The organism is Arthrobacter sp. P4_F11 (assembly GCF_056401395.1).
This window is the reverse complement of the sequence record NZ_JBFUJK010000004.1, coordinates 57,672-112,881: the sequence shown is the minus strand read 5'-3', so window position 1 is coordinate 112,881 and position 55,210 is coordinate 57,672. Positions and strand designations below refer to the sequence as shown.

At 68.3% G+C, this 55,210-nt stretch carries 54 protein-coding genes, 6 tRNA genes and 1 riboswitch (2 of these 61 only partly in view); of the genes, 21 read left to right on the top strand and 39 right to left on the bottom strand.

All coding sequences use genetic code 11. The features are described 5' to 3' along the window. The 7 genes from trpA to hisI form a co-directional block, all read right to left on the bottom strand. Positions 1-625, bottom strand: partial view of a tryptophan synthase subunit alpha gene (trpA, locus tag AC1DRO_RS06475; protein WP_476950214.1) — the 5' portion only. The gene continues 197 nt to the left of window position 1, outside the view; the window shows 625 of its 822 coding nt (coding positions 1-625); it begins with the start codon at positions 623-625; its stop codon lies off the left edge, out of view. After that, positions 622-1,986 carry a tryptophan synthase subunit beta gene (trpB, locus tag AC1DRO_RS06470; protein ID WP_476950213.1) on the bottom strand — a complete coding sequence of 455 codons (1,365 nt, stop codon included), beginning with the start codon at positions 1,984-1,986 and terminating at the stop codon, positions 622-624. The genes trpA and trpB overlap by 4 nt, the downstream gene beginning before the upstream one ends. A 127-nt stretch (positions 1,987-2,113) precedes the next feature. After that, positions 2,114-2,932, bottom strand: a complete 819-nt coding sequence (gene trpC / locus AC1DRO_RS06465) for an indole-3-glycerol phosphate synthase TrpC (protein ID WP_459384450.1) — start codon at positions 2,930-2,932, stop codon at positions 2,114-2,116. Between the two features lie 2 nt (positions 2,933-2,934). Then, complete coding sequence (locus AC1DRO_RS06460) at positions 2,935-3,222, bottom strand: HGxxPAAW family protein (RefSeq protein WP_018772470.1); 288 nt, start codon at positions 3,220-3,222, stop codon at positions 2,935-2,937. Positions 3,223-3,338: 116 nt separating this feature from the next. Next, positions 3,339-4,016, bottom strand: a complete 678-nt coding sequence (locus AC1DRO_RS06455) for a Trp biosynthesis-associated membrane protein (protein ID WP_476950212.1) — start codon at positions 4,014-4,016, stop codon at positions 3,339-3,341. Then, complete coding sequence (locus AC1DRO_RS06450; RefSeq protein ID WP_459384448.1) at positions 4,016-5,593, bottom strand: anthranilate synthase component I; 1,578 nt, start codon at positions 5,591-5,593, stop codon at positions 4,016-4,018. The genes AC1DRO_RS06455 and AC1DRO_RS06450 overlap by 1 nt, the downstream gene beginning before the upstream one ends. Before the next feature lie 122 nt (positions 5,594-5,715). Next, complete coding sequence (gene hisI / locus AC1DRO_RS06445) at positions 5,716-6,159, bottom strand: phosphoribosyl-AMP cyclohydrolase (RefSeq protein WP_476943875.1); 444 nt, start codon at positions 6,157-6,159, stop codon at positions 5,716-5,718. Between the two features lie 177 nt (positions 6,160-6,336). Here hisI and AC1DRO_RS06440 point away from each other — a divergent pair, with 177 nt between their 5' ends. Beyond that, entirely contained in the window at positions 6,337-6,981 is a 645-nt protein-coding gene (locus AC1DRO_RS06440; protein WP_028277041.1) for a TIGR03085 family metal-binding protein, read from the top strand. A 21-nt stretch (positions 6,982-7,002) separates the two neighbouring features. On the opposite strand, the gene hisF is transcribed toward AC1DRO_RS06440, so the two are convergent. From hisF to AC1DRO_RS06365, 15 genes are all read right to left on the bottom strand, one after another. Then, complete coding sequence (gene hisF, locus AC1DRO_RS06435) at positions 7,003-7,779, bottom strand: imidazole glycerol phosphate synthase subunit HisF (RefSeq protein WP_476950211.1); 777 nt, start codon at positions 7,777-7,779, stop codon at positions 7,003-7,005. Positions 7,780-7,864: 85 nt separating this feature from the next. Then, a complete protein-coding gene (gene hisG, locus AC1DRO_RS06430; protein WP_028277039.1) occupies positions 7,865-8,707 on the bottom strand; it encodes an ATP phosphoribosyltransferase in 843 nt (280 codons plus the stop codon). A 104-nt stretch (positions 8,708-8,811) separates the two neighbouring features. Next, entirely contained in the window at positions 8,812-9,075 is a 264-nt protein-coding gene (locus tag AC1DRO_RS06425; protein ID WP_018772463.1) for a phosphoribosyl-ATP diphosphatase, read from the bottom strand. A 157-nt stretch (positions 9,076-9,232) separates the two neighbouring features. Then, positions 9,233-9,718 (bottom strand): 6,7-dimethyl-8-ribityllumazine synthase, encoded by a 486-nt coding sequence (gene ribH / locus AC1DRO_RS06420; RefSeq protein ID WP_243179121.1) that lies wholly within the window; start codon positions 9,716-9,718, stop codon positions 9,233-9,235. Between the two features lie 44 nt (positions 9,719-9,762). Continuing rightward, positions 9,763-10,458 (bottom strand): GTP cyclohydrolase II, encoded by a 696-nt coding sequence (gene ribA / locus AC1DRO_RS06415; RefSeq protein WP_243179150.1) that lies wholly within the window; start codon positions 10,456-10,458, stop codon positions 9,763-9,765. Between the two features lie 13 nt (positions 10,459-10,471). Then, a complete protein-coding gene (gene ribB, locus AC1DRO_RS06410) occupies positions 10,472-11,185 on the bottom strand; it encodes a 3,4-dihydroxy-2-butanone-4-phosphate synthase (protein WP_476945561.1) in 714 nt (237 codons plus the stop codon). Beyond that, positions 11,182-11,868: a riboflavin synthase gene (locus tag AC1DRO_RS06405; protein WP_476950210.1), complete on the bottom strand. Its 687-nt coding sequence runs from the start codon at positions 11,866-11,868 to the stop codon at positions 11,182-11,184. The genes ribB and AC1DRO_RS06405 overlap by 4 nt, the downstream gene beginning before the upstream one ends. After that, positions 11,868-13,079 carry a bifunctional diaminohydroxyphosphoribosylaminopyrimidine deaminase/5-amino-6-(5-phosphoribosylamino)uracil reductase RibD gene (ribD, locus tag AC1DRO_RS06400; protein WP_476950209.1) on the bottom strand — a complete coding sequence of 404 codons (1,212 nt, stop codon included), beginning with the start codon at positions 13,077-13,079 and terminating at the stop codon, positions 11,868-11,870. Before ribD ends, AC1DRO_RS06405 begins: the two co-directional genes overlap by 1 nt. Next, the gene (pnuC, locus tag AC1DRO_RS06395; RefSeq protein WP_028277033.1) at positions 13,076-13,774 is read right to left on the bottom strand and encodes a nicotinamide riboside transporter PnuC; all 699 of its coding nucleotides are present in this window, start codon (positions 13,772-13,774) and stop codon (positions 13,076-13,078) included. The genes ribD and pnuC overlap by 4 nt, the downstream gene beginning before the upstream one ends. A 94-nt stretch (positions 13,775-13,868) precedes the next feature. Then, a riboswitch (FMN riboswitch) is annotated at positions 13,869-14,020 on the bottom strand. Between the two features lie 106 nt (positions 14,021-14,126). Next, entirely contained in the window at positions 14,127-14,783 is a 657-nt protein-coding gene (rpe, locus tag AC1DRO_RS06390) for a ribulose-phosphate 3-epimerase (protein ID WP_028277032.1), read from the bottom strand. Positions 14,784-14,849: 66 nt separating this feature from the next. Beyond that, positions 14,850-16,451, bottom strand: a complete 1,602-nt coding sequence (locus AC1DRO_RS06385; RefSeq protein WP_476950208.1) for an RsmB/NOP family class I SAM-dependent RNA methyltransferase — start codon at positions 16,449-16,451, stop codon at positions 14,850-14,852. Then, positions 16,448-17,368 (bottom strand): methionyl-tRNA formyltransferase, encoded by a 921-nt coding sequence (fmt, locus tag AC1DRO_RS06380; RefSeq protein WP_476943874.1) that lies wholly within the window; start codon positions 17,366-17,368, stop codon positions 16,448-16,450. The genes AC1DRO_RS06385 and fmt overlap by 4 nt, the downstream gene beginning before the upstream one ends. Next, positions 17,365-17,937: a peptide deformylase gene (def, locus tag AC1DRO_RS06375; protein ID WP_476950207.1), complete on the bottom strand. Its 573-nt coding sequence runs from the start codon at positions 17,935-17,937 to the stop codon at positions 17,365-17,367. Before def ends, fmt begins: the two co-directional genes overlap by 4 nt. 83 nt (positions 17,938-18,020) lie before the next feature. Next, positions 18,021-18,866: a cytochrome gene (locus AC1DRO_RS06370; protein ID WP_243179171.1), complete on the bottom strand. Its 846-nt coding sequence runs from the start codon at positions 18,864-18,866 to the stop codon at positions 18,021-18,023. A gap of 86 nt (positions 18,867-18,952) precedes the next feature. Next, a tRNA-Val gene (locus AC1DRO_RS06365) sits at positions 18,953-19,024 on the bottom strand. A 379-nt stretch (positions 19,025-19,403) separates the two neighbouring features. Here AC1DRO_RS06365 and AC1DRO_RS06360 point away from each other — a divergent pair. From AC1DRO_RS06360 to AC1DRO_RS06335, 6 genes are all read left to right on the top strand, one after another. After that, positions 19,404-19,476, top strand: a tRNA-Gly gene (locus AC1DRO_RS06360). Between the two features lie 46 nt (positions 19,477-19,522). After that, positions 19,523-19,593: transfer RNA gene (locus tag AC1DRO_RS06355), tRNA-Cys, on the top strand. 39 nt (positions 19,594-19,632) lie between these two features. Continuing rightward, positions 19,633-19,707 (top strand) — tRNA-Val (locus AC1DRO_RS06350). A 55-nt stretch (positions 19,708-19,762) separates the two neighbouring features. After that, positions 19,763-19,835 (top strand) — tRNA-Gly (locus tag AC1DRO_RS06345). 38 nt (positions 19,836-19,873) lie between these two features. Further along, positions 19,874-19,948, top strand: a tRNA-Val gene (locus AC1DRO_RS06340). Between the two features lie 202 nt (positions 19,949-20,150). Further along, complete coding sequence (locus tag AC1DRO_RS06335; RefSeq protein ID WP_243179173.1) at positions 20,151-20,420, top strand: antitoxin; 270 nt, start codon at positions 20,151-20,153, stop codon at positions 20,418-20,420. 174 nt (positions 20,421-20,594) lie between these two features. Here AC1DRO_RS06335 and zapE read toward each other — a convergent pair whose 3' ends face one another. After that, the gene (gene zapE, locus AC1DRO_RS06330; protein ID WP_028277027.1) at positions 20,595-21,632 is read right to left on the bottom strand and encodes a cell division protein ZapE; all 1,038 of its coding nucleotides are present in this window, start codon (positions 21,630-21,632) and stop codon (positions 20,595-20,597) included. Between the two features lie 226 nt (positions 21,633-21,858). Here zapE and AC1DRO_RS06325 point away from each other — a divergent pair, with 226 nt between their 5' ends. From AC1DRO_RS06325 to ybaK, 3 genes are all read left to right on the top strand, one after another. Further along, entirely contained in the window at positions 21,859-22,776 is a 918-nt protein-coding gene (locus AC1DRO_RS06325) for a sulfurtransferase (protein WP_476944202.1), read from the top strand. A 70-nt stretch (positions 22,777-22,846) separates the two neighbouring features. Beyond that, complete coding sequence (locus tag AC1DRO_RS06320; protein ID WP_243179191.1) at positions 22,847-23,320, top strand: SufE family protein; 474 nt, start codon at positions 22,847-22,849, stop codon at positions 23,318-23,320. A 27-nt stretch (positions 23,321-23,347) separates the two neighbouring features. Next, a complete protein-coding gene (gene ybaK / locus AC1DRO_RS06315; RefSeq protein ID WP_476950206.1) occupies positions 23,348-23,845 on the top strand; it encodes a Cys-tRNA(Pro) deacylase in 498 nt (165 codons plus the stop codon). A 108-nt stretch (positions 23,846-23,953) separates the two neighbouring features. Here the strand turns inward: ybaK and AC1DRO_RS06310 are convergent, their stop codons facing one another. Continuing rightward, positions 23,954-25,321, bottom strand: coding sequence for an alpha/beta hydrolase family protein (locus tag AC1DRO_RS06310; protein ID WP_476950205.1), 1,368 nt, complete (start codon positions 25,319-25,321; stop codon positions 23,954-23,956). Positions 25,322-25,458: 137 nt separating this feature from the next. On the opposite strand from AC1DRO_RS06310, the gene AC1DRO_RS06305 reads away from it, so the two are divergent. From AC1DRO_RS06305 to AC1DRO_RS06265, 9 genes are all read left to right on the top strand, one after another. Next, the gene (locus tag AC1DRO_RS06305) at positions 25,459-25,947 is read left to right on the top strand and encodes a hypothetical protein (protein WP_028277022.1); all 489 of its coding nucleotides are present in this window, start codon (positions 25,459-25,461) and stop codon (positions 25,945-25,947) included. 14 nt (positions 25,948-25,961) lie between these two features. Then, a complete protein-coding gene (msrB, locus tag AC1DRO_RS06300; RefSeq protein ID WP_476950204.1) occupies positions 25,962-26,486 on the top strand; it encodes a peptide-methionine (R)-S-oxide reductase MsrB in 525 nt (174 codons plus the stop codon). A gap of 164 nt (positions 26,487-26,650) precedes the next feature. Continuing rightward, complete coding sequence (locus AC1DRO_RS06295) at positions 26,651-28,057, top strand: DUF6421 family protein (protein ID WP_476950203.1); 1,407 nt, start codon at positions 26,651-26,653, stop codon at positions 28,055-28,057. Beyond that, the gene (locus AC1DRO_RS06290) at positions 28,054-28,836 is read left to right on the top strand and encodes an SDR family oxidoreductase (RefSeq protein WP_476950202.1); all 783 of its coding nucleotides are present in this window, start codon (positions 28,054-28,056) and stop codon (positions 28,834-28,836) included. The genes AC1DRO_RS06295 and AC1DRO_RS06290 overlap by 4 nt, the downstream gene beginning before the upstream one ends. A 128-nt stretch (positions 28,837-28,964) precedes the next feature. Then, complete coding sequence (locus tag AC1DRO_RS06285; RefSeq protein ID WP_476950326.1) at positions 28,965-30,053, top strand: threonine aldolase family protein; 1,089 nt, start codon at positions 28,965-28,967, stop codon at positions 30,051-30,053. 72 nt (positions 30,054-30,125) lie between these two features. Beyond that, a complete protein-coding gene (locus tag AC1DRO_RS06280; protein WP_018772438.1) occupies positions 30,126-30,773 on the top strand; it encodes a DUF3000 domain-containing protein in 648 nt (215 codons plus the stop codon). A 61-nt stretch (positions 30,774-30,834) separates the two neighbouring features. Continuing rightward, positions 30,835-32,193, top strand: coding sequence for an HRDC domain-containing protein (locus AC1DRO_RS06275; protein ID WP_476950201.1), 1,359 nt, complete (start codon positions 30,835-30,837; stop codon positions 32,191-32,193). Positions 32,194-32,341: 148 nt separating this feature from the next. Further along, entirely contained in the window at positions 32,342-33,679 is a 1,338-nt protein-coding gene (locus tag AC1DRO_RS06270; protein ID WP_476950200.1) for a thiolase family protein, read from the top strand. Further along, a complete protein-coding gene (locus tag AC1DRO_RS06265; RefSeq protein WP_476950199.1) occupies positions 33,676-35,871 on the top strand; it encodes a 3-hydroxyacyl-CoA dehydrogenase NAD-binding domain-containing protein in 2,196 nt (731 codons plus the stop codon). Before AC1DRO_RS06270 ends, AC1DRO_RS06265 begins: the two co-directional genes overlap by 4 nt. A gap of 385 nt (positions 35,872-36,256) precedes the next feature. Here AC1DRO_RS06265 and AC1DRO_RS06260 read toward each other — a convergent pair whose 3' ends face one another. The 11 genes from AC1DRO_RS06260 to AC1DRO_RS06210 form a co-directional block, all read right to left on the bottom strand. Continuing rightward, entirely contained in the window at positions 36,257-37,888 is a 1,632-nt protein-coding gene (locus AC1DRO_RS06260; RefSeq protein ID WP_476950198.1) for an ABC transporter ATP-binding protein, read from the bottom strand. Next, positions 37,885-38,643: an energy-coupling factor transporter transmembrane component T gene (locus AC1DRO_RS06255; protein WP_476950197.1), complete on the bottom strand. Its 759-nt coding sequence runs from the start codon at positions 38,641-38,643 to the stop codon at positions 37,885-37,887. The genes AC1DRO_RS06260 and AC1DRO_RS06255 overlap by 4 nt, the downstream gene beginning before the upstream one ends. A 50-nt stretch (positions 38,644-38,693) precedes the next feature. Continuing rightward, on the bottom strand, positions 38,694-39,515 hold the full coding sequence (locus AC1DRO_RS06250; RefSeq protein WP_476948095.1) for an ECF transporter S component: 822 nt from the start codon (positions 39,513-39,515) through the stop codon (positions 38,694-38,696). A 144-nt stretch (positions 39,516-39,659) separates the two neighbouring features. Beyond that, positions 39,660-40,688 carry a nucleoside hydrolase gene (locus AC1DRO_RS06245; protein WP_476950325.1) on the bottom strand — a complete coding sequence of 343 codons (1,029 nt, stop codon included), beginning with the start codon at positions 40,686-40,688 and terminating at the stop codon, positions 39,660-39,662. 53 nt (positions 40,689-40,741) lie between these two features. Continuing rightward, positions 40,742-41,719 carry an aldo/keto reductase gene (locus tag AC1DRO_RS06240; protein ID WP_476950196.1) on the bottom strand — a complete coding sequence of 326 codons (978 nt, stop codon included), beginning with the start codon at positions 41,717-41,719 and terminating at the stop codon, positions 40,742-40,744. 70 nt (positions 41,720-41,789) lie between these two features. Then, positions 41,790-42,008, bottom strand: coding sequence for a helix-hairpin-helix domain-containing protein (locus AC1DRO_RS06235; protein WP_026537002.1), 219 nt, complete (start codon positions 42,006-42,008; stop codon positions 41,790-41,792). 66 nt (positions 42,009-42,074) lie between these two features. Further along, complete coding sequence (locus AC1DRO_RS06230) at positions 42,075-42,632, bottom strand: hypothetical protein (protein ID WP_028277007.1); 558 nt, start codon at positions 42,630-42,632, stop codon at positions 42,075-42,077. Positions 42,633-42,706: 74 nt separating this feature from the next. Continuing rightward, entirely contained in the window at positions 42,707-44,680 is a 1,974-nt protein-coding gene (dxs, locus tag AC1DRO_RS06225; protein WP_476950195.1) for a 1-deoxy-D-xylulose-5-phosphate synthase, read from the bottom strand. Between the two features lie 218 nt (positions 44,681-44,898). Then, positions 44,899-47,712 (bottom strand): aconitate hydratase, encoded by a 2,814-nt coding sequence (locus AC1DRO_RS06220; RefSeq protein ID WP_476944123.1) that lies wholly within the window; start codon positions 47,710-47,712, stop codon positions 44,899-44,901. Between the two features lie 202 nt (positions 47,713-47,914). Next, positions 47,915-49,315: a class I SAM-dependent RNA methyltransferase gene (locus AC1DRO_RS06215; protein WP_476950194.1), complete on the bottom strand. Its 1,401-nt coding sequence runs from the start codon at positions 49,313-49,315 to the stop codon at positions 47,915-47,917. After that, positions 49,312-51,288 (bottom strand): APC family permease, encoded by a 1,977-nt coding sequence (locus tag AC1DRO_RS06210; RefSeq protein WP_476950193.1) that lies wholly within the window; start codon positions 51,286-51,288, stop codon positions 49,312-49,314. The genes AC1DRO_RS06215 and AC1DRO_RS06210 overlap by 4 nt, the downstream gene beginning before the upstream one ends. 154 nt (positions 51,289-51,442) lie before the next feature. Between AC1DRO_RS06210 and AC1DRO_RS06205 the strand changes: the two genes are divergently transcribed. Beyond that, positions 51,443-52,114, top strand: a complete 672-nt coding sequence (locus tag AC1DRO_RS06205) for a potassium channel family protein (protein WP_079553719.1) — start codon at positions 51,443-51,445, stop codon at positions 52,112-52,114. Continuing rightward, on the top strand, positions 52,115-52,858 hold the full coding sequence (locus AC1DRO_RS06200) for a potassium channel family protein (protein ID WP_018772421.1): 744 nt from the start codon (positions 52,115-52,117) through the stop codon (positions 52,856-52,858). It abuts the gene before it with no gap. A gap of 82 nt (positions 52,859-52,940) precedes the next feature. Here AC1DRO_RS06200 and AC1DRO_RS06195 read toward each other — a convergent pair whose 3' ends face one another. The 4 genes from AC1DRO_RS06195 to dut form a co-directional block, all read right to left on the bottom strand. After that, a complete protein-coding gene (locus tag AC1DRO_RS06195) occupies positions 52,941-53,804 on the bottom strand; it encodes a DUF3159 domain-containing protein (RefSeq protein ID WP_476950192.1) in 864 nt (287 codons plus the stop codon). Continuing rightward, positions 53,801-54,256 carry a hypothetical protein gene (locus AC1DRO_RS06190; protein ID WP_028277001.1) on the bottom strand — a complete coding sequence of 152 codons (456 nt, stop codon included), beginning with the start codon at positions 54,254-54,256 and terminating at the stop codon, positions 53,801-53,803. Before AC1DRO_RS06190 ends, AC1DRO_RS06195 begins: the two co-directional genes overlap by 4 nt. Further along, on the bottom strand, positions 54,249-54,995 hold the full coding sequence (locus AC1DRO_RS06185) for a DUF3710 domain-containing protein (RefSeq protein WP_028277000.1): 747 nt from the start codon (positions 54,993-54,995) through the stop codon (positions 54,249-54,251). The genes AC1DRO_RS06190 and AC1DRO_RS06185 overlap by 8 nt, the downstream gene beginning before the upstream one ends. 175 nt (positions 54,996-55,170) lie before the next feature. Then, on the bottom strand, positions 55,171-55,210 hold the final stretch of the coding sequence (dut, locus tag AC1DRO_RS06180; RefSeq protein ID WP_230010969.1) for a dUTP diphosphatase. The gene runs 479 nt beyond the window's last position; 40 of the gene's 519 nt are visible here — the last part of the coding sequence; the start codon falls outside the window, past its right edge; its stop codon occupies positions 55,171-55,173.

The window sequence follows — 55,210 nt, the reverse complement described above, 5'->3', positions numbered from 1 at the left end:
CTGCGGCGACGACGTCCCTGGCCGCGGAGCTGACCGAGGTCCGGGCGCCGGTGACGCCCATGATGGAGACGGCGTAGACGAAGCCGCGGCTCGCGTCCACCGTGCGTTTCATGCGTTCGGGCGAGGACGAGGGAGCCACGAGGAACACCCGGTCCAGGCCGTACTTGTCCGAGGCCGCCATCCATTCGGCGGCCTCGTCCGGAATGAGGTCGGGCGTGATGAGCCCGGCTCCCCCGGCCTCGGCCAGACGGCGGGAGAACTCGTCTACGCCCATCCGGACCACGGGGTTCCAGTACGTCATGACCAGCACGGCGGCGTCGGTCTTGCTCGTAATGCCGCGGACGACGTCGAAGACCTCCCGGACGTGGAAGCCCTTCGCGAGGGCCTCCGTCGTGGCAGCCTGGATGACCTGGCCGTCCATGACCGGGTCCGAGTACGGGATGCCGATCTCGATGAGGTCGGCGCCGTTCTCGGCCAGGGCGATGCCGGCGGCAATGGTGTCTTTAACGCTCGGGTAGCCGGCGGGCAGGTAGCCGATCAGAGCCGCCCGGCCCTGGGCGCGGGCGCGGTCAATGGCCGCGGCCGACTTGCTGGCGTGCTGGGTGCCGTCCTGGCTGATGCTCACAGCTGTTCCCCCTCTTTGGCGATTTCGGCTTCAGGTGAGTCCTTGTCCAGCAGGTCGAACCATTCCGCGGCCGTGGCCACGTCCTTGTCGCCGCGGCCGGAGAGGTTCACGATCACGATTTTCTCTGAGGCGTCTGTTGCCTTGCCTGCCGCCGCGTCTGCGGCGAGCCGCTGGCCCACCTTGATGGCGCCGGCGAGGGCGTGGGCGGACTCGATGGCGGGGATGATGCCCTCGGTGCGGCACAGGAGGCGGAAGGCCTCCATGGCTTCGCTGTCCGTGATGGGCTCGTAGCTGACCCGGCCAATGTCGGCCAGGTAGGAGTGCTCGGGGCCGACGCCGGGGTAGTCCAGGCCGGCGGAGATCGAGTGCGACTCGATGGTCTGGCCGTCGTCGTCCTGCATGAGGTACGAGCGGGCGCCGTGCAGTACGCCGGGTTTGCCGAGGGTGATGGTGGCTGCGTGGCGTCCGGTTTCGACGCCCTCGCCGCCGGCTTCGAAGCCGTAGATCTTGACCGAAGGGTCATCGAGGAAGCCGTGGAAGATGCCGATTGCGTTGGAGCCGCCGCCGATGCAGGCACAGACGGCATCCGGCAGCCGGCCGGTTTGGTCCAGGATCTGGCCGCGGGCTTCCTCACCGATGACCTCGTGGAAGTAGCGGACCATCGCCGGGAACGGGTGTGCTCCGGCGGCGGTGCCCAGCAGGTAGTGCGTGTTGCCCACGTTGGCCACCCAGTCGCGCAGGGCCTCGTTGATGGCGTCCTTGAGCGTCTGGGATCCGTTGGTGACCGGGATGACCGTGGCGCCGAGGAGTTCCATGCGGGCCACGTTGAGGGACTGCCTGCGGCAGTCCTCGGCGCCCATGTAGACCACGCATTCCAGGCCCAGCAGGGCTGCGGCCGTGGCGCTGGCCACGCCGTGCTGGCCGGCGCCGGTTTCGGCGATGACGCGGGTTTTGCCCATTCGCTTGGCGAGCAGCGCCTGGCCCAGGACGTTGTTGATCTTGTGCGAGCCGGTGTGGTTGAGGTCTTCGCGCTTGAGGAAGATCCGCACCCCGCCGGCGTGCTCGGCGAAGCGCTTGGCCTCGGTCAGCAGCGATGGCCGGCCCGAGTAGTTCTTGTTCAGGTCGGCGATCTGGGCCGTGAACTCCGGATCGGCCTTGGCCTTCTCGAAGGTGTCTTCGAGCTCGTCCAGGGCCGCGATGAGCGACTCTGGCATCCACCGGCCGCCGTAGTTCCCGAAGTAGGGCCCCGGGGCGTGGCGCAGGGACGGTTCGCCCTGCGCGGGATGCTCCGCGGGGCGGCCGCCCTGCAGGAACGCGTCCACGGCACTTTCGTCAGAGCCGGCTGCTGGTGCATCGACCATCAGTCTCACCATCCTGTTCCACTGCTAGCTTTGGGGATCTGCTGATGAGATCCGCTCATTGGTCCGGGCAAAATCGCGGGCCCGGCACCGCTCACGGTCCGGACGGAGGCGCCAGGACCGGCCGGCCTCAGGCGCGCGCGGCGATTGCCGTCGCGCCGGCAGCCATGAATTCGGCGATCCGCTCGCGGGGCGTCGCGTCACTGACCAGCGCCTCGCCGACCAGGACCGCGTTGGCTCCGCGGGCCGCGTAGTGCTTGACGTCCTCGACGTCGCGCACACCGGATTCGGCGACCACGAGCGCACCGGCGGGAATGCCGCCGGTCAGCGCCGCGAAGACGGAACGGTCGACGTCGAGCGTCTTGAGGTTGCGTACGTTGACGCCGATGATCCGGGCTTCCGCGGCGACTGCGCGCTCGATTTCCTCCGCCGTATGGGTCTCGACCAGCACGTTCATGCCGAGCTCGCGGCTGAGGGCCGTGAACTCACGCAGCTGGGCGTCCGAGAGCGAGGCCACGATCAGCAGGATCAGGTCGGCGCCGTGCGCCCGGGCCTCCCAGATCTGGTACTCGTCAACCATGAAGTCCTTGCGCAGCAGCGGAATGTCCACGGCGGCCCGGACGGCGTCGAGATCGGCCAGGGAGCCGCCGAAGCGGCGCTCCTCGGTCAAGACGCTGATCACGGCGGCCCCGCCGTCGGCGTACTGTGCGGCGAGGGACGCGGGATCGGCGATGTCCGCGAGCTGGCCCTTGGACGGGCTGCGGCGCTTGACCTCGGCAATCACCTTGAGCTGGTCCCGGGTGCTTGAGGTCCCGCCGAGGGCGGCCCAGGCGTCACGGGCGGGTGCCGCCGCGGCGGCACGCTCCTTCAGCTCCGCGAGCGTAACCAGACGCTGGCGCGCCTGCATATCCTCCCTGACACCGGCATTGATGTCGTCGAGAACGCTCACGCTCAGTGGCCGGAGTTCTTCAGCTTGCTGCCGCCGACGCCGTAGCCGGCCTTGCGCATGGCCCAGCCGGCGAGCAGGCCAATCACCATAACTGCGGCACCTGCAACGAAGATCGGGGTGTTGGCGATGACGAAGGCGATGGACGCAATGAGGGCGCCGATCAGCATCACGATCACGCAGGTCCACGCGGCCGGGCTGTTGCCGTGGCCCGGCGCTTCGCTGTGATCGACGTCGTCGTAGACGCCCTTCGGCGCAGCGGACGTGGATGCGGAAACAGTGGCTTTGCTCATTGAAATCTCCTCAGGATGAATACTGCTTACATTCTGCCATTTTTTGACCGTATTTTTGGCCGCGTTGCTTTGGCAGCGTTACTGGCCGCGTTGCCGGTCGCGCCCGCGGCATCGGCTCAGGTGGGGTCGTCACCGCGGGACAACCGGTCCCAGCTGTCAATCTCGTCCGCGGTGGCGGCCGGCGCATGACCGCCAGCTGCAGTTCCGCCGGCGGGCCCGGCGGCGGCCGCGTCATATTTGGTGCGGGTCTTCCAGTAGCGGCCAGCCGGCACGATCGCCAGGGCGCTGAGGCCCAGCAGGGCTCCGGCGACGACGGCGAGGACTGGGAACACTGTTACGTCCACCTGCACGCTGCTGCCGCTGATTCCGGTGGCGGCCGCGATCGATCCCTGCGCCGCGGCCAGCGGGTCCGCCAGCACGACGGCCGCCGCGGCGACGATGCCCGCGGCCGCGAGGAGGATGATCGCCGTGATGACCCAGCGGGCCACGCGGCCGGCGATGGAGGCCGCGAGGCCGCCGGCGAGGGCCACAAGCGCCAGGGCCGTCACGGTGGTGGCAGCCTTGCTGCCCTGGACCTGCAGGCCGTCCTGGCTTGCCACGGCCGCGCCGAGCTGCGTGGGATCGAGGTGCACGGTGAGCCAGGTCTGGGTGGTGGTCCCGAACACGGCAAGGGCCAGGGCAGCGATCACCAGGACCAGGGTGGACTTGCGGGCCCAGCCCGGAACGGCGGATCTCTTGGTGCTCTTCACAGTGCTCTTCACAGTGTTCTTGGCGGTGGCTTCCGGCTCCCCCATCAGGACTCGGCTCCTGCGTCGGGTGCTGCGTCAGTGATTGCGTCAACGGTGATGTTGTGCAGCGACCTGGCCGTGTGCACGGCGCGCAGCGGGGCGGCGGCCTTGTTCACGGTTTCCTGGGCCTCGGTCGGGTTCACCGAATCTGCGACGATTCCGCCGCCGGCCTGGACGTACGCGCGTCCTTCCCGGAGCAGGGCCGACCGGATGGCGATCGCCATGTCCATGTCCCCGGCGAAGTCCAGGTACCCCACCACGCCGCCATAGATGCCGCGCCGGTGCGGTTCAAGTTCGTCCAGCAGGCGCAGGGCCCGCGGCTTCGGGGCGCCGGAGAGGGTGCCGGCCGGGAACGTGGCCTTGAGCACGTCGTAGGCCTTGGCGGCCGGGGCGAGCTCTCCGACCACGGTGGACACCAGGTGCATGATGTGGCTGAAGCGCTCGACTTCCATGAATTGCGTGACGTCGACGGATCCAGCCACGCAGACCTTCGAGAGGTCGTTGCGGGACAGGTCGACCAGCATCAGGTGCTCGGCGCGTTCTTTCTCGTCCGCCAGCAGTTCCTCGGCCAGGGCCTTGTCCGCCTCGACCGTCTTGCCGCGCGGGCGTGAGCCGGCGATGGGGTGGGTGATGACTTCGTCCCCGGTCACGGTGACGAGGGCCTCCGGCGAGGAGCCGACGATCGTGTATTCGCGGCCGGCGGCGTCCTCGAAGCTGAAGAGGTACATGTAGGGGCTGGGGTTAGTGTTCCGCAGGACCCGGTAGACGTCGAGGGGGTCGGCGCCGCACTCCATTTCGAAGCGGCGGGAGATCACCACCTGGAAGACCTCACCGTCCACGATCGCCTCCTTGCCGCGGTCCAGGGCGGCCAGGTACTCGGTTTCGTCCCAGCGTTCCTGCACACTGGACGCGAAATCCAGGGCGGCCGTCTCCAGCACGGAGACCGGCTGCTCCACGGGGCGGCTGATCTTTTCGAGCAGGGCTTTGACGCGGGCGACGGCGTCATGCCAGGCGTCGTCGACCCGTTCGGTGCTGTTGTCGAAGTTGATGGCGTTGGCGATCAGCAGGACGGTGCCGTCCATGTTGTCGTGGACCGCCATGTCGGTGACCAGGTTGAGGGCCATTTCCGGCAGTTGGAGGTCGTCCTCCGGCGGGCTGGTCAGTTTCTCCCAGTGCCGGACGGTTTCCCAGCCCAGGAACCCGACCAGGCCCGAGGTGAACGGCGGGAGGCCGTCGAAGCGCTCGGTGCGCAGCGCGGCGACGGTGTCGCGGATGGCGTCCACGGGGTTGCCGTCCAGGGGCACACCGACCGGGGGCTCGCCCAGCCAGTGCGCGCTGCCGTCCTTGGTGGTCAGGGTGGCCCGGGAGCGGGAGCCGATGAAGGAATAGCGCGACCAGGCGCCGCCGACCGCCGCCGATTCCATCAGGAACGTTCCGGGCTGGCCATGGGCGAGCTTGCGGTAGAGCCCGATCGGGGTTTCGGCGTCAGCCAGCACCTTGAGCCGGACGGGGATGACGCGGCTGTGGCCTGCGAGTTCGCGGAACTCTTCGAGGCCGGGGCTGATGATTCCTAGGTCCTGCATGGCTGTGCTTTCCGCCTGTTCTTTAGGTGGACCTGCGACCGGATCCGGTCATGGGATCCTGCCTGGGGTCCGGTTCGTGAAGCTGTGGAAGCGCCGGGGCGCTCTGCCGGTGTGCCGGGCACCTAGCCTCCGTGGCCAACGACGGCGTCGAGCTCGCGGCCGTCGAAGCACGTCCGGGTTCCGGTGTGGCAGGCCGCGCCGACCTGGTCGACCCGCACCAGCAGCGCATCGCCGTCGCAGTCCATGGCGAGCGACTTGACCCATTGCACGTGCCCGGAGGTGTCTCCCTTGCGCCAGTACTCCTGGCGGGAGCGCGAAAAGAACGTCACGCGCCCGCTGGTCAGGGTGCGGTGCAGCGCTTCGTCGTCCATCCAGCCCAGCATCAGCACCTCGTGGGTGTCGAATTGCTGGACGATGGCGGCCACCAGGCCGGCGCTGTCGCGCTTGAGCGCGTCCGCCAGTCCGGCCGGGAGGGGGCTGCCGCTGACGGGACTGCGATCGACGGCGCTGCCGTTAATGGCGCTGCCGTTGATGGGGCTGGGGGCGGAGGCGGGCTGCTCAGACATCAGATCAAGTCTAGTGCCTCCGGGCCGGTCGCCGGCCTGCGGACAGGTCCCGCCGCTTAACACTGGCGCGCCAACCGGCCCAGCGCCGCGGTCCGGCCCTGCATCATGCGGCCGGGCGCGGTCGCGGCGGCGATTCCTGTGCCCACACACGGCCGTCTCGTGCTAGTTTCACAAGTGATGCATTTCGTCGAACCGTCCCGAGAAGTCCTGGCCGAAACCCTGCTGGCGGCCGGCCCTGATGCCGCCACGCTCTGCACAGGTTGGCTCACCCGCGATCTTGCCGCGCACCTGTACCTGCGCGAGCGGAAAATCGCCGTCGGACTGGGCCTGCTCATCAAGCGCCTGTCCAAGGCCTCGGACCAGGCGACGGCCGAACTGGCGGGCACCCTGAAGACCACCGAGGACTACGCCAAGCTGGTCAACGACTTCCGGGCCGGTCCCCCGGCGCTGTCCCCGCTGCGGATCAAGGCGCTGGACGAAAGCTCCAACCTGATCGAGTACTTTGTGCACACCGAGGACGTCCGCCGTGCCGTGGACCGCTGGGCCCCGCGCGCCCTGGACCAGGCCTACTCGGACGCGCTGTGGGATGAGCTCGTCAAGCGGGCCGCGATCCTGTACCGCGGCGTGGATCTGGGCATCGTGCTGGTGAGCCCCTCGGGTCCGCGGCATGTCGCCAAACGCGCCCCCGTATCCGTGGCCATCGTCGGCGAACCGGGCGAGCTGCTCATGCACGCCCACGGCCGCACCCGCCACGCCCTCGTGACCTTTGAAGGCCAGCCGGACGCCGTCGCGCTCCTGCAGTCCGCCGAAGTCGGCCTCTAATCCCCACCCGGCGGGTGGGGACTAGCGGACTTCGAAGCCTGCGTCGCGGATCGCGGCCTTGACCTGCGCGATCATGTCCAGCGGGCCGAAGTGGAAGACCGAGGCCGCCAGGACGGCGTCGGCGCCCGCTGCCACGGCCGGCGGGAAGTGCTCCGGCTTGCCGGCGCCGCCGGAGGCAATGATCGGGACCTTGACCCCCGCCCGCGCCAGGCGGATCAGTTCCAGATCGAAGCCGTCCTTGGTGCCGTCGGCGTCGATCGAGTTCAGCAGAATTTCACCCACCCCGCGGTCGGCCGCTTCCCGCGCCCAGGCGATCGCGTCGATGCCTGTCCCCTGCCGTCCGCCGTGCGTGGTGACCTCGAAGCCGGACGGGGTGGGCTGCGAGCCCGGACGGGTCCGGCGCGCGTCGAGGGAGAGCACCAGGACCTGGGAGCCGAAGTGCCGGGTGATCTCGTCGATCACGTCCGGCCGGGCCACGGCTGCGGTGTTGATGGCGGCCTTGTCCGCGCCGCAGCGCAGGAGTTTGTCCACCTCGGCCACGCCACGGACCCCGCCGCCGACCGTCAGCGGGATGAAGACTTCCTCGGCGGTGCGGCGGACGACGTCGAACGTGGTCTCCCTGTTGCCGGAGGACGCTGTGACGTCAAGGAAGGTCAGCTCGTCGGCGCCGCTGTTGTCGTAGCGGTGCGCCAGTTCCACCGGGTCCCCGGCGTCGCGGAGGCCCTCAAAGTTGATGCCCTTGACCACGCGGCCGGCGTCGACGTCGAGGCACGGGATGACGCGCACGGCAACAGTCATGACTTCTCCTGGTACTTGCAGGCGGGTAATTGCTGCAGGGTGGTTGCTGAAGGTTTTCCTGGCGGGACCCGGCGGGGCGGGGAGCCTAGATGCGGCAGGCGTGGATGCTGCTGACCAGGATGGCGCGGGCGCCGAGGTCGTAGAGCTCGTCCATGATCCGGTTGGTTTCCCGCTTGGGCACCATCGAGCGGACGGCCACCCAGTCCGAATCGCGCAGCGGCGACACGGTGGGCGACTCCAGGCCGGGGGTGAGCCCGGCGGCCTGCTCGACGAGTTCCTTGCGGATGTCGTAGTCCATCAGCACGTACTGCCGGGCCACGAGGACGCCCTGGAGCCGGCGGATCAGGACCTCCGTGGCAGGGTTCTGCTCGCCCTTGCGGCCAATCAGCACGGACTCCGAATTCAGGATCGGCTCGCCGAAGATCTCCATGCCGGCAGCCTTGAGCGTGGTGCCGGTCTCGACGACGTCGGCAATCGCGTCGGCGACGCCGAGTCGGACGGAGGATTCCACGGCGCCGTCAAGGCGGACCACCTTGGCGTTGATGCCGCGTGCGGCCAGGTAGCCGCGCAGCAGTCCGTCGTAGCTCGTGGCCAGGCGCTTGCCCTCGAGCTCGGCGACCGTGGTGAAGTCGCCGACCGGGCCGGCGAAGCGGAAGGTGGAAGCGGCGAAGCCCAACGGCAGCAGCTCCTCAGCCTCGACCTCCGCGTCGAGCAGCAGGTCGCGGCCGGTGATGCCGACGTCGAGCGTTCCCTGGCCCACGTACACAGCAATGTCGCGCGGGCGCAGGAAGAAGAACTCAATGTCGTTGTCCGGGTCCACCATGACAAGCTCGCGGGTATCGCGGCGCTGGCGGTAGCCTGCCTCGGCCAGCATGGCCGCGGCAGCTTCGGACAGGGATCCCTTGTTCGGGACGGCAACTCTAAGCATGGGAAAAGTCTCTCTTGGGTGTGGAAGTCTCTGTTGGGGCACATCGGCCACGCGGTGCACGGGATCCGCCAGCGAAGTCATGGCGGTGTCCGGTGCGGGCGCGGCTACAGATGCTTGTAGACGTCTTCCAGGGTGAGTCCTTTGGCGAGCATCAGAACCTGCAGGTGGTAGAGCAGCTGGGAAATTTCCTCGGCGGCGGCCTCATCGGATTCATACTCCGCAGCCATCCAAACCTCGGCTGCTTCCTCCACGACCTTCTTGCCGATGCCGTGGACTCCGGAATCCAGTTCGGCGACGGTGCGGGAGCCCTCCGGGCGGACGGCTGCCTTTTCACTCAGTTCTGCGAACAGCGACTCGAAATTCTTCACGCCCCCAAGCCTACTTGCTCCCGGCGCGGGAACGCCCGCCGGGGCGTTGCATGACGGCGGAGATGTGAGGCACTACATATCCAACACGGCCGGCACACTCAGCCGGCGCGGGCGGCCACGGAGGCGCCCGCACCGGCAAAAGCTGCAGCTTGGCGGTTCAGCCGAACTGTTTGAGCGTCACTGCCGTGGCCAGGGCGGCGGTAACGGCCTCGTGACCCTTGTCCTCGGTGGATCCGGGCAGGCCTGCCCGGTCGATCCCCTGCTGCTCGGTATCGCACGTCAGCACGCCGAAGCCGACGGGAATCCCGGTGCGGACGCTGACCTCGGTCAGGCCCAGGGTGGCCGCCTCGCAGACATATTCGAAGTGCGGGGTACCGCCCCGGATGACGACGCCGAGCGCCACGACGGCGTCGAAGTGCGGTGCCAGCCGGGCGGCCGCGACCGGGAGCTCAAACGTGCCCGGCACGCGCAGGACTGTCGGCTCATTGATGCCGGCGTCCTTCGCGGCGCGCAGGGCACCGTCGAGCAGCCCGTCCATGATCTGGGTGTGCCAGCTCGCGGCCACAATGGCCAGCTTGAGCTGTGAGGTTTCTTCGGGCTTGAAGGTGCTGAGGTCGATCTGGGGGGCGCCGTGGCCGCTCATAGGTATTCCTTGCTATTGAGTCTGGTGGTCGTGTTGCTGCCCGGTCAGTCCTGGTCGTGCTCGAATCCGGACAGGCCGGCGGCCGGAGCCGGTTCAACGTCCAGGACCAGGCGGTGGTCCATCCGGTCCTTCTTCGTCTGCAGGTAGCGGATGTTCTGCTCCCGGGAGGGGACCTCCGTGGGGACCATCTCCACCACCTTGACGCCTGCCTGCGCAAGCCGGTCCTGCTTGTCCGGGTTGTTGCTCAGCAGCCGGATCTCGTGGAGACCCATCTCCGCGAGGATCTGGGCCGCGGCCTTGTAGCAGCGCGCGTCGACCGGCAGCCCGAGCTGTTCGTTGGCCTCCACAGTGTCAAAACCGGCCTCCTGCAGGGCGTAGGCCTTCATCTTGTTCGCCAGGCCGATCCCCCGGCCCTCCTGGCCGCGCAGGTACAGCAGGGTGCCGCCGAGTTCGTTGATCAGCTCGAGCGCATAGGCGAGCTGTTCGCCGCAGTCGCAGCGGTAGGAGCCAAACACATCGCCGGTCAGGCACTCCGAATGGAGGCGGACCAGCGGTGGCTCGCCGTCAACCGGCGCCATCGGTGAACTGACGGCCAGGTGCTCCGCGCCGGTGGCGAGGTCGGTCCAGGCCTGCGCCACGAAGTCGCCAAATGCGGTGGGCAGCTGGACGATGGGTCCTGCGCTGACCGGATGCGGTTGACGGGCCATGGCCGTCTCTTCTCGGGTCTCCGAAGTCGTCATTATTTCTCCTCCATCAGACAGGGTCCGCTGCGTGGCTGCCGTGCTGTTCCGCTTCAAGATACGCCACCAGATCCGCAATCGAAATCAGGGGGCAGCCATGCTCGATGGCGAAGCCGCGCAATCCGTCCAGCCGCATCATTTCTCCGTTGTCGTACACAAGCTCTGCTATCACGCCCACGGGCTCCAGGCCCGCGAGCCGGCACAGGTCCACGGCCGCTTCGGTGTGGCCGGGACGTTCCCGCACTCCCCCCTTAACGGCGCGGAGGGGAAAAACATGCCCGGGACGGGTCAAGGAATGTGGCCGGCTTTGCGGGTCGGCCAGGATCCGGGCCGTCAGGGCGCGGTCCGTGGCGGAAATTCCGGTGCTGACACCCACGGCGGCGTCGCAGGACACGGTGTAGGCGGTGCCCTTGGCGTCTTCGTTGATTGCCACCATTGGCGGCAGCGCCAGGGCGTCGGCCCGGCCGGCGTCGAGCGGTACGCAGATCACTCCGGAGCTGTAGCGGACTGTCCAGCCCATCAGCGCGGGGGTGGCGTGCTCGGCGGCGAAAATGATGTCGCCTTCGTTCTCGCGGTCCTCGTTGTCCACCACCAGGACGGGGCGCCCGGCTGCCATGGCGCTGATGGCGTCCTCGATCGGATCGAGGCCTACACGCCCGGTGCCGGCAGCGGTGGCGCGGAGCACCCCGGCCACGTCATGGCCGGGCTGGTCCGTGACCCGGCTCATTTCGCGGCCCCGTCCGTGAGGGCGGCTTCTCCGGCGGAACCTTCGGCTGCCCTGTGCGCGGCGGGCGATGAACCGCCGGCAAAGGACAGCAGGCGTTCGGTGTACTTCGCCAGGACATCGACTTCGAGGTTTACATGGCCGCCGGGTGTCTTCTGGCCCAGGCCGGTCTCGGCCAGGGTGGTCGGGATGAGCCCTACTTCAAACCAGGGCGCCGGATCGTTGGCCGGACTGACTGCCGTGACGGTGAGGGAGACGCCGTCGACGGCGATTGATCCCTTTTCGGCGATGTACCGGGCCAGCCCGGCCGGCACCGCGAACCGCAGCCGGTCCCAGTTGCCAAGCCCCTCGCGCTCCACGAGCTGGCCGACGCCGTCGACGTGGCCCTGGACCACGTGGCCGTCCAACCGTCCCCCGGCGGGGACGCAGCGTTCCAGGTTGACGGGATCGCCCGCAGTAAGTTCTCCGATCGTGCTGCGGACCAAGGTCTCGCCCATAACGTCAACGCTGAAGTCCCTGCCCTCGATCTGCGTGGCGGTGAGGCAGACGCCGTTGACCGCTATGGAACCGCCCAGGGCGAGCCCGTCCGTGGTGCCGGGCGCATGGAGCCGTACGGTGGCGCTGCTGTCCCCGTTGCGCTCAACGGAGAGCACCTTTCCCTGCTCGGCGATAATTCCGGTAAACATCAATTGCCTCCTGCGGCGGTGTCCGCGCCGGTGCGGTGCGGGGTGGTATCGGATGAAGTAGGGGTGGCGGCCGGGCGGGCCGGGTCAGCATCATCGGCGGTGGCGGCCGGGCGAAGATGGAGCCGGAGGTCGCGGCCGAGGACCTGGACGGCGCCGCCGGATGCCCGGTCCCATTCCCACCGCTGGGCATCGGCCAGGGTGGTGATGCCGAGGTCGTCCAGGGCGGCGGTGCCGGAGCCAAGCAGTGTGGGCGCCAGGTAGACGATGAGTTCGTCGACCAGGCCGGCGGCCAGGAACGCGCTCAGGATCCGGGAGCCGCCCTCCACCATGAGGTGCCGGACGCCGTGTGCGAACAGCTGGTCCAGGGCCTCGCGCGGGTCGCGGGTGGCCAGGTGCAGGACGTTGCCGTCGGCTCCGTGGATGGCGGCGTCGTCGGGAATGCCCCGGTACCCCATCACGGCGCGCAACGGCTGTTTGCCCTCTGCTTCGCCGCCGGCGTTCCGGGCGGTAAGCCGGGGGTTGTCGATCAGGACCGTCTGGGTGCCCACCAGGATGGCGTCTATCCGGCCGCGCAGGGCGTGGTTGTCGGCGAGCGATTCCGGGCTGGAGATCCACTGGCTGGTGCCGTCGCTGGCGGCGATGCGGCTGTCGAGGGTCTGGGCGATATGCAGGGTGACGAAGGGCCGTTTGGCGGAGACGGCGTCGAACCAGCGCCGGTTCAAATCCAGCGCCGCCTCGGCCGCCAGCCCGGAGCGGACGCGGACGCCCGCGGCCCGGAGCGTCACGGCGCCGCCGGCGGCCGGGTCGTGGGGATCGTCGACGGCGTAGATGACGTCGGTGATGCCGGCGTCGATGATCGCCTGCGCGCAGGGCCCGGTGCGTCCACAGTGGTTGCAGGGCTCCAGCGTCACCACGATCGCCGCGCCGCGGAGGTCCCGGCCCGCCGCCTTCGCCTGGCCGATGGCGTCGGCTTCGGCGTGGGCAGTCCCGGCTCCGCGGTGGTAACCGGTGGCGAGGTGCGTCCCGTCGGCCCCGACGACGACGGCGCCGACGAGGGGGTTGGCGCCCCGCGGGCCCTGCGCCGCGGCGGCCAGGGCAGCCTGCATCGCAGCATTCTCGGCAGCGTTAAACGCGGCAGTGCCGGACGGGGCAGTGCCGGACGGGGCGGCGCTGAATCCGGCGCTCACGCCGGCGGTGTTGAGGGCACTCACTTGGCCACCACGGGGTCGGGGAAGACGGTTTCGACCGTGACCGGCCGGTTCGCCAGTCTGGAGGCACGCCACCAGACAAAGAACCCGGCCAGGGTGAAGAAGCCGTAGAAGAGGTACATGACGGCGCTGGCGTAGTAGCCGGCGCTGAACAGCAGTGGCACACCGACGATGTCCACCGCCACCCAGATGAGCCAGAACTCCGTCCAGCCCCGCGCCATGCCGTATGTCGCGAGCAGCGAGCCCATGAACGTCCACGCGTCGGCCCAGACCGGCGGGTAGGAGCCGAGGGAGTCGAAGACCGGGGTAAGCGCCATGGTGCCGGCCACGAGGCTGAGGGCAAGAATCACCCGGGTCTGGTTGCCGGCCCAGCGCGGCGCGACGGCAGTGCCGCCGCTGCCGGACTTCCTGCCCTGCTGCCAGCGGTACCAGCCGTAGAGGGCGACGCCGATGAACATGACTTGGCGTCCGGCCTGGCCCCACAGCGTGGCCGGCGTGGCGGAACCGAAGACGTTGCCCAGGAAGACCGTCAGGAGCAGCAAGTTGCCGGCGATGCCGACGGGCCATGCCCAGACCCGGCGGCGCATGCCGCCGACGGCGCTGGCGAGGCCAAAGATGTTGCCTAGCACTTCACGAAGAATCAGGACAGATCCGCCTACGGGGATCTGCGCTTCGAAGAGCCATCGCAAGGGGTCCATGTGTGTGTCGTTCCTTCCCTCAAGAACCGCGATGGCTCCGGGGGTATACGACAGCGCAATTATGCGGCGCCGTTGGGGCGCCGCAGTAACAGCTGTACGTGCTTCTCTCATCCAGACTTTAACTGTCGGTACCGGAATTTCACCGGTTCAACCGTTTGCCGGCTTCCTTCCCGAGGGAGGGCGCTGGCGCGCGGGTCGCGGACTGTCACCGCCGGTTCGGACTTACACCGACCCCGGAGCACGTATGTGTGTTGTTATTCTGACACAACTGCGGCCCTGCCCGGGCTATTCCCCGGATGCCGATGTTACGCCCGGCGTCATCTTCGCAGCAGTTCCCCGCCGGGACCGCGCGTCAGCGGGACCCCGCCGCCCGGAGCCTTTCGACAGCCGCCGCCGGATCCGCGGCGCCGTAGACGGCTGACCCCGCAACAAAGACGTTCGCCCCCGCCTCTGCCGCGCGCACGATCGTCTCCTCGGTGATGCCGCCATCCACCTGCAGTGCCACCGCGACCCCGGACCCGTCAATGGCAGCGCGGGCCCGCCGGATCTTGGGCAGCGTCAGGTCCAGGAAAGACTGCCCGCCGAAGCCTGGCTCCACCGTCATGATCAACAGCAGGTCCAGTTCCGGGAGCATGTCCAGATAGGGCTCCACGGGGGTGCCCGGACGCAGCGCCATGCCGGCTTTGGCCCCGCGGGCGCGCAGTTCCCGCGCGAGTTTGATCGGCGCGATCGAGGCTTCGGCGTGGAACGTCACCGAGGCAATCCCGGCGTCGGCGAAGCCCGGCGCCCAGCGGTCCGCGTCGGCGATCATCAGGTGGGCGTCCAGCGGCACCGGGCTGACGGCCTGGATGCGCTGCACCACAGGCAGCCCGATGGTCAGGTTGGGCACGAAATGATTGTCCATGACGTCCACATGCACCGCATCGGCATTGCTGATACGGCGCAGTTCGGCCTCAAGGTTGACGAAGTCAGCCGAAAGGATGCTCGGGTTGATGCAGCACTGGGCCATGGATTTCCTTCACGTTCGTACTTTGCTGGTTCGTTCTTGGTGGCAGTGCCCCAGTATCAGCGAAACTCAGGCCAACTTGCGAATCAGCGCCAGGAACATGGCGTCCGTCTGGTGCACGTGCGGCCAGAGCTGGGCGGTGAGCTCGTGCCCGGCCTCGAGGTGGCCGGTGAGGCTGACGCCGTCCAGCACGGCGCCGGCGTCGAGGAGCTCGAGGTCCTCGCGCTTGCGCAGGGCATCACTGACGACGGCGGTGGTCTCTGCCGGGTGCGGCGAACATGTCACGTACGCCACCACGCCGCCGGGCTTGACCGCGTCGATCGCGGAGTTGAGCAGCTGGCGCTGCAGCGGGCCAAGGTCCACGAGGTCCTTGGGCGTGCGCCGCCAGCGCGACTCCGGACGCCGGCGCAGGGCGCCCAGGCCGGTGCACGGGACATCCACCAGGACGCGGTCGAACGACTCCGGCTGCTCGGCGCCAATGTCGCGGCCGTCCCCGGTCCTTACCTCCCAGGCCTCCCGCGGGACCGCGGACAGGGCCTGCCGCACGAGTTTGGCACGGTGCGGGGCGGACTCGTTGGCCAGCAGGTGGGCGCCCCGCTGCCGGGCGAGGGCTCCGAGCAAGGCGGCTTTGCCGCCGGGACCGGCACAGAGATCCAGCCAGCGCTCCCCCGCGCCCCCGCTGTCCGTCTCCGCTTCGCCGCCAGAATTTGTGCCGGGGTCTGCGCTGATGTTGTTTTCGGGCCGGGCGCCGGGGGTTGTGCCGAGATCGACGGCGGCCATGGCGCGGGCCACGAGCTGCGAACCGACGTCCTGGACACGGGTGCTTCCGTCACGGACCGAGGCGAGCCGGCCGAGGTCCCCGCCGCTGGAGAGCGCGGATCCCTCGACGAGCTCGCCCGGGGTGGCCCCGCCTTCCAGGGCCTCGTCGAGGCTGCCGACGCCGGGCAGCGCCACAAGGTTCACCACGGGTGCGGCGTTGTCGGCTTCGAGGAGCGCGTCAATCTCAGAAACCGCCCGGCCGTGGGCCACGAGCGACTGGCGGAGCGCGCGGACGATCCATTCCGGGTGGGCGTAGCGGATGGACGCGATCGTGGTGGCATCGGTCTCGGTGCTGAGCAGCAGGTCGAGCCACTCGTCGAGGGTGCGGGCGGAGACTTTGCGCAGGACGGCGTTGATCAGTGCGGAGGGCCCGGCCCCGATCACGGCGCGGGCCAGCCCCACCGTCTGGTCCAAGGCGGCGTGAGCGGGCACGCGCATGGCGAGCAGCTGGTGCACCCCGATCCGCAGGGCATCCAGGATCGCGGGATCCAGCTCCTCAAGCGGACGGTCCACGCACCGGGCCAGGATGGCGTCGTACGTGCCCTGGCCGCGGAGGGCGCCATAGCTGAGCTCGGTGGCGAAACCGGCGTCGCGCTTGTCCAGCCCGTGGTGCCGGATCCGGGCCGGGAGCACCAGGTTCGCGTAGGCGTCCTCGGCGGCCACGGCGCGGAGCACTTCAAAGGCAACCAGCCGGGCCGGATCGGCACGGCGGGTCCGCTGGGACGGGGCGCTCTCGGTGAAGCCGCGCTGCGGGCCGCGGTTGCGTTCCCGGCCCTGGGCGTTCCGCCTGCTGCCGCCCCCGGCGCCCTGGCCACTGCCTCGGCTGTTGCCGCTGGTCCCGGAACCGCTCATTCGAATACCACGCTTTCAAGTGTTGCCTGCCCACGCGCCCAATCAGCGGCGGCCATCATTTTCTTGCCCGCGGGTTGCACCCGCGTCAATTCCACCGGGTGCGATCCCGTACCGACGAGAACCCGTTTCCCGTCCATGGCCAGCTGTCCGGGCCGAAGCGCCGCCGAGTCCGCTGCCGGCAGCACTGGCTCCAGTTTGATCCGCTGGCCCTCCAGAAGTGTCCAGGCGCCCGGCTCCGGCGTGACGCCGCGGGCACGGCGGCCGATCGCCAGGGCGGGCTGCTGCCAGTCGAGCCGGCCGTCTTCGAGACTGAGTTTGGGTGCCAGGCTGACGTCGCCCTGCTGCGGGAGCGCGACGGCCTTGCCGGCGTCGATGGCGGACAGCGTTTGGGCCAGCAGGACCGCGCCGCTGTGGGAGAGGCGTTCGAGCAGGGCCCCGGCGGTATCGGCGGCGTGCACGGTCTCCGTGAGGGTCCCGAAGACCGGACCGGTGTCCAGCCCCTCCTCCAGGCGGAAGGTGACGGCACCTGTGACGTCGTCGCCGGCGATGACGGCGCGCTGCACGGGGGCTGCGCCGCGCCAGGCCGGCAGTAAGGAGAAGTGCAGGTTTACCCAGCCGTGGCGGGGGACAGCGAGGGCCGCGGGGGGAATCAGCCCGCCATAGGCCACGATCGCCGCAACGTCCGGTGCTGCGGCGGCAATGCGGGCGGTGACCCCGGCATCGACTTTGGCGGCGTGGATGATCTCAATGCCGAGCTCGGCGGCCCTGGCGGCCACGGGCGACGGCGTCAGGACGCGTTTGCGTCCCAGCGGTGCGTCCGGGCGGGTGAGGACAGCGACGACGTCGAACCCGGCGTCGACAAGGGCGTCGAGCGACGGCACGGCGACAGCGGGGGTTCCGGCGAAGAGAACCCTCACGGGGTGATTCCGAAGCTGGACCCGCCAAAGCTCGTCCCGACGCTCTTCGCGCGCTTGGTGGTTGTCTGTTCCGTGATGGCGTCGTAGTTGGCATTGCGGATGGCGCGCAGGGCGGCCTTACGGTCTTCGCCCTCGAGCCGGTCGGTGTAGAGAATGCCGTCCAGGTGGTCGGTCTCGTGCTGGAAGCAGCGCGCCAGCATGTCCTCGCCCTCCACGGTGACGGGGTTGCCGTGCAGGTCCACGCCGGTCACCCGGGTGTGGCGGTACCGGCGGACGCGGAAGCCCAGACCCGGGATGGACAGGCATCCCTCAACCTGGTCCGGCTGGAAGTCCTCGCTGCTTTCCAGCACGGGGTTGACGATGTGACCCTCGACGCCGCCGATCCGGTAGGTGAAGACGCGCAGGCTCACACCGACCTGGGGCGCGGCCAGGCCGGCGCCCTCGACATCCTCCATGGTTTCGGTCATGTCGGCGACGAGCTTTGCCAGTTCAGGCCCGAATTCCGTCACGGGATCGGCGACTGTGCGCAGCACAGGATCTCCGATGATGCGGATATTCAAAATGGCCATGTGCAGTCTGTCCTCACGGTGGGCGGCTAGGGGTCCAGTCCAGTTTAGTTGCAGCTGCCCGTGCTTCTGTTGGTTGCTTCTGGTCAGCGCTTCACGGGCGGCGCCAGCGGGAGCAGTGCTGCTCCGGCGGTTGCCGTGTCGGCGGACATCTCCCACACGCGGCGCAGCGCACAGAATTTCCACCAGTGATGCTTCAGGACCTCGGGGTTGGCCCGCTGCGGACGGACCTCGGTCTCGCCGACCGCCACGGCCAGGAGGATCGGGGACTCGCCGTGCTGCCAGGCCTCCCACTCCCCCGCGACGGGATCCACGAGGCTTTCCTCAGCCTTCATGCCCGCCACGAGCTGCATGACCACCTTGTCATCAAGCGGTTTGACGGTACCGTCCCGGCTGGTGCCCTTGGTCTTGTAGTCGATAAGACAGGTCCGGCCATTGATCCGTGCCACGAGGTCCAGGGTGCCGGCATAGCCGACCGTCTTGTTCCACACCGTAATTTCCGGAGCGATGGGTTCAACCTGGAAGAGCTCCCACCATTCGTCGAAGCGTGCCGCGAAGGCTTCCTCGCCGTTGGCGGCCAGTGCCTCCCGTGTTTCCTTCATCTGGTGCGGCCGGCCGAGCGCACGAAGCGCAACCTGCTCGCAATAGTTGTGGACCCGGTCGCCGCGTTTGGCGGCATCGTCCCGGTACGACTCCGCCGCCTTGGCGGCCCGGCTGACCGCCTGCCGCAGTTTGGCCGGGCTCCCCAGGATGCCGGGGAGCTCGGGATCCTGGGCCAGGCTGTTGGCGCCCATGTACCCGAACCAGCCATCCAGGCCGTGCGGCTGCTGGCCGATCACCGTGGTGATGGAAGGGACGGAGAACTGTGCCGACGTGGAGCGGGCGTACATGCGGCCATAGTCCGTGGCGTGGGCGAGGAGTGGAGCGGTCATATGAAGACTCTTTCACGGGGGTCAGACAACGATGAAAAGCAAAATGGCCCGCCCCGCTGAGTCAGCGGAACAGACCATTTCGTTAGTGGGCGATACTGGGTTCGAACCAGTGACCTCTTCGGTGTGAACGAAGCGCGCTACCACTGCGCCAATCGCCCTAACGACATTGAATGCTAGCCCACCCGGGCGGATTTTAGAAATCGGCCCGGGGGAACCTGGCCGCGGCGGGAATGCGGGCCCAATACTCCCCCGCAACGGGCTTGTGCACGGGCAGTGTCCACCAGCCCCCCGACCCGTTCCAGTCGTGCCACTCAGAAGGCCCGGTCAGTAGTCCCGGCGCCCCTTAGGACCACGGCTGGACACCGACGCTAATTACAGCGCTGTAATTAGCAAAATCCCCTAGAACTCGGGGAAGTAAGGCCATGGAACGCGGGCCAATGGGTCTCGATTTGTAGATTCCCAGAACCTCCTATAGAGTTCTTACTCGTTGGAACGCGAGGAAATGCCGAATGCGGCAAGGAAATGCACACCAACAATGCGGACGTAGCTCAGCTGGTAGAGCACCACCTTGCCAAGGTGGATGTCGCGAGTTCGAATCTCGTCGTCCGCTCGCAGGACACTGTCACGGCAAAGGTTCTTCGGAATCCTGTCTACACGGTGGGTTGGCCGAGAGGCGAGGCAGCGGCCTGCAAAGCCGTATACACGGGTTCGAATCCCGTACCCACCTCGGTGAAAACCCTGGTTTCCGGTTTCGATCGGATGCAAGGGGCGATTGGCGCAGCGGTAGCGCGCTTCCCTGACACGGAAGAGGTCACTGGTTCGATCCCAGTATCGCCCACCAGAGCAAGGCAACTTGCTTGATGCAGTACCACCGGCCCAGCCGGCATGGACTAAATGCGGACGTAGCTCAGCTGGTAGAGCACCACCTTGCCAAGGTGGATGTCGCGAGTTCGAATCTCGTCGTCCGCTCTCTTCATTACAACTCCACTCCGGATCCTTCCGGTTGCGGGCGATTGGCGCAGCGGTAGCGCGCTTCCCTGACACGGAAGAGGTCACTGGTTCGATCCCAGTATCGCCCACCACAAGAGCAGCTCCCCCGGAGCTGCTCTTTTTTGTGTGCTCCGTTTGTGAACTGCGGGTTTGTGCACTCCGGGCCCTTCTACCCTGTGCACCTGGCCTTCCATCTTTTATCCTCTGGGCGGACACCCTTGGCACCCCCGCCACCTCCCGCTAGGGTAGAAAACGCAAGGAGCGATCTGGCTCCGCGACCGAAGGGAGGTGCCCGTGGGTTTACTTGACGATCTAAAGGGCAAGGCTCAGCAAGTTATTGGTGGCAACGAAGAAGCCATCAAGGACGGCATCGAAAAGGCAGGCGACTTCGTCGACTCCAAGACCGGCGGTAAGCACGCCGGCACGATCGATGCCGTGCAGCGTGGCGCTTCCGACTTCGTGGACAAGGCGAACGACCGGCCGAATTCGGCCCCGGTCGCCGATCAGACTCCCGCAGCCGGTGAGCCCCCCGTAACCGGGGAACCCCGCCAGCCAGGCCTCTGACCCAGATCCGTCAGCGAGGTGCCGGTCCCGCCGAGAGGCGGCGCCGGCACCTCCGGCATTTAACGGCGACTTCAACCAGGCAACGCGGGGTCACTTCGCGCCCATCCGGTGCATCCGGATGGGCCGTAACTGAGCCCGCGTTGGATTTGGCGTTGTACTTGGTGGGAACCGGCGCTAGGACGGTTCGTGGTTTTGGCCCTCGCGGGCCAGCGCGGTCAGCCTGGAGACGGCGCGGAAGTACTTCTTCATGTACCCGCCGGTCATCATTTCCTCGGTGAAGAGCTGGTCGAACGGCACACCACTGGCAAGGATGGGCACGTCCTTGTCGTACAGCCGGTCAGCCAGCACCACGAAGCGCAGCGCAACGGCCTGCTCGGTAATCGTGTGCACGTTCTTCCAGACCACGCCCTCGATCCCCTCCAGCAGCTGGCGGTAACGGCTCGGGTGCACGCCGGCCAGGTGGTTGATCAAGGTGCTGAACTCATCGCGGGCCACGGTCTTGCCGTCGAACTCGGCATGCATGTGGTGGGTCAGGTCATCATTGCGCAGCGGCGACGGCGCGGCCGGCAGGCCACGGTGGCGGAAGTCCTCGCCGTCGATCCGCACGACGTCGAACTGGTCCGCCAGCACCTGGATTTCCCGGGCGAAGTCGACGGCGGCGAAGCGCCCGTCCCCGAGGGACCCCGGCAGCGTGTTCGATGTGGCGGCAAGCTTCACGCCGGCGTCGGCGAGTTCGCGCATGAGCCGGGACATGAGCACAGTGTCGCCCGGATCATCGAGCTCAAATTCATCGATGCAGACCAGCTTGTAGTGGCTCAGGGCCTCAACGGTCTTGCGGAAGGACAGCGCACCGACGAGGTTGGTGTATTCGACGAACGTGCCGAAGGCCTTGGGCCCGGGGGCGGCGTGCCACAGCGATGCCAGCAGGTGGGTCTTGCCCACACCGAATCCGCCGTCGAGGTAGATCCCGGCCCGGGAAGTGTCCTTCTTGCCGAAGAGCCGCTTGAACAGCCCGTCGCCGTCGCGTGCGCCCACGCCGGCCGCAAAATGCTGCAGGGCATGGACCGCATGGGCCTGGCTGGGCTGGGCGGGATCGGGCCGGTAGCTGGAAAACGACACCTCACCGAACCGCGGCGATGGATAGAACCCATTGAGGAGTTCATCCACGGAAACTGCCGGTGTGCGGGCGGCGAGCTGTTCGATCTGTACCAAGGTGGTCCGTTCTGCTGGTCTCTTGTCCCCAGCAAGAATACCGGCAAAGCCTGGCCGGCCCGCGTGCGCGGCTGTGGACCCGCGGCCGGCGTGAGGAAGACCACATTTCCCCGTGTGAACCCGGTGGAGCATTCCCACCGGCCCGTGACTAGTGTTGTAACAGGCCGGGCGCGGCGCACGCTTTCCGCGCCCGGCCTCCTGACCGTTCAAGTGAAAGGCCATCGCAATGACCTACCCCGTTGAGCAGAACGAGAAATTCGCCGCCTACGCCCACCCTGACCGCCTGGTGTCCACGGAATGGCTGGCCACCGCGATCGAGGAGGGGGCCCTCGACGGCGGCAATCTCGTGGTGGTCGAATCCGACGAAGACGTCCTCCTGTACGAGACCGGACACATCCCCGGCGCGGTGAAAATCGACTGGCACACGGACCTGAACGACGAGGTGACCCGCGACTACGTCGACGGCGAAGCCTTCGCCGCGCTGGTCGCGTCCAAGGGCATTTCCCGGGACAGCACGGTGGTCATTTACGGCGACAAGTCGAACTGGTGGGCCGCGTACGCCCTGTGGGTGTTCACGCTCTTCGGCCACGAGGACGTCCGGCTCCTGGACGGCGGCCGGGACAAGTGGATCGCGGAAGGCCGGGCGCTCTCCACCGTCACGACCGTCGCCACCCCCGCCGACTACCCCGTCGTGGAGCGGGACGACGCCCCGATCCGCGCCTTCAAGGATGACGTCCTGGCGCACTTCGGCAAGCCGCTGATCGACGTCCGCTCGACCGAGGAGTACACCGGCCAGCGCACCCACATGCCCGCCTACCCGGAAGAGGGCGCGCTGCGCGGCGGCCACATCCCCACGGCGGCCTCCATCCCCTGGGCCCGTGCGGCGGCCGGCGACGGCACGTACCGGAACCGCGGCGAGCTCGAGGCCCTCTACCTCGGCGAGGCCGGGTTGAACGAAGGCGACGACGTCGTGGCGTACTGCCGGATCGGCGAGCGGTCCAGCCACACCTGGTTTGCGCTGAAGTACCTGCTGGGCTTTGAGACCGTGCGGAACTACGACGGCTCCTGGACCGAATGGGGCAACGCCGTGCGCGTCCCGATCGTCAAGGGTGCCGAACGCGGCGCGGTTCCGGCCGGCCGTTAGCCGCTGTGACCGTGGAGCGGGACCGGTCCCGACAGGGACACAATCGGCGCGCCTGCGTAAGCTGGGAGTGATGAATACTTCAGCCCTCCCCGCCGCACTGGCGGACATTGTCGACGATTTCCAGGCCCTGACCGAAGCAGAGCGGCTGCAGCTGCTCCTTGAGTTCTCGCAGGGGCTTCCGGAACTTCCGGAGCGGCTCCGGGACCATCCGGAGCTGCTCGAGCAGGTAGTGGAGTGCCAGACGCCGCTGTTCCTCACCGTCGAGACGGAACAGGCCGACGGCGACGCGCCTGAGCGCGTCCGGCTCTACTTCAAGGCACCCAAGGAGGCCCCGACCACCCGCGGGTTTGCCGGAGTCCTCCACGAAGGCCTCGACGGGCTCAGCGCCGCGGAAATCCTGGCCGTCCCGGACGACATGCCCGAACTGTTGGGCCTCACCCGGGCCATCACTCCCCTGCGCATGCGCGGAATGACCGCCATGCTGGGCCGGATCAAGCGCAAGGTCGTCGCGTCCGGAGACCGCCAGCCGTCGGCGCAGTCCTGACCCTCAGCGCCCGGACAGCCAGAGAACATGGCCCGCAAGCACGCGTCGCAGGGAACTCCGGCCACCGCGGCACTCGCGGCCGCCGGGGTTCCCTTTGTGGCCCACCCCTACACCCATGACCCCGCGGCGGCCAGTTATGGCCTGGAGGCGGCGGAGGTGCTCGGCGTCGACCCTGACCGGGTGTTCAAGACCCTGATGGTCGACGTCGACGGCCGGCTCGCCGTCGGCGTCGTGCCGGTCAGCGGCAGCCTGGACCTCAAGGCGATGGCCGCGGCTTTAGGCGGCAAGAAAGCAGAGATGGCCGATCCGGCCGCGGCGCAGCGGCGGACCGGATACGTTCTCGGCGGCATCTCACCGCTCGGCCAGCGCCAGTCCTCCCCCACGGTGGTGGATGAGAGCGCACTGGCGCTGGAGACCATCCTCGTTTCGGGCGGACGGCGCGGCCTGGACATCGAGCTGGATCCGGCCGAGCTCATTCGGCTCACGGCTGCCCGCACCGCCAGGATCGGGACCCGGCGCGGCTGACCCGGCCCCAGATGTCGAGACGGCGGATCACGGCAATGGTCGCGCACAACACTGCCGTGATCTGTCAACGAACCGTCAATGATCTGTCAGTGATCTGTCAGCGAACTGTCAATTGAATGCGGCATTGCCGGCCGGAGGCTCCTGGTCGCCGGGGTTGGCGCGGGGCGCCAGCTGCTGCCGGAGCCAGGCCGAGACCTGCCGCTCCCAGCGTTCCGGGTCCACGTTCCATTCCTTGGTATGCAGGGCCTTGTCGAAGGGCTCGAAGGTGACCATCTCGGGGTTTTTCTCGGCCAGCGCCGCGGAGGGCCCGTAAGGTACGTACTCGTCGTCCACGCTGTGCACAATGAGGGTCGGCGTCCTCAGCTCCACGGCCCGCGAGACCCAGTCCATTGCTTTGAGGTCGACGGGCGCGGCGAGCCCGGTCAGCCGCCGGCCCAGGCGGTGGCTGAGCATCAGTTGTCCGTAGCGGCCCACGGACGACGGAATCCGGTTCAGTTCCGCGTGGTGGGCCAGCACGTTGACCCAGTTGATCACCGGCGCATCCAGGACCATGGCCCGGATCAGGTTGCGGTGCCGGGAAAGGTCAGCGGTCTGGAGGCAGATCGCGCCGCCCATCGACCAGCCGAACAAAACCACCTCGCGGGCGCCCTGCTGCACGGCGTAGCCGATGGCGGCCTCGACGTCGCGCCATTCGGTGGAGCCCAGGCCATACCGCCCGTCGCTGGCTGACGGGGCCAGGCCGTCGTTCCGGTAGGAGATCAGCAGGCTGGACATGCCCAGTTCCCTGGCGGTCCGGACAGCCCGCAACCCTTCCTGCCGGGTGGCCCCGCGTCCGTGCACCATGATCGCCCACACGTCGGGGGCCACATCCTCCGCCACGGCCGGCGCGGCGCGGACAAGCCAGGCCGGCGCGGTCCCGGCGTCGACATCGATCAGCACGTCCTCCACCGGAAACCCCAGGGCGGCCGGATCCGGATAGGCCGCACCGCTCCACCAGCCGCGCCGGGCCGTGGCCATGTCCCCGCTGTAGACGTGCTCGACCTCGCGCAGCACGGTGCGTTCGGCCGGAGAGTAGGACAGGATCCGGCCGATCCGCGCATGCCCGCGGCCGCCGTCGAAGAAGAATCCGTACACCCCGTCCACCGTGGCGTCGGGGGTGGCGGCGAAAATGACCCGCAGCGCCCGTCCCTCGCGGATGACGGCCAGCACTTCCTGGTCCTCTGCCCGGAACCGGGCCGGGGTGATGACGCGGCGGGCGAAGTAGAGGGCGAGGGCCGAGGAGCCGGCGGCGAGCACGCCCGCAGCGGCGCTGCCGCCGATGATGCCCCCCACCGCCCACTTGGCGCTCCCGGACGTCACGCCGCCGGGGGCTGACGCGACGGGGAGTGCTGTTCTGCGGGCAGCGGCCTGGCGGGCAGCGGCCTGGCGGGCAGCGGCCTGGCGGAGGTCCGGGCGGAGGCGCAGGGAGGATGCCATGGCACCATTCTTACTGAAGCGCAGCCCAACTACGGCATCGGCGGGGTTTCAGGCGCACGGTCGGGCCGGTACAGACACGCCAGGGTCCCCCGGGACACAACGATGCAGGTCAACACGAGCGCGACTAGGCTGGGGTCATGAGTGATCCAATCGTCATTTTGACAGAAGAGCCCCTCGGTGCGGATGACCGCGTCAATATTGAAACCCTGATTGCCGGCGGTGATGCGCCCCTGCTGATCCTGGTGCCGGCCAACACCGAGCGGCACCTGGTGGTGGATTTCCTGGAAAACCTTTCCATGCTTGAAATCGCCAAGGCCTTCCGTGAACTGACAGCACACTCGGATCCCGCCGGGGAGCGGGCCGAAGCAGCCGACACTCTGGCCGCCTCACTGGCCGCGCTGGCCGGTCTGGGCGGCGGCGTCTCGGGCGAAGTCGTCGAGGGCAAGGCCGTTGACGGCCTGGTTGCCAAGGTCAAGGAACTCAGCGCCGGACAGGCGGTGGTCATCACCCGCCCGCACGCCGTGGCCGACACGTTCCACACCGACTGGGCCACCAAGGCACAGGACAAGCTGGGGCTGCCCGTCCTGCATCTGTACGCCGGTTCGGGATTTATCGGGGACTCTTGAGCGTTATTGAGGCTATGAGTATCTTTAACAGGCCTAAATCCATGCCCTCGGCAGTGCCCGCCACCGAGCCCGCGACCGAACCCGCAGCCGACCCCGCCGCCACGGCCTTTGACCAGACTCCGGCCGGAACGCCCGTCCAAAAGACGGACGCCCAGTGGCGCGAGGAACTGACGCCTGAGGAGTACCGCGTGCTCCGCCAGGCAGGCACCGAGCGGCCGTACACCGGCGAATACTGGGACACCCACACCCGGGGTGTCTACAAGTGCCGGGCCTGCGGCACCGAACTCTTCACCAGCAACGAAAAGTTCGACTCGCACTGCGGCTGGCCGTCCTTCTGGGCGCCGCTCGCCGAGGGCACCGTCCGCTACATCCATGACCGCACCATGGGCATGGACCGGGTGGAAGTCCGCTGCAGCACATGTGATTCCCACCTGGGGCACGTGTTCGACGGCGAGGGCTACGGCACCCCCACGGACCAGCGCTTTTGCATCAACTCGGTTTCCCTGAAGCTGGTTCCCGCGGACGACGCCGGGCAGTAGCCCGCAGCCCTGCCTCTCCTTCCGCTGGAACGGCTTTTCAGAATCACTTGCCACAGACTTTCTTATGCTCGAGGCAATTTTGCATTAGAGTCTCTGTTTGCTTGCTACGCTCGATTCAGATCCAGCGACACGCTCCACAGCAAACAGAAAGGCGACCGTCGACGATGACCACGACCGCTCTTACCGCCCCCGCCCCGATCACCGCCGGCAACCAGGAATGGCTGCGGCTCAAGGCTGCCGCCACCGCCCTGCGCGCTCTCCAGGTCCAGGACGGCTCCGTGCCGGATGCCGAAGCCCACGAAGCCGCGGCCGGCCACGTCGCAACCATCACCACGGCGGTCGCGGCCCTGGCCCCGTCCTTCCCGCATGACGCGAACTACCTGGAACTGCTGGTCACCGACTTTGACCGCTGGGCCGATGGCGGCTTCGGGGTCCCGGACTTCCTGGACTCCCTGCAGGCGTTCCAGCCGCAGCAGCACCGGGTAAACGGACTCCAGCACCTGGTCGTGTTCCCGATGTACACCCAGAACGGCAGCAGCAGCCGCCTCGTCGAGGCCGTGCTGATCGAGGTCATCTGGCCGGAATTCATCGGCGGCCTGGAAACCGGCGAATACTCCAACAAGCTCTTCGTCCCGATCCGGTTCCTCGACTTCACCGCAGGCTACGACACCAACTCCGCAGTCCTGTTCCCCGAGACCGTCGCGGTCCGCGAGACCCCGACGTTTACGTGGGGCGCGATCTTCGCCGACCGCGAGGCCGCACGCTTCCGCCGCGTCCTGCGCGCCGCCGCCGAGATCACCTCCCTGCAGCTGCCCGAGGACGCCGCCGGGCTCCTGGAGGACCAGCAGCTGACGCAGGAAACCTTTGTCATGTGGGACCTGATCCACGACCGCACCCACATGCGCGGCGACCTGCCCTTCGACCCGTTCATGATCAAGCAGCGCATGCCGTTCTTCCTCTATTCACTGGAGGAGCTGCGCTGCGACCTCACCGCCTTCCGCGAATCCGTGAAGATCGAGAAGGACGAGGACGCTGACCCGGAGGCCCGCCGGCACGCCAAGCTGGTCCAGTACGCCGTGATCTTCGACCGCATCTTCCGCTTCGCCATTACCGGCACTCGCGTGCGGAACTACGACGGCCTTGGCGGCCAGCTGCTCTTCGCCTGGATGCACCAGCACCACGTCCTGCACTGGACCGACAGCAAACTCAGCATCGACTGGGACGAGGCTGCCGACGTCGTGGTTGAACTCGGCGCGAAGATCGAGGAACTTTACTGGCGCTCGATCGACCGCCCCAAGATGGCCCACTGGCTCGCCGCCTACGAGCTCATCTCCGGCACGGTCACGCCCAACCCGGCCTCGGTCTGGGCCAAGGGTCCGGACGCCCTCCCCCTGGACGGTCCGCCCCGCGGCCTCACGGACCAGGTCCTCGACGACGAGTTCCCGCTCTCCATGTTCTACGAGGCGCTGGAGAAGAAGATGCGTCCCGTCATCGAATCCACTGCCGGCATCACAGGGTCCTCAGACACGGGATCAAAGTCCGGCGACACCCAGGCCCTGAACGCCGGATGAGCGCCGGACGCACTTTGAACGTGCTGGTCACGGGGGGCAGCGGGCCGTCGGGAATCGCGACGGCCCGCGCCCTGCGCGGCGCCGGCCACAGGGTCTTGACGGTCGGATCGGATGCCGCGCGCATCGAGGCAGCCGCCGCCGAGGCCGGCGACGGCGTCACGCCGCTCGCCTGCGACCTCGCCAGCCTGGCCGACGTCCGCGCCCTGCGGGAAAGCATTGCAGGCATGGCCGGACGCGTCGACGGCGTTATCCACCTGGTGGGCGGCTGGCGCGGCGCGAAAGGCATCACGGACCAGAGCGACGACGACTGGGACTTCCTGGAACGCAACGCCGTCACGACCCTGCGGAACGTCACACGCGTCTTCTTCGACGACCTCGCTGCCTCGGAGGCCGGACGATTCGCCATGGTGTCCTCGACAGCGGTAAGCGCCCCGACGGCGGCGGGGGCGAGCTACGCCGCGGCCAAGGCGGCCGCCGAGGCCTGGACGCTGGCGGTCGCTGACGGCTTCCGCCGGGCCCACGCCGCGGGCAACGCCACCGGCACTCCCGGGCAGGACAGCTCGCAACAGGACAACGCCGGGCAGGACAGCGCCGCGTTGCGCAGCGCCGCCGTCATTTTCGTGGTGAAAGCCCTCGTTGACGCGCAAATGCGGGCCAAGGCCCCGGACCGCAAATTCCCGGGCTTCACGGACGTGGCTGACCTGGCGGCTGCCGCAGCGGGACTCTTCAACGCTCCTGCCGGCGACCTGAACGGCCAGCGGCTGCTGCTCAGCCGCTGAAACATCCCTGATTCCGCGGCACGGATCCACAGCCCCAGCGTCTGTGGCACAGGGTCTGGGCCCCGATCCAGGGCCCCGGGCTTAGCCCGGGCGGCCCGACCTCTTAGACTGAAAGCGTGAGCAAAACGATGACCAGCACAGTTGACACTGTCCCTGCCGGCACTGCGGTGCGGCTCCACGATCCCTCCGTCCGCGGCTTCGCCTCGGACAACTATTCCGGCGTGCACCCGGAAGTTCTCGCGGCTCTGGCCGCCGCCAACGAAGGCCACCAGGTCTCCTACGGTGAGGACGATTACACCGCGCGCCTGCAGCAGCTGATGGAAGAGCACTTCGGCGAAGGCATCGAGTGCTTCCCGGTGTTCAACGGCACCGGAGCCAACGTCCTGTCCCTGCAGTCGCTCCTCCCGCGCTGGGGTGCGGTCATTTGCGCTTCCACCGCCCACATCAACATGGACGAAAACGGTGCACCGGAGCGGATCGGCGGCATCAAGCTGCTGCAGGTCCCCACCACCGACGGCAAGCTCACCCCCGCACTGATCGACCAGGAAGCCTGGGGCTGGGGCGACGAGCACCGCGCCCAGCCGCTGGCCGTGTCCATCACCCAGACCACCGAGCTCGGCACCTGCTACACCCCGGACGAGGTCCGGGCCATCGCTGAGCATGTCCACGCAAAGGGCATGAAGCTGCACATGGACGGAGCCCGGCTGGCCAACGCCGCCGCCCACCTGGGGGTCCCGCTGCGGGCCTTTACCCGTGACGCCGGCGTGGACATCCTCTCCTTCGGCGGCACGAAGAACGGCCTGCTGTTCGGCGAGGTTGTGGTCGCCCTGAACCCTGAGGCCGCACACGGCCTGGTCTACCTGCGCAAGATGAACATGCAGCTGGCCTCCAAGATGCGGTTCATGTCCGCCCAGTTCATTGCCCTCCTCGAGGGTGAGCTGTGGTTGCGCTCGGCCTCGCACGCCAACGCCATGGCCGCCCGGCTGCGCGCCGGCGTCGAGGCGATCCCCGGCGTCGAACTGACCCAGAAGACCGAGTCCAACGGCGTCTTCGCCGTCCTGCCTGCCGGTGTCGCGGACCGGCTGCGCAAGTCCTTCCGCTTCTACGACTGGAACGAGGCGGCCCGCGAGGTCCGCTGGATGTGCTCCTTCGACACCACCGAGGATGACGTTGATTCCTTCATTGCGGCTATCAAGCGCGAGCTCGCCGCTGCCTGAACCGTGCACCGCTTCCCCTGCCCGGCGGCGAGCCTGCCGGGCAGGGCTCCGGCCGTTGCATAACCTTCCAAGGTGAGCTCCCTCGATCAGGTTCCGGCAGATTTCCTCTTCGCCTTGGGGACCCTTCGGCAGGCACGGTGCCGCAGCGAGCTGCACCTGGACGAAATTCCGGCCCCGTCCCGTCTGGCGCCGTTCGCGGTGGCCCTGGGCGCGGAAGTGATCGGCCCGGGCGACTCCCCCGCCGGCGGACCGGTCCACGGCCCGGCCGCCGCTGCCCTGGCACGGGCGTCCGGCAGCGACGACGTCGAGCTGGCCACTGGCCGCTTCATTCTGCTCCACGATCCCGACGGCTCTGCCGTGTGGGACGGGGAATTCCGGATCGTCACCTACATCCGCGCCCAGCTGGAACCCGAGATGGGCAACGACGAACTCCTGGGGTCCGTGGCGTGGACCTGGCTGGTCGAAGCGCTGGAGAACCATCAGGCCCCGTACCGCTCCGCCGGCGGCACCGCCACCCGGGTGCTCTCGGAGAGCTTTGGAACGTTGTCGGACCGGCCGAATTCAATCGACATTGAGCTCCGCGCCTCCTGGACCCCGGCCACCCCGGACATCACCTCGCACCTGGAGGCGTGGTCGGACATGGTCTGCACCTTCGCCGGACTGCCGCCCCTGCCCGAGGGCGTCACGGCCCTTCCCCGCCGCCCCCGCGGACACGCATGAGGCGCCTGTTCGGCCGCGGTCACGGTCCTATACGCCATGTTGTCGGTAAACTGTAGAGACCATGACCCCTCAGAATCCGGAAATCAGCACGGCCGGCGCCAGTCGCACCACGGCCGAGGCTGCTGACACCACAGCCCACATCACCGTGGAAGGCTTCGACAGCCTGGTCCCTGAAGTGATCGACCTCGACATTCCCCGCGACGGCGTGCCGCTGGTCATTGAAACCCAGTCCGGACTCGAACGCTGCGCCGCGGCTCTCGCCGCCGGCCACGGCCCTGCGGGCGTGGACGCGGAGCGCGCCTCGGGATTCCGCTACGGCCAGCGCGCCTTCCTGGTCCAGATCCGGCGCGAAGGCTCCGGAACCTGGCTGATCGATCCCGAACCTTTCGGTGACCTCAGCATCATCAATGACGCTTTGCGCGGCGTCGAATGGATCCTGCACGCCGCCAGCCAGGACCTGCCCTGCCTGTCCGAACTCGGCATGTGGCCGGACAAACTCTTCGACACCGAGCTCGCCGCCCGCCTGGCCGGACTGCCCCGGGTGGGCCTCGCCGCCGTCATCGAACAGCTCCTGGGCTTCGGCTTGGCCAAGGAACACTCCGCCGCCGACTGGTCCACCCGGCCCCTGCCGGAACCGTGGCTGCGCTACGCCGCGCTCGACGTCGAAGTCCTGACCGAGCTGCGCGAGGAACTGATTGAGCTGCTCGTGGCGGACGAGAAACTGGAATACGCCGAGCAGGAATTCGCCGCCATCCTCGAAGCCGGACAGGCCCCGCCGCGCGTTGATCCGTGGCGCAAGACCTCCGGACTGCACCAGATCCGGGACCGCCGCCAACTGGCCGCAGTCCGGGAGCTGTGGCTGGAACGCGATTCCCTGGCCCAGAAGCGTGACGTCGCCCCCGGCCGGCTGATCCCCGACTCCGCGCTCGTCGCCGCGGCCAAGGCGATGCCCTCCACGGTTCCCCAGCTCCTGGGCACCAAGGGCTTCCACGGCCGCGCCGCGCAGCGGGAAGCCCCCCGCTGGCTGCGCTGCATCGGCGTGGCCCGGGCCCTGGAGGACCTGCCGCCGCTGCACCTGCCCACCAACGCTCCCCCGCCCCCGCGCGTCTGGGCGGACCGGGACCCGGAGGCGGCCGCCAGGCTCGCCACCGCCCGTCCGAAACTCCAGGGCAGGGCCGAGGAACTGAACCTGCCGGTGGAGAACCTGCTGACCCCGGACTATCTTCGGCGGGTCGCCTGGCGTCCACCGGCAGAATGCAGCGAGGAAGGCGTGGCCGAGGAACTGGCGAACCTCGGGGCGCGCCAGTGGCAGATCGAAATCACGGCTCCGCTCATTGCCGAGGCCTTCCTGCACCCCGAGCCGCTGCCCGCAAAGGAACCCAAGGCCGCCGCGGAGGCGCCGTCGGGTTCCACCGTCTAGCAGCTCCTTCCCGGGACGCTCGTCTCCTCCTTGCCAGCTATGTTACTGGCGAGTAACATGATGCATGATGTCGTTCGGAACTTTCCTGCCTGTGGCAACCCCTGCCACCGGCACGGTTCCGGCACCATGTCTCAATGAGGAGTACGCCGTGAGCCAAGCCCGCACCAGCGGAAAACCCAGCAGCGCAAACCCGAGCATCGGAAGAAACAGGACCGTGCGCGACGTCGTCTTTGTCGACGGCGTCCGCACCCCGTTCGGCCGCGCCGGCGACAAGGGCATCTACGCCGGCACCCGCGCCGACGACCTCGTGGTCAAGTGCATCCGCGAACTGATGCGCCGCAACCCCTCGCTTCCCGCGGACCGGATCGACGAGGTCGCGATCGCCGCCACCACCCAGACGGGCGACCAGGGCCTGACCATCGGCCGCACCGCCGCCCTGCTGGCCGGGCTCCCCCGCACCGTGCCCGGCTTCGCGATCGACCGCATGTGCGCCGGCGCCATGACCGCCGTCACCACGACGGCGAGCGGCATCGGCTTCGGCGCGTACGACGTCGTAATCGCCGGCGGCGTGGAACACATGGGCAACCACCCGATGGGCGCCGGCGCCGACCCCAACCCGCGCTTCATGTCCGAACGGATCGTGGACCCCGCCGCGCTGAACATGGGCAACACGGCCGAGAACCTGCACGACCGTTTCCCGGCCATCACCAAGGACCGCACCGACGCCTACGCCGTCGCCTCGCAGGACAAACTCGCCGCAGCCTACGCCAACGGCCAGATCCAGCCCGACCTCGTACCCGTCGCCACGATGAAGCCGGGCCAGGGCTGGACCGTCAACACCGTGGACGAACCCCCGCGCCCCGGTACCTCGCTCGGAGACCTGGCCACGCTTAAGACGCCGTTCCGCGCCCACGGCCGGGTCACGGCGGGCAACGCCGCGGGCCTGAACGACGGCGCCACCGCAGCCCTGCTGGCCTCCGCGGATGCCGCCGAGGAACTCGGGCTGCCGGTCAGGATGCGCCTGGTGAGCTATGCCTTCGCCGGTGTGGAACCCGACGTCATGGGCATCGGCCCGGTCCCGGCCACCGAGAAGGCGCTCAAGAACGCCGGGCTCGGCATCGGGGACATCGGGCTCTTCGAAATCAATGAGGCCTTCGCCGTCCAGGTCCTGAGCTTCCTGGACCATTTCGGGATCGCCGACGACGACCCGCGCGTCAACCGGTATGGCGGCGCGATCGCCGTCGGGCACCCGCTGGCGTCCTCGGGGGTCCGGCTGATGAACCAGCTGGCCCGGCAGTTCGAGGAGGACCCCTCGGTCCGCTTTGGCATGACTACGATGTGCATCGGCCTGGGCATGGGCGCCACCGTAATCTGGGAGAACCCGCATCACGCGGATTACGGCACCGAAGCACCGGGCATAGAAATGCACAACACCGAAGCACAGCACGCAGCGACCACGACCACCGAGACTGGAGCCACAGCATGAGCGCCGCTGATTTCCGCAAGCTTGCAGACCTCTTCCCGAACGAGACGGTCACCCACTCCTACGTCCAGGACATCGAACTGCCGCCCGTCGACGATGGGGAGACGACTGACGGCAAAAGCCCCGGCATCTTCGCGCTGGTCACCCTCGACAACGGCCTGGACCACTCCAAGCCCACCACCCTCGGACCCAACACGCTGATCGAACTCGGCACGGTCCTGGAAGGGCTGAAGGAACGCGCGGCCCGGGGCGAGATTGCCGGCGTCGGCGTCACCGGCAAGCCGTACTTCCTCGTGGCCGGCGCCGACCTCTCCACGGTCAAGTCCGTCAGCGGACGCGAACAGGGCCTGTGGATGGCCCAGCTCGGCCACGACGTCTACGCCACCCTGGCGAACCTCGGCGTGCCGAGCTTTGCGTTCATCAACGGCCTGGCCCTGGGCGGCGGCCTGGAGATCGCGCTGCAGTCCACCTACCGCACGGTCTCCACCGGCGCCGGCGCTCTGGCCCTTCCCGAGGCGTTTATCGGACTCATCCCTGGCTGGGGCGGGGTCCACATCCTGCCGCGGCTGATCGGGCCGGAGAACGCCCTCAAGGTCATGATCGAAAACCCGCTGAGCAACAACCGCATGCTCACCGGGCCGCAGGCCTACCAGCTGGGCATGGCGGACGCGATGTTCGAGCCGGCCGACTTTGTGGAACAGTCCCTGGCGTGGGCCGCGAAAGTCATTGCCGGTGCCGTGGCGCCGGAGCGGGCGAACGCCGTGGACCCGTCCGCTCCGGAGGTCGCCGCCCGCTGGGCGGCCGCCGTCGCCAAGGGCCGGGCCTTCGTGGAGGCCAAGATCTCCAACGCTTCCCCGGCGCCCGCCAAGGTCCTGGATGTCATGGAGGCCAACCGCACCCTGACCCAGGCGCAGTCCGCTGAACTCGAATGCGAGACGCTCGCCGACCTTATGCAGACCGACGAGTTCCGCTCCACTGTGTACGCCTTCCTGGACCTCGTGCAGCGCCGCTCCAAGCGTCCCGCCGGCGCCCCGGACCGCAAGCTCGCCCGCCCGGTGACGAAGATCGGCGTCGTCGGTGCCGGCCTGATGGCCAGCCAGCTCGCCCTGCTCTTCGCCCGCCAGCTCAAGGTGCCCGTGGTGCTCACGGACATCGACCAGGCCCGCGTGGACAAGGGCGTGGGGTACGTCCATGCCGAGGTGGACAAGCTGCTGGCGAAGGGCCGGATCAGCGCCGACGCCGCCAACCGCACCCGTGCGCTCGTCACGGGATCAGTTTCGAAGGAGGCCTTCGCCGACGCCGACTTCGTCATTGAGGCCGTCTTCGAGGAACTCAACGTCAAGAAGCAGGTCTTCAAGGAAGTCGAGGCGATCGTCTCGGAAGAGTGCATCCTCGCGACCAACACGTCCTCGCTGTCCGTCACCGCGATGGCGGAGGACCTTGAGCACCCCGAGCGCCTGGTCGGCTTCCACTTCTTCAACCCGGTGGCTGTGATGCCGCTGCTGGAGATCGTGCGGGCACCGAAGACCGACGACGCCGTGCTGGCCACCGCGTTCGAGCTCGCCAAGGGGCTCAAGAAGTCGGCGGTGCTGGTCAGGGATGCCGCCGCGTTTGTGGTCAACCGCGTCCTGCTGCGCCTCATGGGTGAAGTCACCGCGGCCTTCGACGAGGGCACGCCCGCCGACGTGGCCGATAACGCGCTGCGGCCGATGGGCCTGCCCATGACGCCGTTTGTGCTCGGCGCCATGGTGGGCCTGCCCGTGGCGCAGCATGTCCAGGAATCGCTGCACACGGCGTTCGGGGACCGCTTCAGGGTCTCGGCGAACCTGCAGGCGCTGATCGACAACGGTGTGACGTCCATTTGGGCCGTGCAGAACGGGGCACCGGTGCCGGGCCCGGACGGCAAGCCGTTCATTCCGGCCGAAACCCTGGCGCTGATGTCATTTGGCAGCACCCCGTCCACCGGCGAGGAGGTGCTGCGCCGGACGCAGGACGCACTGGCGGAGGAAATCGGACTGATGCTCGAGGAAGGCGTTGTGGCCGGTCCCGAGGACATTGACCTCTGCATGATCCTCGGCGCGGGCTGGCCGATGTTCCTGGGCGGGATCACCCCGTATCTGGACCGGGTGGGCGCCTCGGAACGGGTCAACGGCAAGAAGTTCCTGGCCCCGGGCGTGGCGTCAGAACCGGCCTAAAGCCAGGCTTTACCACTCCCGCTTTTGTTGGCGCCGCCGCCCGGACTTTGGTCCGGGCGGCGGCGCTGCTTTCGGGACAGTGTCCGGGCATCCCGGCGGCGCCATGTTGCTGCCAGCACTCGCAGATCATCAGCACGTTGCCGTCGGGGTCCTTGAAGTTGAACCACCGGCCGTCCCGGATCTCCGTGGTCTCCGAGCCCATGGCCCGCAGATGGACGTGGGCAGCCTCGATGTCTGCGGTGTTGAGATGGAAGCCTGGAACGCGAAAGACCGCGTCCGCGGAATAGATCCTGCCGTCCAGGACCAGGCCCGCGGAAACTCCAAGCAATATACATTGCGCGTCATCCATTGCGCGTTGGATTCCGTGCCTACCCCGCGGCCCCAGTCAGATTTCCCGCAGGCTCCCGCCGCTGAGTTCCAGGACGCGGTGCGCGTTCCTCCGTGCGTAGTCCAGGTCGTGGGTGACCATGACGACGGCGGCGCCCCGCGCGGCGGCGCGGTCGACGGCGCCCTGCAGCGCCTCGAGGCCGTGCCGGTCCAGCCCGACGGTCGGTTCGTCCAGGGCCAACACCGCCGGTTCGCGGGCCAGGACCGTGGCCAGGGCGAGCAGCCGCTGCCGGGAGGCGGACAGCTCGGCCGGGTGTGCCGCCTCGGTACCGGACAGGCCCACCGCGGCCAGCGCGGCCCGGGCCTTGCCCTCGGCGCCGGCCTTTCCGGACAGTTGCCGGAGTCCGAACGCGGCTTCCCGCAGGACGGTCCGTTCGAAGAGCTGGTCCCGGGGGTGCTGGAACAACAGGCCCACGGAGGCCGCGACCTTTCCCACCGGCACGCCGGCAATGCTGCACCCGCAGACCAGCACGTCCCCGGCCGAGGGCCGGAGCAGTCCATTGAAGTGGCGCAGCAGTGTCGACTTGCCGACGCCATTGGGCCCGGTCACGGCGATGATCTCGCCAGGGCGCACGGCGCAATCCACGTCCCGGAGGACCCGGTCCTGCGCGCCGGTGCCGTGCCGCCGCGGGTCCCGGGCGTAGCCGAACCCAACCCCGCGCAGTTCCAGCGATGCCGGGCCGGGACCGGGCGCCGCGGCAGGCACCGGCCCGGGACGGCGGGCACCGGCGGCGCCTCCTGACCCACCGGACCCCAGGACACCGGACCCCAGGACGCCGGACCCCAGGACGCTGGGCACAATACCGCCGGGCCCGCCTATGCCAATCACTCCGGCGCGCTCCAGTTCGGCAGAGCCGGCCAGCTGCGCCGGCGTCCCGGCAGCGGTGACCGTCCCGGCAGCGGTGACCGTCCTGCCGTCGTGCGCCGTCTGAGCGTCGAGAATCGTCCAGTGTGTGGCTTCCCCGGCGAGCCGGTCCGCCGCCTGGCTCAGGAGGACGACGCCGGTCCCGGCGCCGCAGAGGCTGCGGACGAGGGCCTCGACTTGCGCGGCTCCGGCGGCGTCCAGCGATGCCAGCGGTTCGTCCAGGATGAGCACGTCCGGTTCCGTGATGACGGCGCAGCCCACGGCGAGCCGGCGCAGCTCCCCGCCGGAGAGCGTGGCCGGGTCCCGGTCCAGCAGGTGAGAGAGTCCGGTGCGGGCGGCGGTGCGCTCCACCGCGCGGAGCATGTCCTCCCGGGCCGTCGCGCGGTTTTCCAGGCCGAAGGCCAGCTCCTCCGCGACCGTGGCGCGCACCGAGGAGAGCATCGCCGCGGCGTCCTGCGGAACGAAGGCCACGCGGCGGGACCACTCGGCGGGGTTGATCCGGGGGTCCTCGGGCACGCCGCGGAATTCCAGCACCGTGCCGCCGAGCTCCAGGCTGCCGCGGAATTGTCCGGCGTGACCGGCCCGGAGCCAGCCGGCCAAAAGTTTGCCCAGCGTGGATTTTCCGCTCCCGGACCCGCCCAGGACGGCGGTCAGGGAACCCGGCGTGACCGAGAGTGCGGCATCCCTCAGCACCGGGGCGTCATCGCCGTGGAACGTGAACGCCTCGATCCGGATCTGAAGCGCCGTGCGGGTGGCGGCCGTCATGACGCCGCCCCGGCAGGCCAGGAGGCCCCAATCCGCCCGGCGACGGCGGCCGCCGCGAACACCAGTGCGGCTGCCCGGAAGAGCCGCTGGGCGGGCGGGTCGGCGACTTCGCGGTAGCTGGTCCGGGGCCCCGGGCTGCCGAAGCCGCGGGCGTCGAGCGCCTGGGCGCGGCTTCCGGCGTCGTCAATCAGGGCCAGGACCAGCGGCACCATCTGCAGACGGAGGGTGCCGAGGCGGGACAGCAGGCCCCGTCCGACCACCATCCCGCGGGTTTCCTGGGCCTGCCGGATCCGGTCCAGGCGGCCCGCGACGGCGGGCAGGAGGGTGAGCGTGGAGGCCAGGACGAAGCCGAACTGCGGTGGGATCCTGCGCCCGGCGAGGGCGGAGACGAGGTCGGGGACGCTCACGGTGAAGGAAAAGAGCAGGAATACCAGCACGCAGGCCGTGGTCCGGGTTCCCAGCTCCAGCGCGAAGCCCAGACCCTCGGCCGTGACCCTCGCCGGGCCCCACTGGGCCAGCACGGTCTGGCCCTCAGGGAAGAAGAGGCCGTGCAGCACCAGCAGGGACAGGCACAGGGGCGTCAGGATCACCGCTCCTGCGGTCAGGACGCGCCCCGCAATGCCATGGCGCGCGGCAAGGATCACCGCGGCGAGGGCCACGGCGACAGACAGCGGCCAATACGCGGCCGCCGTGGTGACGACGGCGGCGCATACGGCGAGGGTCAGCGTGGTGAAGGGGTGCAGTCGCGGTGTCATGGTCGCTGTGTCAGTGTCGCAGGGTCGGGGTGTACCAGCCGCCGCGGGGCTCAGGCGTCCGGTGCTGCCGGGGCCTTGCCGGCGAGCACCCGGTAGCGCCGCACGAAGGGGAACTGGAAGGTGGTGCGGCGGGGCAGGGCGTAGGCGAGCAGCGCCGCGATGGTGAAGACGATCGCCTTGTCCATGGGGTCGGAAATCAGTGCCTGCTTGGTGATGGCGGCCAGGAGGGTGTCGCCCATGGCGCGGAAGGCGCTGACGATCGCCCCGGTACCCAGCCCCGATGTGCCGCCAAAGACGAACGCGGCGATCGGGGCGGAGACGACGCCGGCCAGGATGCCGGTGACGAACCCGGCGACGGGGGCGAGGTAGAAGCGGCGGAACAGCCCGCCGCGGGCGGCCATGCCGGCGAGGAAGCCGATGAGGGCGGCGCCGGCGGCGAACGGCAGGACGGTGGGGTTGAAGAAGGACCAGACGATGCTGCTCAGCGCGCCCGTGGCGGCGCCCGCTGCGGGTCCGGCGAGGACGGCGATCAGGACGGTGCCGATCGCGTCGATGTAGAACGGCAGGCCCGTGCTGCCCATCAGCTGTCCGAGGACCACGTTCAGGACCAGCGCCACCGGGATCAGGACCACGGTGGAGGTGGGCAGCGCCGGCAGGACGGCCACAATCAGCAGCACAGCGCCGAGCAGGAAGCCGCCGAGGGCAACGAGGGCCGAGAAGCTGGCCGGGCCGTTGGCAATGTCGGCGGGCTGGGTCAGCACCAGGAAGATGTAAGTGGCGGCGATGGCGGCGGCGCCGGCGATTTCGAGCAGGCGGCGCCTGCGGCCGGCCGCCTGTCCAGGGGCAATGATGGTGAGGGCTGGCTGTGACATGAGGGGTGTTCCTTCGGCTGGGTGCAACAAGATCCGCCTCATGTCACCTCGGCGCAGCTACTATCCTAGCGAGCGGCGGCCATTCTAGCGATCTGCAGACCCGTCCGGGCACTCCCCGCATTGGCCCGGCAATGATGTCCGGTTTCAGCCCGTCGGCGTCCGGCGTCCCACGTCCCGGGCAAGGGCGCCGATCGAGGAAATCAGTTCGTCGAAGCAGTGCCCGGGGTTGTTGTCGGAGACGATCCTGGCGTTCGGCGCCAACCCCCACAGCCCGCGGAAATCAGCCACCGTGGTGCCGATCAGCAGGGGCGAATCCGTTTCGACGTCGACCGTGGCCGGCCGGGTGGCGAACGGTGTGCGCCCCGCGGCAGCGCAGGCCGCGAAGGCGTCGTGCACGTGCGCCACATAGCCTTGGTCATAGAGCCGGTGAAATTCCATGTAGAAGCGCAGGGCGTCGGACAGGCACGCGACGAGGGGGTTCCCGGACTGGCTGCGCTGGCCTTCGGGCTGCTCCGGGAGGACGAGTTCGGGCTCCGGTGCACCGGCGGCCTCGCCAAGTCGGCGCAGGTGCTCCGGGTGCATCTCGATCCGCTCGGTCATTTCCAGGGCACACAGGATCGGCAGTTTGTCCTCGGGCAGGCCCCGGTAGGCGGCAAACACCTCTTTGGCGGCATGCGGATCCACCGACGTGTTCCATTCGGCCGTCGGGGTGGTGTTGCCCTGGTAGTAGAAGCTGCCGCCCATGATCACAAGTCCCCTGAGCAGCCGGGGAAGTTCGGGTTCCCGGCGCAGGGCCAGGGCGAAGTTGGTCAGCGGTCCGGTGATCAGGCCGGTGAGCTCCCCCGGGTGCGCCCGCACCTCCTCGACCCAGACGTCGACGGCGTGCCGGGCCGAGATCTGCTGGCGCGGCGGCGGCATCTCGGCGTAGCCGATGCCCTGCGGCCCGTGGGTCTCCTCGGTGGTGACCAGCGGGATCTCCAGCGGGACCTCGGCGCCGATGGCCACCTCGATGCCCTCGCGGCCGCACAGCTCCAGCAGGGCCAGGTTGTTCAGCGCCACCTGCCGGGCCCCGACGTTCCCGGCGGTGCACGTGATCGCCTGGATGTGGACCTCGGGCCGGGACAGCAGGTAGACCAGGGCCAGGGCGTCGTCGATCCCGGTGTCGACGTCCATCAGGATTGAATGCGTCACGGCAGGTTCCGCCGCGCCGGCGCTTGCAGCACTGTTCAGAACAGCGCCACCTTGGGCGTGCGCGGGAAGAGGTCGTCCAGCTCGGCGAGGTCGGCATGGCTGGGTTTCCAGGCCACGGCGGCGGCGTTCTGGCGTACCTGCTCCGGGGTGGTGGCGCCGGCGATGACGCTGCTGACGGACGGCTGGGCGGCCAGCCAGGAGAAGGCCACCTGGACTTCGTTGAGCCCGCGGTCGGCGGCGAACTTGCCGAAGGCACCCAGCTGTTCCCAGTCGGCGTTGTGGACCAGGTTGGTGCGGGTGTGGCTGAGCCGGCTTCCCTCGGGGGCCTGGCCGGCGGAGTATTTGCCGGTCAGCAGGCCGTTGGCGAGCGGGAAGTACGGCAGGACGCCCAGGCCGTAGGCCTCGGCCGCTGGGGTGACCTCGAGTTCGGCGCGCCGGTCCAGCAGGTTGTAGTGGTTCTGGCTGGAGATGAAGCGGGCTCCCCCGCGGGCGCGTGCCACGTACTCGGCCTCGGCGATCTGCCAGCCGGCCCGGTTGGAGTGGCCGATGTAGCGGACCTTGCCGCTGGTGACGAGGTCGTCGAGGGCCGAGAGCGTCTCGTCGATGGGCGTGAGCGGGTCCGGGGTGTGGAACTGGTAGAGGTCGATCCAGTCCGTGCCGAGCCGGCGCAGCGAGGCCTCCGCCGCCTTGATGATGTAGCGGCGGGATCCGCGCGCACCGAAGTCCTCGCCGTTGGCGCCGCGCATGTCCATGCCGAACTTCGTGCCGATGACCGCATCGTCGCGGCGGGAACCGAGGGCCTTGCCGAGCATTGACTCGCTGAGGCCGGGCTCGCGGCCGTAGGCGTCCGCGACGTCAAAGAAGGTGATCCCGGCGTCGAGCGCCGCGTGCACGACGGCGTCGGTGCCTTCCTGCGATTCAGTCACGGTCCCGGACCGGCCCAGGTTGTTGCAGCCAAGTCCCACGACAGAGACGGACAGTCCGGAAGTTCCAACGCGGCGGTATTCAGTCATGGTTTTAGCCTATATCGCCCCGGCGGGTGTCCCGGCCAGGCCGCCGCGGGCGGCGGAGAGCGGACCCCCGCTACCCTGCCGGCAGCTTCAGCCCGTGCTCGTCCATGGCGTCCTGGAGCTGCGCGAGGGTCCGGGGGCAGACGCCCGGCATCCCGGCAAGCCGGCGCCGGCCAAGCTGCACGAGGTGTTCGAGGGTCTCGACCCCCGCGTGCGCGAGCGACTTTCGCGCCGGCGCCGCGAGTCCCGCGGGCAGCGGGGTGCAGCCTGGTTTCGAGGGTTTGCGCGTCATTGCGTTGCCTTTCAGTCCGTGCCCCCAAACTGGTGTGAGCCGTGCCCGGCTCCTTGCCCGTGCTGCCTAAAGCGTGAAGCTGTTCGCCGGCTTCGGCGAGTGCTTGAGCTTGAAAGTATCCTCGCCAAACGGCGCGGCGCCAATGCTCAGTTTGGTGAAGTCGAGGTCTTCGCCGCGGATGCAGACCTTGATGGCGTTGACCGTCTTATTCACGTCCGGGGTGAGGCAGAAGATGTTGAGCCGGGCGTCGGAAAATTCGCTGCGGTCCACGATCCCCAGGCCCCGCCAGGCCAGATGGCTGATCAGGGCGTCTTTGGCTTTTTCCTCGAGGTACCGGTCGCGGCTGGTCCCCTCTTTGGTCTTCAGCGCGTACTGGGCCACTACCCAGGACTGTTCCTCCGCCGGGATTTCGGCGTAGCCGTCCTCGGCGCACTGGGCCGCGAAGGCGTCCATGAGGCGCTCCGCGGCCTCGGCGTCCGCGACGTCGGTCTCGTCCGTCTTGCTCTGGTGTCCGACGACGCCGTGGTTCATCACGAACTGGCTGTAGTCCTCATCAAACCAGGCCTCCCTAAAGTGCAGCGTGCCCTCTTCGTCACGCTTGTAAACTCTGATAATTCCACTCATATGCCAGTTCCTTCCTGGGCCGTCCGGCGCCGGATTCAGTGGCGCCCACGGGTAGTGCTCAACGGATGTGCTGGCTACAGCTGCGGGATGCTGCCGGTGCTGGGGTGTTCCTGGCCGGGCAAGGGGCGCGCAAACGGCACCTTGGTGCCCAGGACCTGGGCGACGACGTCGTGCGTGATCTGCTGGGCGGTCAGGCCCACGCGTTCGAGCACCTGGCTGCGCGTGCCGTGTTCGAGGAACTCGACCGGCAGGCCGACCTCGTTGAGGGCGGTGTCCACGCCCGCGGCACGCATCTCCTGGCGGATCCGGGAACCGACGCCGCCGGCCCGCACACCGTCCTCGATGCAAATGACCAGGCGGTGGCGCGCGGCGAGATCGATGATGGACTGCCGGACCGGGAGGACCCAGCGGGGATCCACCACCGTGGAGCTGATGCCCTGGGCACCGAGCCGGCTGGAGACGTCCAGCGCGAGTTCTGACATGGCGCCCACGCTGACGATCAGGACGTCGTTCTCGCTCGAGCCCGCGGGCCGGCGGGCCAGCACGTCCACGCCGTCGTCCAGGCGTTCGACCGCCTCGACTTCGGGGCCGACGTTGCCCTTGGAGTAGCGGAGCACGCTCGGGGCGTCTTCAATGGCCACGGCCTCGCGCAGTTCCTCCCGCAGCCGGGTGGCGTCGCGCGGCGCGGCGAGGTGCAGCCCGGGGACGATCTGGACCATGGCCATGTCCCACATGCCGTGATGGCTTGCGCCGTCGGGTCCGGTGACGCCGGCCCGGTCCAGCACGATCGTGACGCCGGCTTTGTGCAGGGCGACATCCATCAGCAGCTGGTCGAAGGCACGGTTCAGGAACGTCGCGTAGACCGCAACCACCGGGTGCAGTCCCCCGAACGCCATGCCGGCAGCCGAGGTGAGGGCGTGCTGCTCGGCGATGCCGACGTCGAACACGCGCTCCGGGTGCCTGGCGGCGAACTTGTGCAGCCCGACCGGAATCAGCATGGCACCGGTAATCCCGACGATGTCCTGGCGCTCGTCGGCGATGTCAGCGATCTCGTCGGCGAACACCGCGGTCCAGGACTTCGCGCCACCGGCCTCGGTGGGCGCGCCGGTCTCCGGATCGATGATCCCTACGGCATGGAATTGGTCCGCTTCATGGGCGCGGGCCGGGGCGTAGCCGTGGCCCTTTTCCGTCATGGCGTGCACAATCACGGGGCCGGCATAGTTCTTGGCGGTGGACAGGGCGTTTTCCATGGCCTGGAGGTCGTGGCCGTCGACGGGACCGATGTACTTCATGCCGAGGTCCTCGAACATGCCCTGCGGGGCCCACCAGTCCTTGATGCCCTTCTTCATGGCGTGCAGGCTCTTGTACGTGAACTGCCCCGCGGGGCCGCCCTTCTGCAGTTTGCGCTTCCACCACTCGAGCGTGCCTTCATAGGAGGGGGCGGCCCGGAGGGAATCGATGGTGGGGCGCAGGGACGCCAGGTAGTCGGCGAAGCCGCCGACCGTCGGGGCGTACGAGCGGCCGTTGTCGTTGACCACGATCACGACACGGCGTTTCTTGTCCGCCGCGATGTTGTTGATGGCCTCCCAGGCCATGCCGCCGGTCAGGGCGCCGTCGCCCACCACCGCGACGACGAAGCGGTCGCCGTCGCCGGTCAGCTGCCGGGCGCGCGAGATGCCGTCGGCCCAGGACAGCGAGGAAGACGCGTGCGAGCTTTCGACGATGTCGTGCTTGGATTCGCCGCGGTCCGGGTAGCCGGACATGCCGCCCTGCTGGCGAAGCGTGCTGAAATCCTGCCGTCCGGTGAGGAGCTTGTGCACGTAGGACTGGTGCCCTGTGTCGAAGACAATGCTGTCGCGGGGGGAATCGAAGATCCGGTGCACCGCGATGGTGAGCTCGACGACGCCGAGGTTCGGGCCCAGGTGCCCTCCCGTCCGGGAGACGTTGCCGATCAGGAAATCCCTGACCTCGGCTGCCAGCTGATCCAGCTGCGCCCCGGACAACTTACTCAGGTCCTGCGGATTCCGGATGGTGTCCAAGATTCCCAACGGCCCCTCCTTCGGGTGGTAGACATGCCTTTTAACTCTAACGCCTCCGGGCAGGCCGCCGCGCCGGAGGCGTTCCGGCGCCCTGCACGGCCCCGCCCGCCGCTCCCCCGCTCCAGATCCAGCACCCGCGGCCGAAACCGGGAAACGCAACGGCCCCGGCCGGTCAGTGACCGGCCGGGGCCGTTGCATGCGTTACCGGAGCGTGCCCGGCAGCTCCGCTAGTGTGCGGAGATCTGGCGCAGGACGTACTGCAGGATGCCGCCGTTGCGGTAGTAGTCTGCCTCGCCCGGGGTGTCGATGCGCAGCACGGCGTCGAAGGACGTGACGGAACCGTCTTCGGCGGTGGCCGTGACCTTGAGGGTCTTCGGCGTGGTGCCGTCGTTCAGGGCGGTGACGCCCTCAACTGCGTAGGTTTCCGTACCGGTCAGGCCGAGGCTGGCGGCGTTCTGGCCGGCCGGGTACTGCAGCGGGAGGACACCCATGCCGATCAGGTTGGAGCGGTGGATGCGCTCGTAGCTCTCGGCAACGACAGCCTTGACGCCCAGCAGGGCAGTGCCCTTGGCGGCCCAGTCACGGGACGAACCCGAGCCGTACTCCTTGCCGGCCAGGACCACCAGCGCGGTGCCGGCTGCCTGGTAGTTCTGCGCGGCGTCGTAGACGTAGGCCTGCGGGCCGTCGGCCTGGGTGAAGTCGCGGGTGAAGCCGCCCTCCACGCCGTCCAGGAGTTGGTTCTTGATGCGGATGTTCGCGAACGTGCCGCGGATCATGACCTCGTGGTTGCCACGGCGTGAGCCGTAGGAGTTGAAGTCCTTGCGCTCCACACCGTTGGCCAGCAGGTACTGGCCGGCCGGGGTGTCCGACTTGAAGGAACCGGCCGGGGAGATGTGGTCCGTGGTGACGGAGTCGCCCAGCTTGAGCAGCACGCGCGCACCGGTGATGTCCTGGACCGGCTCCGGCTGGGCCTTCATGCCCTCGAAGTACGGGGGCTTGCGGACGTACGTGGACTTCTCGTCCCAGGCGAAGGTGTCGCCGGCGGGGGTGTCGAGCGCCTTCCAGCGATCGTCGCCCTCAAAGACGCCTTCGTAGCCGCGGGCGAACATTTCCTTGTCGATCGAGGAATCGATGACCTGCTGGACCTCGACCGGGTTCGGCCAGATGTCCTTCAGGAAGACGTCGTTGCCGGCCTCGTCCTGGCCCAGGGCGTCGTTGTCGAAGTCGAAGTCCATGGAACCGGCCAGGGCGTAGGCGATGACCAGCGGCGGGGAGGCCAGGTAGTTCATCTTCACGTCCGGGTTGATCCGGCCTTCGAAGTTACGGTTGCCGGAGAGCACCGCGGTGACGGAGAGGTCGTTGGCCTGGATGGCCTCGGAGATCTCGGCGTCGAGCGGACCGGAGTTGCCGATGCAGGTGGCGCAGCCATAGCCCACGATGTAGAAGCCGAGCTTCTCCAGGTACGGGGTCAGGCCCGACTTGTTGTAGTAGTCGGTGACCACCTTGGAACCGGGAGCCACGGAGGTCTTGACCCACGGCTTGGACGTCAGGCCCTTGTCGACGGCGTTGCGGGCCAGCAGTGCGGCGGCCAGCATCACGGACGGGTTGGACGTGTTGGTGCAGGAGGTGATCGAGGCGATCGAGACCGCGCCGTGGTCGAGCTCGAACTCGCGTCCGTCCGCGGTCTTGACGCTGACCTTGTTGGACGGGCGGCCGTTGGACTTCGGGCCGTGCGCGTGCGGGGCCACGTCGCTCGGGTGCGACGAAGAGGCGGTGAATGAGGGCGAGTCCGAAGCCGGGAAGCTTTCGTCGATCGCTTCGTCCAGGCTTCCGTCGGCCAGGTCTTCCTTCACGTAGTTGCGCAGGTCCTCGCGGAACTGGGCCTTGGACTCCGTGAGGATGATGCGGTCCTGCGGGCGCTTCGGGCCGGAGATCGACGGAACAACCGTGGACAGGTCCAGTTCGAGGTACTCGGAGAACTTGATCTCGCGGGAGGGGTCGTGCCAGAGGCCCTGTTCCTTCGCGTACGACTCCACGAGCGCGACGTTCTCGTCGGACCGGCCGGTGAGGCGCAGGTAGTCGAGGGTGACGTCGTCGATCGGGAACATCGCGGCGGTGGAACCGAACTCCGGGCTCATGTTGCCGATCGTTGCACGGTTGGCCAGCGGCACAGCCGCGACGCCTTCACCGTAGAACTCGACGAACTTGCCGACCACACCGTGCTTGCGCAGCTGCTCGGTGATGGTCAGGACGACGTCGGTGGCGGTGGCGCCGGCCGGGATGGAGCCGGTGAGCTTGAAGCCCACGACGCGCGGGATGAGCATGGACACGGGCTGGCCGAGCATGGCAGCCTCGGCCTCGATGCCGCCAACGCCCCAGCCCAGTACGCCCAGGCCGTTGACCATGGTGGTGTGCGAGTCGGTGCCGACGCAGGTGTCCGGGTAAGCGCGGACAACGCCGTCGACTTCACGGGTCATGACGGTGCGGGCCAGGTACTCGATGTTGACTTGGTGCACAATGCCGGTGCCCGGCGGGACGACCTTGAAGTCGTCAAATGCAGTCTGGCCCCAGCGCAGGAACTGGTAACGCTCCCCGTTGCGCTGGTATTCGATCTCCATGTTGCGCTCCAGTGCGCCGGAGTTGCCGAAGGCGTCAATCTGGACCGAGTGGTCAATGACCATTTCGGCCGGTGCCAGCGGGTTGACCCGCTTCGGGTCTCCGCCGAGCTCCTTGACGGCCTCACGCATGGTGGCGAGGTCAACGACGCACGGCACGCCGGTGAAGTCCTGCATGATCACGCGCGCCGGCGTGAACTGGATCTCGGTGTCGGGCTCGGCGCTGGGATCCCAGCCTGCCAGCGCACGGACGTGGTCGGCCGTGATGTTGGCACCGTCCTCGGTCCTCAACAGGTTTTCAAGCAATACCTTGAGGCTGAACGGAAGGTTTTCTGCACCTTCGACGGAGTTCAACCGGAAAATTTCATATTCGGTTCCGGCTACATTAAGTTTGCCTTTTGAACCGAAGCTGTCCACAATGCTCATCGCAGGACTCCTCTCGCAACAGTTTCATCTTTGCCGCGCCGCAGGACCCTTGCTAGTTAGGTCGGCCTAACTAATACAGGCATCGGTACATCAAGGTACGCAATGCAGGTAAGAAACGCAGGGAACGGCCGATCAACGCCAGTCCATTAACAGCAATGGTGATGGAGCGCGACGACGGACTACTACGCCCATCCTAGTGGCATCACGGTTGGGGAGTCAGTAACGCCACAGTCTCCATGTGGTGGGTGTGCGGATAGAGGTCGAAGGCACGCAGCCCGGCCATGCCCCAGCCGCCCTGCCGGAAGTAGCCGAGGTCGCGGGCGAACGACGCCGGATCGCAGGAGACGTAGGCAACGGCCCGGGGACCGGCGTCGATCAGCTGTTTGACTACCGCCTTGCCGGCACCTGCGCGTGGCGGGTCCAGGATCAGGGCGTCGAAGTTGCGGGGTTTCTGCCGCAGCACGCGCTCCACACGGCCCTGGACGATCTCGACCTGGGCGGCGTCGTGCAGGTTCTTGCGTGCATCGCGGCTGGTTCCGGGTGCTCCCTCGACAGAGAGCACGGATCCGGTCACGCCCACGGCATCGGCCAGCGGTGCCGTGAACAGTCCGGCCCCGGCGTACAGGTCCGCCACCACCGAGCCCGGCGCGAGGTAGCCGCCGTCGTGCAGGAAACCGGTGACGGCGCCGACGAGTGTCTCCGGGGCATCCCGGTGGATCTGCCAGAAGCCGTCGCCGGTAACCCGGTACTCGTGGCCCGCGGCGGACTCCTGGACGTAGGTGCGGCCGCGCAACTGCAGCACCTCGCCGGTGGCCGGGTCCAGGCTGGCGACCGAGACGTCGTCGGGCAGCTGGGCCAGGATGCCGCTGAGCCGCTTGGACCGGGTTCCCGGGGCTGGGACCAGCAGCACCAGCGGCCGGGAGCCGTTCGCCGGGGCGGCAACCTCGACCCGGTCGATGCCCTGCAGGTCGATGTCCCAGAGCCGGAGCGCGTTGATCCCGTCCACGGCCAGCGGCATGTCGCGCACGGGCAGGATGGCATCGGAGCGGTGGGCGTGCATGCCGAGCTTGCCGGCCGCCGTCACGGCGAAGCCGGCGCGCGTCCGCCAGCCCAGGCCGGAAGGGGCCGGCTCCCCCGCACTGCCGGCATCCTCCGGCGCGCCTGCGCCGGCCCCTGCCGCCGCGCCGACGGCTTCGACTGTGATCTGCCCCGCCGGCGCAAATTCGACGCCGGCCAGCCGCTTGAGCTGTTCGGCCAGGACCTCGGCCTTGAGGCTGCGCTGGCGCGCCAGGGACATGTGGCCGAGTTCGGCGCCGCCGACGGGCGGGTGCCGGTGCGACCAGGAACGCGCGGAATCGGCGAGGTCCCAGAAGTGCGGCACCCGGTCCGGGGAGGGCTCCAGGACCTCCACCACATCGGCGCGCCAGAATTTCGCGGCCGGGCCGTCGTCAGTGAGCCGGACACGGGCCTTTTCACCGGGAATGCCGTGCCGGACGAAGATGACGCGTCCCTCGTGCCGGGCCACGCAGTGCCCGCCGTGGGCGACGGGTCCGACATCTACGACGAGATCGGTGTGGGCGTGCGTCCGGGTGTCGGGGGTCATTGGATATCCTGCAGGTTCTTGGCTTCTTCGGACGATTTCAGCTGCCACGGCACACTGGCCACCATGACGCCGGGCTCGAAGTGCAGCCGGGTCTTGATGCGCAGCGCGGTCTGGTTGTGGACGAGTTGCTCCCACCATTTGCCCACGACGTACTCCGGGATGTAGACAACGATCAGGTCGCGGGGCGAATCCCGGCGCATGCTCTTGATGTACTCCATGATCGGGGTCACCGTTTCACGGAACGGGCTGGCAAGCACGGTCAGCGGCACCGGGATTTCGAGCTTCTCCCAGTCCGCAACTGTCGCCTCGGTCTCTTCGGGGCTGATGTCCACCGTGATGGCATCCAGCCGCGACGGGCGTGAGGCCCGGGCGTAGGCGAGGGCGCGCAGCACCGGTTTGCGCACGTGCGAGACGAGCAGCACGGCGTGCACACGGGTGGGCAGCGCGCGCGGCGAGGAGTCCTCGTCCACGGCGAGTTCCTTGGCCACGTTGTCATAGTGCGCCCGGATGCTCCACATGATCAGGAACAGCACGAACATGGCCAGCAGTGCGATCCAGGCGCCCTGGGAGAACTTGGTGATGAGGACGATCACCAGCACCAGGGCGGTCATGCAAAAGCCCACCGTATTGATGGTCCGGGATTTGATGATGCGCAACCGCACGGCGGAGTCCTTGGACAGTTTCAGTTCCCGGCCCCAGTGCCTGATCATGCCCAGCTGGCTCATCGTAAAGGAGATGAAGACGCCCACGATGTAGAGCTGGATGAGCTTGGTGACGTCGGCGTTGAAGGCGAGGATCAGAACGATGGCGCCGGCCGCCAGGGCCAGGACGCCGTTGCTGAAGGCCAGCCGGTCGCCACGGGTGCGCAGCTGGCGCGGCAGGTAGCCGTCCTGGGCCAAAATTGAGCCGAGTACCGGGAAGCCATTGAACGCCGTGTTGGAGGCGAACACCAGGATGACGCCGGTGGCGGCCACCACGATATAGAACGGGATGGACCCCTCGCCGAAAACTGTCTGCGCGATCTGGCTGATAGCCGGGTTCTGGATGTACCCCTCTTCCAGCGGTTTGCCGTTCAGGAGGAATTCCGTCGCCGGATCCAGCACGATGTGCACCTTGGTGGCGTTGGCCAGGTAGATGATGCCCGCGAGCATGGCGGAGGCAATCACGCCGAGCAGCAGCAGAGTGGTGGCCGCGTTCTTGCTCTTGGGCTTCTGGAAGTTGGGCACACCATTGCTGATGGCCTCGACGCCGGTCAGGGCCGCCGCACCGGAGGAGAAGGCACGCAGCAGCAGGAACGCGCCGGCCAGGCCGACAAGTCCTTCATCGAAGCCCGGCTCCGGCACAATCTCGAACGCTGCCGAGGGTGCCTGCCCCAGTTGGCCTGTCACGGCCTGGTAGATCCCGACGGCGGTCATGCCCAGGATGGAGGCCATGAAGATGTAGGTCGGGACGGCGAAGACACTGCCGGCCTCCCTGATGCCGCGCAGGTTCACGAGGGCCAGGATGATGACGCCGATCGTGGCAATCGCCGCCTGCTGTCCGTGCAGCGAGGGCACGGCGGTGGTCAGGTACGTCGCGGCCGAGGACATGGACACGGCCACGGTCAGGACGTAGTCGACCAGCAGCGCCGAGGCGACGGTGAGGCCGGCAAATTTGCCGAGGTTGACGTTGGCGATCTCGTAGTCGCCGCCGCCGGAGGGGTAGGCGTGGACGTTCTGGCGGTAGGAGGCCACCACGGTCAGGAGCACCACCATGACGGCGAGGCCCACCCACGGGGCGACGGCGACAGCGCTGACGCCGGCGATGGCCAGGGTCAGGAGGATTTCGTCCGGGGCATAGGCCACGGAGGACAATGCATCCGAAGCGAAAATGGGCAGCGCGATCCGCTTCGGCAAGAGCGTGTGGGCCAGACGGTCGTTCCGGAAGGGCTTGCCTACCAGCACCCGCTTCACGGCATTGAAAATTGTCAGCACCACACAAAGCTAGTCTGATTCGGACGCGATGTCATGACGGCGAAGTCGGCGTCCGCAAGGGCGCCGGCCGGCGCCCCGTGCCCGTGGCCTTCCGGGACCGCGTGGCCGGTAGAGTTTTACGCAGTATCAGACGCAGAACCAAGAGGAGGCCCATGTGGCGCACTTCGTGATCATGGGTTGTGGCCGTGTCGGGGCAACCCTGGCACACACGCTCGAGGACGCCGGGCATTCGGTGGCCATCATCGACCAGGACGACCGCGCCTTCCGGCGGCTCCGCACAGGATTTTCCGGACGGAAGGTCACGGGGGTCGGGTTTGACCGCGAGACGATGAAGCGCGCCGGCGTAGAGGAAGCCTACGCCTTCGCGGCGGTTTCCAGCGGCGACAACTCCAACATCCTCGCCACCCGGGTGGCGCGGGAGACCTTCCACGTGCCCCATGTGGTGGCCAGGATCTATGACCCGGGCCGCGCCGAAATCTACCAGCGCCTCGGCATTCCCACGGTCGCCGCGGTCCGCTGGAGCGCCGACCAGGTACTGCGCCGCATCCTGCCCGAACAGCACATCGCCGGTGACTTCCGGGAGCCCTCGGGCCGGCTGGTGCTCGCCGAGGTTGACCTCAACCCCGACTGGATCGGGCACCCGATCTCCTCGATCGAGAAGGCGGCCGGCATCCGGATCGCGTATCTGACCCGGTTCGGTGAGGGCATGCTGCCCGCTGCCGCCACGTCCTACCAGGACGGCGACACTGTCCACGCCATGCTGAACGTGGACCGGAGCTCCGAGATCGGCCACATTCTCGCCAAATCCCCCGCCAAGGAGTCCTGAGTGAAAGTCGTCATCGTCGGTGCCGGAAGCGTCGGGTCCTCGATCGCCCGCGAGTTGCTGGCCCACAAGCACGAAATCCTGCTGATCGACGAGAAGCCGGAGGTCATCGGCCGGAGCGGGCTGCGCGGAGCCCACTGGCTGGTCGGTGATGCCTGCGAGCTGAGCACGCTGCAGGACGCCAAACTCGAGGACGCCGACGTCGTGGTTTCCGCCACCGGTGACGACAAGGTCAACCTGGTGGTCTCGCTGCTGGCCAAAACGGAATTCGGCGTCGGGCGTACCGTCGGCCGGGTCAACAACCCCAAGAACGACTGGATGTTCGACGACTCCTGGGGCGTCGACGTCGCGGTCAACACCCCGCAGCTGATGACCGCCCTGGTGGAGGAGGCGGTGGAGATCGGTGACCTGGTGCGGCTGCTGACACTGCAGACCGGGGTGTCCTCGCTGGTGGAGTTCACGGTCCCGCACGACTCGCATGTGATCGGGCTGACCGTGGGCGATGTCCAGTGGCCCGAGGACGCCACCCTCGTTGCGATCCTGCGGGACCAGGCGCCCATCACGCCGAGCCGCGACGACGTGATCGACGGCGGCGACGAACTGTTCTTTGTCACCACGATCGCGGCCGAGGACGACCTCCGCGCCCTGCTGGCGCCCGAATCACCGCTGGAGGACCAGCACCCGGTGACCTCGGACCAGCATGGCCACGGCACCCAGCCGGCCGGGGACGACGGCTTCGACGGCTGATCCGTTCCGCTCCCAATAGTTGCGCTACCAGATATGGCCGTTCCCGAAGTTTGGGAACGGCCATATCTGATAGCGCATCGGGTCAGTTGGCCTCTGGGGCCGCGGCGGGCACCGGGGCCGGCCGGGTGATCAGCCACGCAATCCAGATGCCGAGGATGTACAGCGGGGCGCCCATGAGGAGCCTGGTGGTGGCGAGGGCGGCGAGGCCCTGCTCGCCCATAAAGTAGAGCGGCACCTGCACCACGAGCCGCAGGACCAGCACGGCAACGATCACCCACGTGCCGATGCTGTACGCCCTGATCCGTTTCGGGTCCTTGCGCCATTCCAGGCCCTCGTTGCGGATGAAGCCGAAGAGCAGGCCGGCGATCGGCCAGCGCACGAACACGGAGATCGACATTGCCAGGATGTAGCCGACGTTGGTGAAGAACCCCAGGACGTAGAAGTTCTCTGCTTTGCCGGTCGAGGTGGCCAGCCAGGCGGAGAGGCCGACGCCGATGAAGCCGGCGAGAGCCTGCGTCAGTGGTTTGCGCTGAACCAGCCGCGCCACGGTGAAGACGGCGGCCACCGCCAGGGAGGCCGTGACGGCCATCGCCAGGTTTTCCCGGTCGATAGTGAAGGCAATCAGGAAGACCAGGCCCGGGAGGATGCTCTCGGCGATGCCCTGGATGCCGCCGGCGCTTCTAAGCACATCGATGTTGCCGTTGCTCGACCGGTGCAGGCCGGCCTTGGCCGCGTAGTCCCCGGCAAGCTGTGCGACAGTTGGCGCGGCGGTTGTGGGCTGGGCGGTTGTGGGCTGGGCGGTTGTGGGCTGTGCGGTTGTGGGCTCGGAAGTCACGGGTGCGGACATGTCCCGGCCGCCGTCCGCGGATTCCACCGGCTCCTGCCGGTCGGTGTCTTGTTGAGGCCGCTCCTGGCGGGCCCGCTCGGGGTGTTCGGGCAAGGTCATTGCTCCTCCTGGCGGGAGAGTATTTCGTAGCGGGGGTTGAAGATCGTGGGCAGCCCGTCGCGGATGGTGACCATGCCCTCGAGCCGGAGCTCCGTTCCGGCGTCGACGCCGGGGATCCGGCGCCGGCCCAGCCATACAACGCGCAGCCGCTCCTTGGGACCGGCCGGCCGCTGGCGCTGGGCACCGGGGCGCACCCGGTGTGTTGATACCCCGTTGGCCGGCAGGCTGCTGGCCGCCCCGGCACCGGAGCCGGCTTTGGCACCAAAACCCGGGAAACGGCTGACGGGCGCAGGTACGTCGTGATCGATCAGGATCGCAATGAAGGAAGCCACCTGGTTGGCGGGCACGTACGTGACGGACTCGATGAAGCCGTGGCACAGCACCCGCCCGCGGTCCGGCAAGTCCCGGACGGACATGGCGGCGGTGGCTTTCTTGCCGGCGGCATCAGCCAATCTGGGTTATCTCCGGTCCGCGTTCGGGCTGTTCGAATTCGGGGGCCGCCTGCGGCGACGGTGCAGCGGCGGTGTCCTTGGGCAGGCGCAGCTGCAGCAGGTCACGCGGCGGCATGGGGTTCTCGCCGCGGACCACGACGATCTTCCGGAAGAGCCCCTCCAGTCCGGCCGCCGCGTCGCGGTCAAGGGCTGCCTCGCCGCCGAAGACTCCGCGGAGGAACCAGCGCGGGCCATCGACGCCGATGAAGCGGGCCACGCGGTATCCCTGGCTGCCGTCCGCACCGCCGGCGGGAAGCTTCGCCACGAGTTCGGTGCCGAAGCTGCCCTCGACCTCCTCGACCTGGCCGCCCTGGCTGCCGACCGACTGCCCGATCTGCTCACGGATTTCATCCCACAGGCCCTCGGAGCGGGGGGCGGCGAAGGCCTGCAGCTGAAGGCTCGATCCCTCCAGGTCCATGGTGACGGCGACGACGCGCTGGCTCGCCTCTTCAACCTCCAAGCGGAGCTGGAGCCCCTCGCGGGGTGCGATCAGCAGCGCACCGAGGTCCACGTACCCGTCCTGGTCGTCGATTTCCGAGACGTCGAAGGGGCCGGTCGCGGCCCGGCCGGCGGTTTCGGCAACGTTCCCGGCCGGTGTCGCGGCGGCGTCACCGGCAGCTTCCGTGGCCACAGCGTTCTGGTCCGTATCGGCCCCGGTCGGCTGCTCCTGTTTGGCTTTCCTGCCGCGCCCAAAAACCATGGGGTGTCTCCTTCAGTTGTGATCCTGTACCGCCGCCCGGCGCCGTCCTGGCGCCTGTCCGCCCGCTACCCCGCGGCCGGCTCCTTAATTCCGTGCATTATTGCCTGCATGTGCTGCAGTGCCAGCGGCACTGCAGAAACGCAGTTGGCTCCCGTGGCGTTGCCGGGGCCTGCGCTCAGGCCGGTCCGCCGAAACCGCCGGTGGAACCGAAGCCT

What these genes read in the sequence shown, in the direction of transcription:
- trpB (WP_476950213.1), bottom strand. Translation starts at nt 1,986, where the DNA reads ATGGTCGATGCACCAGCAGCCGGCTCTGACGAAAGTGCCGTGGACGCG.
- AC1DRO_RS06460 (WP_018772470.1), bottom strand. Translation starts at nt 3,222, where the DNA reads ATGAGCAAAGCCACTGTTTCCGCATCCACGTCCGCTGCGCCGAAGGGC.
- AC1DRO_RS06455 (WP_476950212.1), bottom strand. Translation starts at nt 4,016, where the DNA reads ATGGGGGAGCCGGAAGCCACCGCCAAGAACACTGTGAAGAGCACTGTG.
- AC1DRO_RS06450 (WP_459384448.1), bottom strand. Translation starts at nt 5,593, where the DNA reads ATGCAGGACCTAGGAATCATCAGCCCCGGCCTCGAAGAGTTCCGCGAA.
- hisI (WP_476943875.1), bottom strand. Translation starts at nt 6,159, where the DNA reads ATGTCTGAGCAGCCCGCCTCCGCCCCCAGCCCCATCAACGGCAGCGCC.
- AC1DRO_RS06440 (WP_028277041.1), top strand. Translation starts at nt 6,337, where the DNA reads ATGCATTTCGTCGAACCGTCCCGAGAAGTCCTGGCCGAAACCCTGCTG.
- hisF (WP_476950211.1), bottom strand. Translation starts at nt 7,779, where the DNA reads ATGACTGTTGCCGTGCGCGTCATCCCGTGCCTCGACGTCGACGCCGGC.
- hisG (WP_028277039.1), bottom strand. Translation starts at nt 8,707, where the DNA reads ATGCTTAGAGTTGCCGTCCCGAACAAGGGATCCCTGTCCGAAGCTGCC.
- ribH (WP_243179121.1), bottom strand. Translation starts at nt 9,718, where the DNA reads ATGAGCGGCCACGGCGCCCCCCAGATCGACCTCAGCACCTTCAAGCCC.
- ribA (WP_243179150.1), bottom strand. Translation starts at nt 10,458, where the DNA reads ATGACGACTTCGGAGACCCGAGAAGAGACGGCCATGGCCCGTCAACCG.
- ribB (WP_476945561.1), bottom strand. Translation starts at nt 11,185, where the DNA reads ATGAGCCGGGTCACGGACCAGCCCGGCCATGACGTGGCCGGGGTGCTC.
- AC1DRO_RS06405 (WP_476950210.1), bottom strand. Translation starts at nt 11,868, where the DNA reads ATGTTTACCGGAATTATCGCCGAGCAGGGAAAGGTGCTCTCCGTTGAG.
- pnuC (WP_028277033.1), bottom strand. Translation starts at nt 13,774, where the DNA reads ATGGACCCCTTGCGATGGCTCTTCGAAGCGCAGATCCCCGTAGGCGGA.
- rpe (WP_028277032.1), bottom strand. Translation starts at nt 14,783, where the DNA reads ATGGCCCAGTGCTGCATCAACCCGAGCATCCTTTCGGCTGACTTCGTC.
- AC1DRO_RS06385 (WP_476950208.1), bottom strand. Translation starts at nt 16,451, where the DNA reads ATGAGCGGTTCCGGGACCAGCGGCAACAGCCGAGGCAGTGGCCAGGGC.
- def (WP_476950207.1), bottom strand. Translation starts at nt 17,937, where the DNA reads ATGGCCATTTTGAATATCCGCATCATCGGAGATCCTGTGCTGCGCACA.
- AC1DRO_RS06370 (WP_243179171.1), bottom strand. Translation starts at nt 18,866, where the DNA reads ATGACCGCTCCACTCCTCGCCCACGCCACGGACTATGGCCGCATGTAC.
- AC1DRO_RS06325 (WP_476944202.1), top strand. Translation starts at nt 21,859, where the DNA reads ATGACCTACCCCGTTGAGCAGAACGAGAAATTCGCCGCCTACGCCCAC.
- AC1DRO_RS06320 (WP_243179191.1), top strand. Translation starts at nt 22,847, where the DNA reads ATGAATACTTCAGCCCTCCCCGCCGCACTGGCGGACATTGTCGACGAT.
- ybaK (WP_476950206.1), top strand. Translation starts at nt 23,348, where the DNA reads ATGGCCCGCAAGCACGCGTCGCAGGGAACTCCGGCCACCGCGGCACTC.
- AC1DRO_RS06310 (WP_476950205.1), bottom strand. Translation starts at nt 25,321, where the DNA reads ATGGCATCCTCCCTGCGCCTCCGCCCGGACCTCCGCCAGGCCGCTGCC.
- AC1DRO_RS06305 (WP_028277022.1), top strand. Translation starts at nt 25,459, where the DNA reads ATGAGTGATCCAATCGTCATTTTGACAGAAGAGCCCCTCGGTGCGGAT.
- msrB (WP_476950204.1), top strand. Translation starts at nt 25,962, where the DNA reads ATGAGTATCTTTAACAGGCCTAAATCCATGCCCTCGGCAGTGCCCGCC.
- AC1DRO_RS06295 (WP_476950203.1), top strand. Translation starts at nt 26,651, where the DNA reads ATGACCACGACCGCTCTTACCGCCCCCGCCCCGATCACCGCCGGCAAC.
- AC1DRO_RS06290 (WP_476950202.1), top strand. Translation starts at nt 28,054, where the DNA reads ATGAGCGCCGGACGCACTTTGAACGTGCTGGTCACGGGGGGCAGCGGG.
- AC1DRO_RS06285 (WP_476950326.1), top strand. Translation starts at nt 28,965, where the DNA reads ATGACCAGCACAGTTGACACTGTCCCTGCCGGCACTGCGGTGCGGCTC.
- AC1DRO_RS06275 (WP_476950201.1), top strand. Translation starts at nt 30,835, where the DNA reads ATGACCCCTCAGAATCCGGAAATCAGCACGGCCGGCGCCAGTCGCACC.
- AC1DRO_RS06265 (WP_476950199.1), top strand. Translation starts at nt 33,676, where the DNA reads ATGAGCGCCGCTGATTTCCGCAAGCTTGCAGACCTCTTCCCGAACGAG.
- AC1DRO_RS06260 (WP_476950198.1), bottom strand. Translation starts at nt 37,888, where the DNA reads ATGACGGCCGCCACCCGCACGGCGCTTCAGATCCGGATCGAGGCGTTC.
- AC1DRO_RS06255 (WP_476950197.1), bottom strand. Translation starts at nt 38,643, where the DNA reads ATGACACCGCGACTGCACCCCTTCACCACGCTGACCCTCGCCGTATGC.
- AC1DRO_RS06250 (WP_476948095.1), bottom strand. Translation starts at nt 39,515, where the DNA reads ATGTCACAGCCAGCCCTCACCATCATTGCCCCTGGACAGGCGGCCGGC.
- AC1DRO_RS06245 (WP_476950325.1), bottom strand. Translation starts at nt 40,688, where the DNA reads ATGGACGTCGACACCGGGATCGACGACGCCCTGGCCCTGGTCTACCTG.
- AC1DRO_RS06240 (WP_476950196.1), bottom strand. Translation starts at nt 41,719, where the DNA reads ATGACTGAATACCGCCGCGTTGGAACTTCCGGACTGTCCGTCTCTGTC.
- AC1DRO_RS06235 (WP_026537002.1), bottom strand. Translation starts at nt 42,008, where the DNA reads ATGACGCGCAAACCCTCGAAACCAGGCTGCACCCCGCTGCCCGCGGGA.
- AC1DRO_RS06230 (WP_028277007.1), bottom strand. Translation starts at nt 42,632, where the DNA reads ATGAGTGGAATTATCAGAGTTTACAAGCGTGACGAAGAGGGCACGCTG.
- AC1DRO_RS06220 (WP_476944123.1), bottom strand. Translation starts at nt 47,712, where the DNA reads ATGAGCATTGTGGACAGCTTCGGTTCAAAAGGCAAACTTAATGTAGCC.
- AC1DRO_RS06215 (WP_476950194.1), bottom strand. Translation starts at nt 49,315, where the DNA reads ATGACCCCCGACACCCGGACGCACGCCCACACCGATCTCGTCGTAGAT.
- AC1DRO_RS06195 (WP_476950192.1), bottom strand. Translation starts at nt 53,804, where the DNA reads ATGACCTTGCCCGAACACCCCGAGCGGGCCCGCCAGGAGCGGCCTCAA.
- AC1DRO_RS06185 (WP_028277000.1), bottom strand. Translation starts at nt 54,995, where the DNA reads ATGGTTTTTGGGCGCGGCAGGAAAGCCAAACAGGAGCAGCCGACCGGG.